The 53,979-nt window shown below is 67.6% G+C and carries 60 protein-coding genes (2 of these 60 only partly in view); 32 read left to right on the forward strand and 28 right to left on the reverse strand.

The window, feature by feature from the left end; genetic code table 11:
* Positions 1 to 453, forward strand: the 3' end of a protein-coding gene (locus C1I89_RS25890; RefSeq protein ID WP_102775246.1) for a DUF3857 domain-containing transglutaminase family protein. 1,419 nt of this gene lie to the left of the window's left edge; only the last 453 of its 1,872 coding nucleotides appear in the window; its start codon lies beyond the left edge, outside the window; it ends in the stop codon at positions 451 to 453.
* A 69-nt stretch (positions 454 to 522) separates the two neighbouring features.
* Here the strand turns inward: C1I89_RS25890 and C1I89_RS25895 are convergent, their stop codons facing one another.
* On the reverse strand, positions 523 to 1,491 hold the full coding sequence (locus C1I89_RS25895) for a Bug family tripartite tricarboxylate transporter substrate binding protein (RefSeq protein ID WP_102775247.1): 969 nt from the start codon (positions 1,489 to 1,491) through the stop codon (positions 523 to 525).
* A 142-nt stretch (positions 1,492 to 1,633) separates the two neighbouring features.
* Positions 1,634 to 2,353, reverse strand: a complete 720-nt coding sequence (locus C1I89_RS25900) for a YggS family pyridoxal phosphate-dependent enzyme (protein ID WP_102775248.1) — start codon at positions 2,351 to 2,353, stop codon at positions 1,634 to 1,636.
* Positions 2,354 to 2,550: 197 nt separating this feature from the next.
* Here C1I89_RS25900 and C1I89_RS25905 point away from each other — a divergent pair, with 197 nt between their 5' ends.
* Together C1I89_RS25905 and C1I89_RS25910 are read left to right on the forward strand one after the other, a co-directional pair.
* Positions 2,551 to 3,792, forward strand: a complete 1,242-nt coding sequence (locus C1I89_RS25905) for an aminotransferase-like domain-containing protein (RefSeq protein ID WP_102775249.1) — start codon at positions 2,551 to 2,553, stop codon at positions 3,790 to 3,792.
* A 116-nt stretch (positions 3,793 to 3,908) separates the two neighbouring features.
* A complete protein-coding gene (locus tag C1I89_RS25910; RefSeq protein ID WP_102775250.1) occupies positions 3,909 to 4,925 on the forward strand; it encodes an amino acid ABC transporter substrate-binding protein in 1,017 nt (338 codons plus the stop codon).
* A 10-nt stretch (positions 4,926 to 4,935) separates the two neighbouring features.
* On the opposite strand, the gene C1I89_RS25915 is transcribed toward C1I89_RS25910, so the two are convergent.
* The 3 genes from C1I89_RS25915 to dprA form a co-directional block, all read right to left on the reverse strand.
* Entirely contained in the window at positions 4,936 to 5,415 is a 480-nt protein-coding gene (locus C1I89_RS25915; RefSeq protein ID WP_102775251.1) for a hypothetical protein, read from the reverse strand.
* Complete coding sequence (locus C1I89_RS25920) at positions 5,412 to 6,320, reverse strand: hydroxymethylglutaryl-CoA lyase (RefSeq protein WP_102775252.1); 909 nt, start codon at positions 6,318 to 6,320, stop codon at positions 5,412 to 5,414. The genes C1I89_RS25915 and C1I89_RS25920 overlap by 4 nt, the downstream gene beginning before the upstream one ends.
* A gap of 63 nt (positions 6,321 to 6,383) precedes the next feature.
* On the reverse strand, positions 6,384 to 7,496 hold the full coding sequence (gene dprA, locus C1I89_RS25925) for a DNA-processing protein DprA (protein ID WP_102775253.1): 1,113 nt from the start codon (positions 7,494 to 7,496) through the stop codon (positions 6,384 to 6,386).
* 225 nt (positions 7,497 to 7,721) lie between these two features.
* Here dprA and def point away from each other — a divergent pair, with 225 nt between their 5' ends.
* On the forward strand, positions 7,722 to 8,234 hold the full coding sequence (gene def, locus C1I89_RS25930) for a peptide deformylase (protein WP_102775254.1): 513 nt from the start codon (positions 7,722 to 7,724) through the stop codon (positions 8,232 to 8,234).
* Between the two features lie 158 nt (positions 8,235 to 8,392).
* A complete protein-coding gene (fmt, locus tag C1I89_RS25935) occupies positions 8,393 to 9,334 on the forward strand; it encodes a methionyl-tRNA formyltransferase (RefSeq protein WP_102775255.1) in 942 nt (313 codons plus the stop codon).
* A 15-nt stretch (positions 9,335 to 9,349) separates the two neighbouring features.
* On the opposite strand, the gene C1I89_RS25940 is transcribed toward fmt, so the two are convergent.
* From C1I89_RS25940 to C1I89_RS25960, 5 genes are read right to left on the reverse strand one after another with little or no spacing between them, the layout of a single operon-like run.
* Positions 9,350 to 9,865: a class IV adenylate cyclase gene (locus tag C1I89_RS25940; protein ID WP_102775256.1), complete on the reverse strand. Its 516-nt coding sequence runs from the start codon at positions 9,863 to 9,865 to the stop codon at positions 9,350 to 9,352.
* Between the two features lie 17 nt (positions 9,866 to 9,882).
* The gene (locus tag C1I89_RS25945) at positions 9,883 to 10,509 is read right to left on the reverse strand and encodes a pyridoxamine 5'-phosphate oxidase family protein (protein ID WP_102775257.1); all 627 of its coding nucleotides are present in this window, start codon (positions 10,507 to 10,509) and stop codon (positions 9,883 to 9,885) included.
* Between the two features lie 16 nt (positions 10,510 to 10,525).
* Positions 10,526 to 11,152, reverse strand: a complete 627-nt coding sequence (locus tag C1I89_RS25950) for an HAD hydrolase-like protein (RefSeq protein WP_102775258.1) — start codon at positions 11,150 to 11,152, stop codon at positions 10,526 to 10,528.
* Between the two features lie 32 nt (positions 11,153 to 11,184).
* Positions 11,185 to 11,751 carry a hypothetical protein gene (locus C1I89_RS25955; protein ID WP_102775259.1) on the reverse strand — a complete coding sequence of 189 codons (567 nt, stop codon included), beginning with the start codon at positions 11,749 to 11,751 and terminating at the stop codon, positions 11,185 to 11,187.
* A gap of 26 nt (positions 11,752 to 11,777) precedes the next feature.
* On the reverse strand, positions 11,778 to 12,365 hold the full coding sequence (locus C1I89_RS25960) for a TIGR00730 family Rossman fold protein (protein WP_102775260.1): 588 nt from the start codon (positions 12,363 to 12,365) through the stop codon (positions 11,778 to 11,780).
* Between the two features lie 221 nt (positions 12,366 to 12,586).
* Here C1I89_RS25960 and C1I89_RS25965 point away from each other — a divergent pair, with 221 nt between their 5' ends.
* Positions 12,587 to 13,132 (forward strand): ferritin-like domain-containing protein, encoded by a 546-nt coding sequence (locus C1I89_RS25965; RefSeq protein WP_102775261.1) that lies wholly within the window; start codon positions 12,587 to 12,589, stop codon positions 13,130 to 13,132.
* A 16-nt stretch (positions 13,133 to 13,148) separates the two neighbouring features.
* Here C1I89_RS25965 and rimO read toward each other — a convergent pair whose 3' ends face one another.
* From rimO to C1I89_RS25980, 3 genes are all read right to left on the reverse strand, one after another.
* Positions 13,149 to 14,477 carry a 30S ribosomal protein S12 methylthiotransferase RimO gene (gene rimO, locus C1I89_RS25970; protein ID WP_102775262.1) on the reverse strand — a complete coding sequence of 443 codons (1,329 nt, stop codon included), beginning with the start codon at positions 14,475 to 14,477 and terminating at the stop codon, positions 13,149 to 13,151.
* A 334-nt stretch (positions 14,478 to 14,811) separates the two neighbouring features.
* Positions 14,812 to 15,957 (reverse strand): nickel/cobalt efflux transporter, encoded by a 1,146-nt coding sequence (locus tag C1I89_RS25975; protein ID WP_102775263.1) that lies wholly within the window; start codon positions 15,955 to 15,957, stop codon positions 14,812 to 14,814.
* Between the two features lie 11 nt (positions 15,958 to 15,968).
* Positions 15,969 to 16,247, reverse strand: coding sequence for a metal-sensing transcriptional repressor (locus tag C1I89_RS25980; protein ID WP_102775264.1), 279 nt, complete (start codon positions 16,245 to 16,247; stop codon positions 15,969 to 15,971).
* Positions 16,248 to 16,377: 130 nt separating this feature from the next.
* Between C1I89_RS25980 and C1I89_RS25985 the strand changes: the two genes are divergently transcribed.
* From C1I89_RS25985 to C1I89_RS26000, 4 genes are read left to right on the forward strand one after another with little or no spacing between them, the layout of a single operon-like run.
* Positions 16,378 to 17,343 carry a chromate resistance protein ChrB domain-containing protein gene (locus tag C1I89_RS25985; RefSeq protein ID WP_102775265.1) on the forward strand — a complete coding sequence of 322 codons (966 nt, stop codon included), beginning with the start codon at positions 16,378 to 16,380 and terminating at the stop codon, positions 17,341 to 17,343.
* Positions 17,344 to 17,369: 26 nt separating this feature from the next.
* Positions 17,370 to 18,569 (forward strand): chromate transporter, encoded by a 1,200-nt coding sequence (locus C1I89_RS25990; protein ID WP_102775266.1) that lies wholly within the window; start codon positions 17,370 to 17,372, stop codon positions 18,567 to 18,569.
* A gap of 22 nt (positions 18,570 to 18,591) precedes the next feature.
* Entirely contained in the window at positions 18,592 to 19,056 is a 465-nt protein-coding gene (locus C1I89_RS25995) for a chromate resistance protein ChrB domain-containing protein (RefSeq protein WP_102775267.1), read from the forward strand.
* Positions 19,057 to 19,099: 43 nt separating this feature from the next.
* The gene (locus C1I89_RS26000; protein WP_102775268.1) at positions 19,100 to 19,450 is read left to right on the forward strand and encodes a rhodanese-like domain-containing protein; all 351 of its coding nucleotides are present in this window, start codon (positions 19,100 to 19,102) and stop codon (positions 19,448 to 19,450) included.
* 264 nt (positions 19,451 to 19,714) lie between these two features.
* On the opposite strand, the gene C1I89_RS34660 is transcribed toward C1I89_RS26000, so the two are convergent.
* Together C1I89_RS34660 and C1I89_RS26005 are read right to left on the reverse strand one after the other, a co-directional pair.
* Positions 19,715 to 19,876 carry a hypothetical protein gene (locus C1I89_RS34660; protein WP_181391052.1) on the reverse strand — a complete coding sequence of 54 codons (162 nt, stop codon included), beginning with the start codon at positions 19,874 to 19,876 and terminating at the stop codon, positions 19,715 to 19,717.
* Between the two features lies 1 nt (position 19,877).
* A complete protein-coding gene (locus C1I89_RS26005) occupies positions 19,878 to 20,141 on the reverse strand; it encodes a helix-turn-helix domain-containing protein (protein ID WP_102775269.1) in 264 nt (87 codons plus the stop codon).
* A gap of 409 nt (positions 20,142 to 20,550) precedes the next feature.
* Between C1I89_RS26005 and C1I89_RS26010 the strand changes: the two genes are divergently transcribed.
* Positions 20,551 to 21,567: a cyclase family protein gene (locus tag C1I89_RS26010; protein ID WP_102775270.1), complete on the forward strand. Its 1,017-nt coding sequence runs from the start codon at positions 20,551 to 20,553 to the stop codon at positions 21,565 to 21,567.
* 51 nt (positions 21,568 to 21,618) lie between these two features.
* Entirely contained in the window at positions 21,619 to 22,590 is a 972-nt protein-coding gene (locus C1I89_RS26015; protein WP_102775271.1) for a Bug family tripartite tricarboxylate transporter substrate binding protein, read from the forward strand.
* Between the two features lie 33 nt (positions 22,591 to 22,623).
* Here the strand turns inward: C1I89_RS26015 and C1I89_RS26020 are convergent, their stop codons facing one another.
* The 6 genes from C1I89_RS26020 to C1I89_RS26045 are packed head-to-tail and all read right to left on the reverse strand — an operon-like array spanning position 22,624 to position 27,659.
* Complete coding sequence (locus C1I89_RS26020) at positions 22,624 to 23,703, reverse strand: NAD-dependent epimerase/dehydratase family protein (protein ID WP_102775272.1); 1,080 nt, start codon at positions 23,701 to 23,703, stop codon at positions 22,624 to 22,626.
* A complete protein-coding gene (locus C1I89_RS26025) occupies positions 23,700 to 24,569 on the reverse strand; it encodes a MaoC/PaaZ C-terminal domain-containing protein (RefSeq protein ID WP_102775273.1) in 870 nt (289 codons plus the stop codon). Before C1I89_RS26025 ends, C1I89_RS26020 begins: the two co-directional genes overlap by 4 nt.
* A 7-nt stretch (positions 24,570 to 24,576) precedes the next feature.
* Complete coding sequence (locus C1I89_RS26030) at positions 24,577 to 25,728, reverse strand: thiolase (protein WP_102775274.1); 1,152 nt, start codon at positions 25,726 to 25,728, stop codon at positions 24,577 to 24,579.
* Positions 25,725 to 26,108, reverse strand: coding sequence for a Zn-ribbon domain-containing OB-fold protein (locus C1I89_RS26035; protein ID WP_102775275.1), 384 nt, complete (start codon positions 26,106 to 26,108; stop codon positions 25,725 to 25,727). Before C1I89_RS26035 ends, C1I89_RS26030 begins: the two co-directional genes overlap by 4 nt.
* Before the next feature lie 3 nt (positions 26,109 to 26,111).
* Positions 26,112 to 26,879 carry a crotonase/enoyl-CoA hydratase family protein gene (locus tag C1I89_RS26040; protein WP_102775276.1) on the reverse strand — a complete coding sequence of 256 codons (768 nt, stop codon included), beginning with the start codon at positions 26,877 to 26,879 and terminating at the stop codon, positions 26,112 to 26,114.
* 18 nt (positions 26,880 to 26,897) lie between these two features.
* Positions 26,898 to 27,659, reverse strand: coding sequence for an SDR family NAD(P)-dependent oxidoreductase (locus C1I89_RS26045; protein ID WP_102775277.1), 762 nt, complete (start codon positions 27,657 to 27,659; stop codon positions 26,898 to 26,900).
* 301 nt (positions 27,660 to 27,960) lie between these two features.
* Here C1I89_RS26045 and C1I89_RS26050 point away from each other — a divergent pair, with 301 nt between their 5' ends.
* Genes C1I89_RS26050 through C1I89_RS26095 form a run of 10 tightly spaced genes read left to right on the forward strand, consistent with a single transcriptional unit; the run spans position 27,961 to position 37,542 of the window.
* Positions 27,961 to 29,112: an ABC transporter substrate-binding protein gene (locus tag C1I89_RS26050; RefSeq protein WP_102775278.1), complete on the forward strand. Its 1,152-nt coding sequence runs from the start codon at positions 27,961 to 27,963 to the stop codon at positions 29,110 to 29,112.
* On the forward strand, positions 29,109 to 29,882 hold the full coding sequence (locus C1I89_RS26055; protein WP_102775279.1) for an ABC transporter ATP-binding protein: 774 nt from the start codon (positions 29,109 to 29,111) through the stop codon (positions 29,880 to 29,882). Before C1I89_RS26050 ends, C1I89_RS26055 begins: the two co-directional genes overlap by 4 nt.
* Positions 29,879 to 30,619: an ABC transporter ATP-binding protein gene (locus C1I89_RS26060; RefSeq protein WP_102775280.1), complete on the forward strand. Its 741-nt coding sequence runs from the start codon at positions 29,879 to 29,881 to the stop codon at positions 30,617 to 30,619. Before C1I89_RS26055 ends, C1I89_RS26060 begins: the two co-directional genes overlap by 4 nt.
* Positions 30,616 to 31,488 (forward strand): branched-chain amino acid ABC transporter permease, encoded by an 873-nt coding sequence (locus C1I89_RS26065; RefSeq protein ID WP_102775281.1) that lies wholly within the window; start codon positions 30,616 to 30,618, stop codon positions 31,486 to 31,488. The genes C1I89_RS26060 and C1I89_RS26065 overlap by 4 nt, the downstream gene beginning before the upstream one ends.
* Positions 31,488 to 32,471: a branched-chain amino acid ABC transporter permease gene (locus tag C1I89_RS26070; RefSeq protein WP_102775282.1), complete on the forward strand. Its 984-nt coding sequence runs from the start codon at positions 31,488 to 31,490 to the stop codon at positions 32,469 to 32,471. Before C1I89_RS26065 ends, C1I89_RS26070 begins: the two co-directional genes overlap by 1 nt.
* The gene (locus C1I89_RS26075; protein ID WP_102775283.1) at positions 32,468 to 33,631 is read left to right on the forward strand and encodes an acyl-CoA dehydrogenase family protein; all 1,164 of its coding nucleotides are present in this window, start codon (positions 32,468 to 32,470) and stop codon (positions 33,629 to 33,631) included. Before C1I89_RS26070 ends, C1I89_RS26075 begins: the two co-directional genes overlap by 4 nt.
* A gap of 53 nt (positions 33,632 to 33,684) precedes the next feature.
* A complete protein-coding gene (locus tag C1I89_RS26080; protein WP_258231527.1) occupies positions 33,685 to 34,338 on the forward strand; it encodes a TetR/AcrR family transcriptional regulator in 654 nt (217 codons plus the stop codon).
* Positions 34,292 to 35,626: a phenylacetate--CoA ligase family protein gene (locus C1I89_RS26085; RefSeq protein WP_102775285.1), complete on the forward strand. Its 1,335-nt coding sequence runs from the start codon at positions 34,292 to 34,294 to the stop codon at positions 35,624 to 35,626. The genes C1I89_RS26080 and C1I89_RS26085 overlap by 47 nt, the downstream gene beginning before the upstream one ends.
* Positions 35,619 to 36,704 carry a CoA transferase gene (locus C1I89_RS26090; protein ID WP_102775286.1) on the forward strand — a complete coding sequence of 362 codons (1,086 nt, stop codon included), beginning with the start codon at positions 35,619 to 35,621 and terminating at the stop codon, positions 36,702 to 36,704. Before C1I89_RS26085 ends, C1I89_RS26090 begins: the two co-directional genes overlap by 8 nt.
* Before the next feature lie 28 nt (positions 36,705 to 36,732).
* Positions 36,733 to 37,542 (forward strand): SDR family NAD(P)-dependent oxidoreductase, encoded by an 810-nt coding sequence (locus C1I89_RS26095; protein ID WP_102775287.1) that lies wholly within the window; start codon positions 36,733 to 36,735, stop codon positions 37,540 to 37,542.
* Positions 37,543 to 37,588: 46 nt separating this feature from the next.
* Here the strand turns inward: C1I89_RS26095 and C1I89_RS26100 are convergent, their stop codons facing one another.
* A complete protein-coding gene (locus tag C1I89_RS26100) occupies positions 37,589 to 38,221 on the reverse strand; it encodes a LysE family translocator (protein ID WP_102775288.1) in 633 nt (210 codons plus the stop codon).
* A 93-nt stretch (positions 38,222 to 38,314) separates the two neighbouring features.
* Here C1I89_RS26100 and rsmB point away from each other — a divergent pair, with 93 nt between their 5' ends.
* From rsmB to C1I89_RS26135, 7 genes are all read left to right on the forward strand, one after another.
* Positions 38,315 to 39,652, forward strand: a complete 1,338-nt coding sequence (rsmB, locus tag C1I89_RS26105) for a 16S rRNA (cytosine(967)-C(5))-methyltransferase RsmB (protein WP_102775289.1) — start codon at positions 38,315 to 38,317, stop codon at positions 39,650 to 39,652.
* A 39-nt stretch (positions 39,653 to 39,691) separates the two neighbouring features.
* The gene (locus tag C1I89_RS26110) at positions 39,692 to 40,282 is read left to right on the forward strand and encodes a DUF4390 domain-containing protein (protein WP_102775290.1); all 591 of its coding nucleotides are present in this window, start codon (positions 39,692 to 39,694) and stop codon (positions 40,280 to 40,282) included.
* Positions 40,279 to 42,594, forward strand: a complete 2,316-nt coding sequence (locus tag C1I89_RS26115; protein ID WP_102775291.1) for a sensor histidine kinase — start codon at positions 40,279 to 40,281, stop codon at positions 42,592 to 42,594. The genes C1I89_RS26110 and C1I89_RS26115 overlap by 4 nt, the downstream gene beginning before the upstream one ends.
* An 11-nt stretch (positions 42,595 to 42,605) precedes the next feature.
* Complete coding sequence (locus C1I89_RS26120; protein ID WP_102775292.1) at positions 42,606 to 43,301, forward strand: response regulator; 696 nt, start codon at positions 42,606 to 42,608, stop codon at positions 43,299 to 43,301.
* On the forward strand, positions 43,298 to 44,677 hold the full coding sequence (gene trkA / locus C1I89_RS26125; RefSeq protein WP_102775293.1) for a Trk system potassium transporter TrkA: 1,380 nt from the start codon (positions 43,298 to 43,300) through the stop codon (positions 44,675 to 44,677). Before C1I89_RS26120 ends, trkA begins: the two co-directional genes overlap by 4 nt.
* A gap of 3 nt (positions 44,678 to 44,680) precedes the next feature.
* Positions 44,681 to 46,150 (forward strand): TrkH family potassium uptake protein, encoded by a 1,470-nt coding sequence (locus C1I89_RS26130; protein WP_102775294.1) that lies wholly within the window; start codon positions 44,681 to 44,683, stop codon positions 46,148 to 46,150.
* Positions 46,151 to 46,475: 325 nt separating this feature from the next.
* Complete coding sequence (locus C1I89_RS26135) at positions 46,476 to 47,720, forward strand: YbdK family carboxylate-amine ligase (RefSeq protein WP_102775295.1); 1,245 nt, start codon at positions 46,476 to 46,478, stop codon at positions 47,718 to 47,720.
* A gap of 19 nt (positions 47,721 to 47,739) precedes the next feature.
* Here the strand turns inward: C1I89_RS26135 and C1I89_RS26140 are convergent, their stop codons facing one another.
* Positions 47,740 to 48,675, reverse strand: coding sequence for a methyltransferase domain-containing protein (locus tag C1I89_RS26140; RefSeq protein ID WP_102775296.1), 936 nt, complete (start codon positions 48,673 to 48,675; stop codon positions 47,740 to 47,742).
* 90 nt (positions 48,676 to 48,765) lie between these two features.
* Between C1I89_RS26140 and C1I89_RS26145 the strand changes: the two genes are divergently transcribed.
* On the forward strand, positions 48,766 to 49,476 hold the full coding sequence (locus C1I89_RS26145; protein ID WP_308810290.1) for a ComF family protein: 711 nt from the start codon (positions 48,766 to 48,768) through the stop codon (positions 49,474 to 49,476).
* A gap of 61 nt (positions 49,477 to 49,537) precedes the next feature.
* Positions 49,538 to 50,008, forward strand: coding sequence for a tRNA (cytidine(34)-2'-O)-methyltransferase (locus tag C1I89_RS26150; RefSeq protein WP_102775298.1), 471 nt, complete (start codon positions 49,538 to 49,540; stop codon positions 50,006 to 50,008).
* 206 nt (positions 50,009 to 50,214) lie between these two features.
* Here C1I89_RS26150 and C1I89_RS26155 read toward each other — a convergent pair whose 3' ends face one another.
* From C1I89_RS26155 to C1I89_RS26175, 5 genes are read right to left on the reverse strand one after another with little or no spacing between them, the layout of a single operon-like run.
* Positions 50,215 to 51,207 carry a Bug family tripartite tricarboxylate transporter substrate binding protein gene (locus tag C1I89_RS26155; protein ID WP_102775299.1) on the reverse strand — a complete coding sequence of 331 codons (993 nt, stop codon included), beginning with the start codon at positions 51,205 to 51,207 and terminating at the stop codon, positions 50,215 to 50,217.
* A gap of 40 nt (positions 51,208 to 51,247) precedes the next feature.
* Positions 51,248 to 52,309: an NAD(P)H-dependent glycerol-3-phosphate dehydrogenase gene (locus C1I89_RS26160; RefSeq protein ID WP_102775300.1), complete on the reverse strand. Its 1,062-nt coding sequence runs from the start codon at positions 52,307 to 52,309 to the stop codon at positions 51,248 to 51,250.
* A 12-nt stretch (positions 52,310 to 52,321) separates the two neighbouring features.
* Complete coding sequence (gene secB / locus C1I89_RS26165; RefSeq protein ID WP_102775301.1) at positions 52,322 to 52,861, reverse strand: protein-export chaperone SecB; 540 nt, start codon at positions 52,859 to 52,861, stop codon at positions 52,322 to 52,324.
* A gap of 40 nt (positions 52,862 to 52,901) precedes the next feature.
* The gene (gene grxC, locus C1I89_RS26170) at positions 52,902 to 53,159 is read right to left on the reverse strand and encodes a glutaredoxin 3 (RefSeq protein ID WP_102775302.1); all 258 of its coding nucleotides are present in this window, start codon (positions 53,157 to 53,159) and stop codon (positions 52,902 to 52,904) included.
* 56 nt (positions 53,160 to 53,215) lie between these two features.
* Positions 53,216 to 53,638, reverse strand: coding sequence for a rhodanese-like domain-containing protein (locus C1I89_RS26175; protein WP_168202277.1), 423 nt, complete (start codon positions 53,636 to 53,638; stop codon positions 53,216 to 53,218).
* Between the two features lie 169 nt (positions 53,639 to 53,807).
* Between C1I89_RS26175 and gpmA the strand changes: the two genes are divergently transcribed.
* Positions 53,808 to 53,979, forward strand: partial view of a 2,3-diphosphoglycerate-dependent phosphoglycerate mutase gene (gpmA, locus tag C1I89_RS26180; protein WP_102775303.1) — the 5' end (the start) only. It continues 581 nt past the right edge of the window; only the first 172 of its 753 coding nucleotides appear in the window; the start codon lies at positions 53,808 to 53,810; its stop codon lies beyond the right edge, outside the window.

Below are 53,979 nucleotides of genomic sequence, written 5' to 3' on the forward strand. Positions count from 1 at the left end.
CACCGTCCGGCCAGCGGCTTCGTGATGCCGCCCGTCTATCGCATCGACGCCACGCTGGTGGACCTGCAGGCGCTGGAACGGGCCGGCGCCCGGTACGTGCGCACGCAGTCCGCGCTGGCCGAGGACTGGGAATTCTTCGCGCGCTATCGCCGCACGGGCCAGCTGGCGGACATCTATCTCGGCGCGCCGGAGGTCCTGTCCCATGACGTGACGCTGACCGGCGCCACAATCGATGCGCCGGCGCTGCACTGCCGCGTGCGTTCGCCCTGGATCGACGTGGACCTGGAAGGCGCGCCGGCCGGATCGGACTATCGCTACCGCTACCGCAGCCTCAGGAAGGTGGGCTGGTTCAGCCACGCCGACATCACATCGGAGGCCTTCGGCCAGGCCATCGAACAGGGCAGGAAGTGCGTGGCGTCGCTGCGCATGACGGTCGCGCCGCCGGACCGGTGAGCGCGCCCGCGCCCAAGTAAAAAAACGCGGCCGCAAGGGCCGCGTTTTCATTGCCTGCGAAAAGCCGGCTTATTCGAGCTTGATGCCCGCCTTCTTGATCACGTCCGCCCAGGCGCTGCGCTCCTGCTCGGCGTAGGCCTTGAATTCCTGGGCCGACAGCGGCATGGGGATGACGCCCATGTCCAGCATCTTCTGGGACACGGCCGGGCTCTTGAGCGTGGCGTCCAGGTCGGCCGAGAGCTTCTTGACCACGTCGGCCGGCAGGCCGTCCGGGCCCACCAGGCCTTGCCAGGCGTACGCGACGAAATTGGCCACGCCCTGCTCGGCCATGGTCGGCGTGTCGGGCAGCACCGGCAGGCGCTCCGGCGTGGCGGCCGCCAGTACGCGCAGCTTGCCGGCCTTGACGTTGGGCAGGCCGGCGGCCAGGTCGATGAACATCAGGTCCACCTGGCCGCCCAGCAGGTCCTGGATGGCCGGGGCCGCACCCTTGTAGGGCACGTGCAGCACGTCGGCGCCGGTGCGCTGCTTGAACAGCTCCAGCGCCAGGTGGTGGGGCGAGCCCGCGCCGGCCGACGCCGCCGTCAGCTTGCCCGGTTCCTTCTTGGCGGCCGCCAGCACCTCGTCCACCGTCTTGTACGGGGAATTGACGTTCACCGCCAGCAGCAGCGGGAACTTGGCGATGCCGCCGATATAGGTGAACTTGGCCGGATCGTAGGACAGCTTGGCGTACAGCGACGAGTTGAAGGCCAGGGTGCCGGAGTCGGCGGTGCCGACCACGTAGCCCGACGGTTCGGCCTGGGCGATGGCGGTGGCGCCGATGATGGTGGCGGCGCCCGGGCGGTTCTCGACCACGATGGTCTGGCCCAGCGTCTTTTCCAGGCTGCTGGCGACGGTGCGGGCCACGACGTCGGTGCCGCCGCCGGCCGGGTAGGGCACGATCCAGCGCACGGGCTGGGTGGGCCAGGGTTGGGCGCTGGCCGCGCCGGCGGCCAGGGTCAGGGCGGCGAGCGCCAGCAGGCGCTTCATGGGCTTGTGCATGGGGTGTCTCCTTGTGCGGAAGGGCTAAAGCGCGGCGGTCGCAGCCTTGGTCGCCGTCGAATTCACGCCGCTTTTTCTTGCGCCGCCATTATGCCTTGCGCTTGCGCAAACAAACCGGAAAAAAACCCGTGCCCGGCGCGGATCACTGCGGATCGGGGTAGGTCCGGGCGCCGAACACGGCCGTGCCGATGCGCACCTCGGTCGAGCCTTCCTCGATCGCCAGCTCGAAATCCCCGCTCATCCCCATCGACAGCCGGTCCAGGCCGACGCCGGGGATAGGGTCCTGGCGCAAGCGGTCGCGCAACTCGCGCAGGGCGCGGAAACAGGCCCGCACCTCGGCCGGGTCCGGCGAGTTCACGGCCAGCGTCATCAGCCCCTGCACGCGCAGGGTGGGGAAGTCGGCCGCGATCCGCCGCAGAAAGGCCGGCACGTCGGCCGGCGCCATGCCGTACTTGCTGGGCTCGGAGGACGTCTTGACCTGCACCAGCACGTCCAGGACCCGGCCCTCGTTCTGCAGGCGCCGGTGCAGGGCCTCGGCCAGTTCCACGCGGTCCAGCGACTGCACCTCGGCCGCGTCGCGCGCGGCGTCGCGCGCCTTGTTGGTCTGCAGATGGCCGATCAGCACCCATTGCAGGCCCTCGCCGGCCAGCGCGGCGGCTTTTTGCCGGATCTCCTGCGTCTTGTTTTCGCCGAAGCGCGTCAGCCCCAGCGCCATGGCCTCGCGGATGGCTTCCACGCCGAAAGTCTTGCTGACGGGCAGCAGCGTCACGCTTTCCGGCGGGCGGCCGGCGCGCGCGCAGGCCTCGGCGATGCGTTGCTGGATACGGGCCAGGCGCCCGGCCATGGTGTCTACGGCGGTCATGCAGCTCTCTTGCGGAAACGGAAACGCCTCATAGTGTAGGACCGCGCGCGAGGCTTGCGCCACGGGGCCGGCCGCGCCGTTGACCCTGCGTAATCGGCAGGCTTAGAATTTGCAGATATTTGTTTATATTTCAATCTTTTATGCCCTCCGGCGCCGCTTGCGGCACGGCCCCTCAGCCCTTTCCCCGTCCCTCCGCCATGTCCAGCGCAGCGCCCGAATACGCTTTTGCCCAGCCATTTTGCAACCCGCCGGCCTCGCCGATCCGTTCGCTGATGCCATACGCCATGCGGCCCGGCACCATTTCACTGGCGGGCGGCTATCCGGCCCAGGAACTGTTCGACATCGAGGGTCTTACCATCGCCTCGACCCAGGTCATGGCGCGCCTGGGCGCCTGCCTGCAGTATTCCAACATCGACGGGCAGGCCAGCCTGCGCCATGAACTGGCGCGCCTGTCGGCCGAACGCGGCCTGGTCTGCGACGCCGACACCGAGCTGGCCGTGACCGGCGGCTCGCAGCAGGCGCTGGCGCTGCTGAGCCGCGTCATGCTGCAACCGGGCGACCACGCCATCATCGAATCGCCCGCCTTCCCCAATTCCGTCCAGGCGCTGCGCTACACCGGCGCCACCGTGCACACCGTGCCGTCCGGGCCCGAAGGCATCGACGTGGACGCGCTGGACGCGCTGGCCGCGCAGGTCAAGCCCAAGATCGTCTGCGTCGTCGCGTCGTTCTCCAATCCCTGCGGCGCCACGCTGACGCGCCAGCGCCGCCTGCGGCTGCTGGAGCTGGCGGTCAAGCACCGCTTCCTGATCGTCGAGGACGATCCCTACAGCGAACTGCGTTTCGCCGGCGAGGCGGTGCCGCCCATCGCGGCCCTGGCCGAAGGCGAGGCGCGCCACTGGGCGGTGTACCTGGCCAGCATGTCCAAGACCATGGCGCCGGCGCTGCGCATCGGCTGGCTGGTCGCGCCGGCCGAGGTCCGCCGCCGCTGCGTCGGCGCCAAGGCCGCCGACGACATGGCTTCCTCGGCCTGGATACAGGAAGTCGTGGCCCAGTACCTGGCCAACGGCCGCTATGCCGAGCACGTGCCGCGCATCCGCGCCGCCTACGGCCAGCGCTGCGACGCCATGGCCGAATCCCTGGCCCGAGAACTGGACGGCCGGATCACGTTCAGCAAGCCCGAGGGCGGCATGTTCTTCTGGGCGCGTTTGACCGGCGAGGTCGACGCCACCCGGCTGCTGCCCTACGCCATCGAACACGAAGTGGTGTACGTGCCGGGCAAGGCGTTCTATGCCGATCCCGCCCAGGCCGACCTGCACGCCATGCGCATGTCGTTCGCCACCATGAACGAAACCCAGATCGCGCAGGGCATGCAGCGGCTGGGCCGCGCGCTTCAGGCCTGCGAGGCCAACGAGCCGGTTTCGATCTCGCTGGCGGCCTGAGGGAGCGCCGGCGCATACCCAAATAAGCGCCGGTTGTTTGGCGCGCGCGCTTCATGTCTATAAGATTGTTGGCTTCGGCGCGCTCCCGCGCCCTGAAGCACAACAGGAAACAGGTCATGAAGATTGCAAAAGGCTTGATGGGCGCGGCGCTCCTGATGGCGGCCACGCAAGGCGCGCAGGCGGCCACGCTGGACGTGGTGCGCCAGCGCGGCGTGGTGGCTTGCGGCACGACGACCGGCTTCGCCGGGTTTTCCGCGCCCGACGCGCAGGGCAAGTGGCAGGGGCTGGACGTGGACCTGTGCCGCGCCATCGCCGCGGCCGTATTCGGCGACGCCAACAAGATCAAGGTCGTGCCGCTGAACTCGCAGCAGCGCTTCACCGCGCTGCAGTCCGGCGAGGTCGACGTGCTCACCCGCAACACCACCGTGACGCAGCAGCGCGACACCGCGCTGGGCATCATCCACGCCGGCATCAACTTCTACGACGGCCAGGGTTTTCTGGTGCCCAAGTCGCTGGGCGTGAAAAGCGCCAAGGAAATCAACGGCGCCACGGTCTGTCTGCAGACCGGCACCTCGAACGAGAACACGCTGGCCGACTGGGCGCGCGCCAATAACGTGAGCTACAAGCCGGTCGTGATCGAAACCTTCAACGAGGTGGTCAACGCCTTCGCGGCGGGCCGCTGCGACGTCTTCAGCACCGACGCCTCGGGCCTGGCCTCGATCCGCATCTCCAAGCTGCAGAATCCCGACGACTACGTCGTGCTGCCCGAGATCATCTCGAAAGAGCCGCTGGGCCCGTTCGTGCGCCAGGGCGACGATGCCTGGCTGAACGTGGTGCGCTGGTCGCTGTCGGCCATGATCGAGGCCGAGGAATACGGCGTGACGTCCGCGAACGTGGACGAGCAGGCCAAGAGCGCCAACCCCAACATCAAGCGCATCCTCGGCGTGACCCCCGGCAGCGGCGCGAACCTGGGCCTGGACGAGAAGTGGGCATACAACATCATCAAGCAGGTGGGCAACTACGGCGAGAGCTTCGAGCGCAACGTCGGCCAGGGCAGCCCCCTGAAGATCCAGCGCGGCCTGAACGCGCAATGGACGCAGGGCGGGCTGATGTACGCCCTGCCGATACGCTGACGCGGCGCCTTCAGGCGCCGGGATGGCGGTAGAGTTCGGCGATCTTCATGAAGGCGGCGCGCAGTTCGCGCGTGCCGCCCTGGAAGATCATCGGCCGCCCGCGATGCGTGAACACCACCAGGCGCTTGGAGAACACCATGGGCACGAAGCGCGCGTAGCGCACGTCTTCCCAGGCCACTTCGCGGCGCGTGAACCAGGTCTGGCGCAGGCCGCGTTCGTCTATGGTGGTGATCGAGGTCTGCATGTGCCAGGACACGAACAGCAGCCCCAGGAAGCACAGCGCCACCACCACCATCAGCAGCGTGTCGTAGGGCTGCGAAGGCGCGCGGATGGCGGTGGTCACCACCTGCACGCCCAGCACGGCCAGGATCACCCAGGTCAGGATGCGCACCCAGTCCGGCCATGCCTGCCCCGACAGCGGCAGCGGGCCGATCGCGCGCAGCAGCGCCGCGCGGTCTTCGGGGGCGGGTGTGCCGGTCGAAGCGCTCATGCCGCCCGTTTCGCGGCAATGGCGTTGCCGGCCCGGCTGGAGCCCTTGCGGTTCAGGTGGGCCGACATCCATTGCCCGATATCGACCACGGCGTCGAAGTCCACGCCGGTGTCGATGTCCAGGCCGCGCAGCATGTACAGCACGTCCTCGGTGGCCACGTTGCCGGTGGCGCCCTTGGCGTAGGGGCAGCCTCCCAGGCCGGCCACCGACGTGTGGAAGATGGAAATGCCGGTCTCCAGCGCCGCCAGGATGTTGGCCAGCGCCTGGCCGTAGGTGTCGTGGAAATGGCCGGAGACGCGCGCCGGATCGGCCACCCGCGTCACGGCGGCCATCACCTCGCGCACGCGCTTGGGCGTGCCCACGCCGATGGTGTCGGCCACGTCGATCTCGTCGACCTGCATGGCCAGGTAGCGCTGCACCACGTCCACCACGGCCTCGACCGGGACCTCGCCCTGGTACGGGCAGCCCAGCGCGCAGCTGATGCTGCCGCGCACGCGGATGCCGGCTTCGCGCGCGGCCTGCACCACGGGTTCGAAACGGGCGATGGATTCGGCAATGGAACAGTTGATGTTCTTTTGCGAAAAGGCCTCGCTGGCCGCGCCGAAGATCACGATTTCATCCGCGCCGGCGGCGCGCGCGCCCTCGAAACCCTTCATGTTGGGCGTGAGCACCGAATAGATGGTGCCGGGGCGGCGCTGGATGCGGGCCATCACGTCGGCGCCGTCGGCCATCTGCGGCACCCACTTGGGCGACACGAAGGACGCGGCTTCCACATTCGGAAAGCCGGCGGCGCTGAGCCGGTCGACCAGTTCCACCTTGATGTCGGTCGGCACGAATTCCTTTTCGTTCTGCAGGCCGTCGCGGGGCGACACCTCGACGATCTTTACGCGGGAGGGCAAAGCCATGTGTGTTCCTGTTCCGGGGTGCAATGGGCGCCGTGTGGCGGCGCGACCGTTCAATATTAGCGCCTACTTCAGGCGCTGGTATCGGCCGTCGTCCAGCCTGGCGATCCGTCCCTGGAGTTCCAGTTCCAGCAGTTGCGCCTGCAGCTCGCCGGTGGACAGCGCGCAGCGGGCCTGTATGGCGTCCAGGTGCAGCGGATCGAAGCCCAGCGCGTCCAGCACGGGATGGTCCGGCAGCGCGGCGGGCGCGGCCTGCGTGCCGCGCGCCGCGGGCATGGGGCCGCCGCCGAGTTCGTCGGTGATGTCGCTGGCGGTTTCGACCAGCTTGGCGCCCTGGCGGATCAGCGCATGGCAGCCGCGCGACAGCGGCGAATGGATCGAACCGGGGATGGCGAACACCTCGCGCCCGCTTTCGCCGGCCAGCCGCGCGGTGATCAGCGAGCCGCTCTGCCTGGCCGCCTCGACCACCAGCACGCCGCGCGCCAGCCCCGCCACGATGCGGTTGCGCTTGGGAAAGTGCTGCGGCTGCGCGCCGGTGCCCAGCGGCAGCTCGGACACCAGCGCGCCGTGCGCCGCGATGCGGTGCGCCAGCTCGCGGTGGCGCGCGGGATAAATGCGGTCGATGCCGGTGCCCATCACGGCCACCGTGCCGGCGCCGTCCGGGCCGGCCTCCAGCGCGCCCTCATGGGCCGCGCCGTCGATGCCCAGCGCCAGCCCGCTGACCACGCGCCAGCCGTGCGCGGCCAGGTGGCGCGCGAAGGCGCGCGCATTGTCGCAGCCGCCCGGCGTGGCGTTGCGCGCGCCCACCACCGCCAGCGAAGGCCCTTGCAGAAACGCCGGGTCGCCGGCCACGTACAGCAGGATGGGCGGGTCGGCGATGGTGAGCAGGCTTTGCGGATAGGTCGGGTCCGCCAGCGTCACCAGGTAGCGGCCGGGGGCGGCGGCCCATTCCAGCGCCTGCTCGACCTGCGCGGCCATCCCGGCCGGCATCGGCGCGGCCAGCTGGCGCGCCAGCGCCTCGGGCAGATGACGCGCCAGCGCCGTGGCGCGCTGCGCGTAGATCTGCTCGGGCAGGCCCAGCGCGCTGAGCAGCGTGCAGGCGGTGGCGGAACCGACGCCCGGCTCCAGGGACAGCCGCAGCCAGGCGGCGAGTTCGGAAGAAGATTGCGTGAGCGGCATGTCGCGGGCGCGTGCAGGATGATTCGGTGCGTGAGTGTCGCATGCGGTGTCGCATGGGCGCGCGCGCCGGCCGCGCCGGGTGGACGGAATTGCGCGCCGGCGGGGCGCCGGCAACCGGGGACGCGGCAATCCCGCCAATCCTGAAATTAGGCGAAAACTATTAGAAATCAAGACTCTAATGAATTAAACTCTTACTCAGCATCATTACCAGGCTCCCCCTTTTCAATGGCTTTACTTCCTATTCTTCGCTACCCGGACCCGCGCCTGCACAAAAAGGCCAAGCCGGTCGCCGAGGTCGATGACCGCATCCGCCAGCTCGTGCGCGACATGGCCGAAACCATGTACGACGCGCCGGGGGTGGGCCTGGCCGCAACCCAGGTCGACGTGCACGAGCGCGTCGTGGTGATCGACGTATCCGAGGAAAGCAACCAGCTGCTGGTCCTGATCAACCCCGAGATCACCTGGCGCAGCGACGACTACAAGGTCTACGAAGAGGGCTGCCTGTCGGTGCCCGGCATCTACGATGAAGTCGAGCGCGCCTCGCGCATCCGCTGCAAGGCTCTGGACATCGACGGCAAGCCCTTCGAGTTCGAAGCCGACGGCCTGCTGGCCGTCTGCGTGCAGCACGAACTCGACCACCTGGAAGGCAAGGTGTTCGTCGAATACCTGTCTAACCTCAAGCAGAACCGCATCAAGACGAAGCTGAAAAAGGCCGAGCGCGAAGCGCTGAGAGCCTAACGGATAGGCCCACCCCCTACCCGCTGCGCGGGCCCCCTCAAGGGGGCGGCGCTGGCGGACCGGCGAAGCCGGCTCCGCGGCGCCCCGGATCGGGCAGGGCATCTGCATGCGCGGAAGCGCTATTCTTTGAGCCCCTGTTTCATTCTTTTCCAATTCCCATGCGCCTAGTCTTTGCCGGCACGCCGGAATTCGCCCGCATCGCCTTCGACGCCTTGCGGGCCGCCGGCCACGAAATTCCCCTGGTCATGACCCAGCCCGACCGTCCGGCCGGACGCGGGCTGAAGCTCACGCCCAGTCCCGTCAAGCAGGCGGCGCTGGACGCCGGCATCGAGGTGGCGCAGCCGCGCAGCCTGCGCCTGGACGGCCGCTATCCCGACGAGGCCGCGCAGGCGCGCGCGCTGTTGCAGGAAGTGGCGCCCGACGTGATGGTGGTGGCGGCCTATGGCCTGATCCTGCCGCAGTGGGTGCTGGACCTGCCGCGCCTGGGCTGCCTGAACATCCACGCCAGCCTGCTGCCGCGCTGGCGCGGGGCCGCGCCCATCCAGCGCGCCATCGAAGCGGGCGACGCGCAGACCGGCGTGACCATCATGCAGATGGACCAGGGCCTGGACACCGGCGACATGCTGCTCGAGCGCGTGGTGCCGATCACGGCCGACACCAATGCGGCGCAGCTGCACGACGCGCTGGCCCAGGCCGGCGGCGAGGCCATCGTCGACGCGCTCGCGGCGCTGGCGCGGGGCGCACTGACTCCGCGCAGGCAGCCCGATGAAGGCGTCACCTACGCGGCCAAGCTCGACAAGGCCGAGGCCGCGCTGGACTGCGCCCAGCCGGCAGAACTGCTGGCGCGCCGGGTGCGCGCCTTCAACCCGGTGCCGGGCGCCAGCATCCGCCTGCCCGGCCTGGCCGATCCGGTGAAAGTGTGGCGCGCCCAGGCGCTGGACGAGACGTGCCCGGCCGAACCCGGCAGCGTGCTGCGCGCGGACGCCGCCGGCGTCGACATCGCCACCGGCCGCGGCGTGCTGCGTCTGCTCGAATTGCAGAAGGCGGGCGGCAAGCGCCAGCCCGTGGACGTGTTCGTGCGGGGCTGGCAGCCCGCCTGAATCCGCGGCCGGCCGTCAGGGCTGGCCGGCCAGCAGATCCAGATAGGCGCCGGACACCAGATGCTCGGGCGCCACGCCCAGCGCCTGCATCAGGCTGCGGGCCTCCTGCATGCCGGCCTCCACCGTTTCGCCGTCGCGCAGCACCACTTCCAGTTCCAGGAATTCGCCCAGGCCTTCGACCCGGTCCAGGTGGATGCGGGTGCGTCCGGTGATGTACAGCAGGCGCTGCTTGCGCACGCGGCCGATCGCGCCGTAGGCCAGCGCCAGCGTTTCGCGCAGCGCGTCGGGCGCTGCGGTCGGCGTGATGATGTAGAAGCTTTCCTTGGGCCCGGTTTCGTCGTTGCGGCGGTAGAAAATCAGTTCGCCCGAGCCGTCGGCAAAGGCGCGCAGCTTCAGCCGGCCCCGGGCGCAGGCAAAGAAGGTGTCGTCCTGCGCGATATGCGTGGGCTCCTGGCCCGACAGCGCCGCCGCCAGCGGTTCGATGGCCGCGAGGCCGGGCACCCGGGCCTTGATCTCGACATTGCGCGCCATGCGGAGCCTGCCGGGTTTCAGTACAGGGTGCTGGCCGCCCGCGCGGGCAGCTCGCGGTCGTAGGCCACGCCGTCGATGGTGCCGGACGACAGGTCGGCCAGGATGCGGCCGGTGCTGGGCAGCGCGCTGCGCGGCACCTGCGTCTGCGGGTCCCACAGCTTCGAGCGCAGCAGTGCGCGCGAGCACTGGAAGAACACGGTCTGCACGTCGATGACCAGCACCGAGCGCGGCAGCTTGCCGTCCATCTCGAAGCGCGCGAGCAGGGCTGGCTCCACGCTGATGCGCGCGGTGCCGTTGACCCTCAGCGTCTCGCCCACGCCCGGCACCAGGAACAGCAGGGCGATGCGCGGATCGGCCAGCACGTTGCGCAGCGTGTCGATGCGGTTGTTGCCGCGGCGGTCCGGCAGCAACAGCGTCTTTTCGTCCTCCACCACCACGAAGCCGGCCGGGTCGCCGCGCGGCGAGGCGTCCAGCCCGCCGGGGCCGGCCGTCGCCACCATGGCGAAGGGCGCGGCTTCGATGAAGGCGCGGTAGTGCGGATGCACGTGATCCACTTCCTTCTTGATCGAGGCCTCGCCGGGCTCGCCGTACAGGTCCTTCAGGGCGGCGGCGTCGGAAATCAGGTGGGCGGGATCGAGATGCATGGCGATGGGCTCCGGTTCAGGCCAGGGTGGCGGGCAGGTCGGCGACAGTCAGGAACAGCTCGTCGGGGCTGCGCTCGCGCAGCGCCTCGACGTGGTTATAACCCCAGGCGACGGAGCCGACGCGCACGCCCGCCTTGCGGGCGGCGTCGATGTCGCGCATTTCGTCGCCCACCAGCAGGAAGCGTTCCGGCGCGGTGCCGTGCTGCCTGAGCAGGCGGTCGATCTTGGCGGACTTGCCGAACAGGTCGGTGCCGCATTCGAAATCGTCGAACAGCGCAGCGGTCTGCTCGCCCAGCACGCGCCGCACGTTCTCGATGGAATTCGAGCTGACCACGGCCAGGCGCAGCCCGGCCGCCTTCAGCCGCGCCAGCGCGTCCGGGATGCCGTCGAACAGCTGCACGCTGGGGTCGATCTCCTGCATCAGCGTGCGCACGTGGGCCATGATGGCCGGCAGCTTCCACAGCGGAATGCCGAGGTACTTCAGGATCTCGGCGGCCTCGCGGTGGCGCAGCTGGTCGCGCTCGGCGGCGTCGATCTTGCGAAAGCCGTATTTGTCGGCCACCGTGTTGAGGATGGAATTGAACCAGGGCATGGTGTCGGCCAGGGTTCCGTCGAAGTCGAAAGCGGCGAGGTCGTATTTCAAGTGCAGGGTCCAGTGCGCGTCCGGCGCCGGCGTCAGACGCCGTCGGGGTGGAGGAGGTAGTGCACGACCGGCGCCAGGGCTTCCAGCGGCGGGGCGCCGGCCACGACGCGGGCCGCGTCGGTCCACGGATAGTCCAGCGCCAGCAGCCAGCCGAAGACCGCGTCGGCGTCGGCGGCGGGCAGCGTCACCATGGTCTCGATGGTGATGACCAGGCTGGAGGCGCGGTAGGGCTGCGGCTGGAATTCCCAGTCATAGCGGCCACAGCCCACGCGCACGTTGCCGCTGGCCTTTTCGGTCATGCCGACGATCCAGTCGCAGCGGTAGCCCGGCAGCTGCGCGCCGGCCTCGGGCCGCGACAGATAGAAGGTGTAGACGTTCTCGTAGGTCTGGCCGAACTTGCGCACCAGCGTGTCGGCGATGGCCGCCAGGCCGTGCGATTCCGGCGGAAAGGCGATGGCCTGCGTGCGCAGCGCCATCTTCAGCACCGCGTCCGGCGCGAACGCGCGCGCCATGTAGTGCGGGCGGTTCTCGTCCTTGGCGTGGAAATAGTCGCGCAAGACGGATTCGGTGCTGGCGGGGGGCAATGTAGCGGGGGACATCGCAAGAGCTTCCATGAATGGGGGCGTCAGGCCTTGACCGGGTCGAACCACTTCGAGACGTTGGGCGGCTCGTAGATGGCGTAGCGGTCCAGCAGCAGGGCGGGGTCGGATTCCACCACCAGCATGTCGCGATGCTGGGGGCGGATGAATTCCTCGTCGACGGCGTGGTCCACGAACCGGACCAGCGCGTCGTAATAGCCCGCCGTGTTCAGCAGGCCGCAGGGCTTTTGGTGCATGTTCAGCTGCGCCCAGGTCCAGACCTCGAAGAATTCTTCCAGCGTGCCGGCGCCGCCGGGCAGCGCGATGAATCCATCGGCCTTCTCCATCATCATGGCCTTGCGCTCGTGCATGCTCTGCACCAGGTGCAGCTCGGTCAGGCCGCGGTGCGCCTGTTCCTTTTTCTGCAGCAGTTCCGGGATCACGCCGATCACGCGGCCGCCGCCGGCCAGCACTTCATTGGCCACCACGCCCATGATGCCGACCACCGATCCGCCGTACACCAGCCCTAGATCGCGCTTGACCAGCTCCCGGGCCAGCACGCGGGCCTGCTCGATGTAGTCCGGCCGCGATCCGGGGTTGGAGCCGCAATACACGCAAATGTTCTTCAGAGTCATAGGGTTCGGGCGACGCTGTCCCGTTACAGATTGCGTCACGGGTTTTCGGGAAGCCCATAGTTTACGCAAGGTTCCCGAAGCATCCCGGCCGCCGCCGTATTCGGGGCCAGGGGCAATGTTTCGACACAGCATGTTCCGCCACGATCGGTAGACTGGGAGCTACGGATCGACTGGAAGCCCCAGGTCGCAGCGCTTTCACTTAACCCAAGAGGAGCCACGATATGGAACAAGCAACCCGTACCCGCCCGTTCGACATGGACGTCAAGGCCATACGCGCCAAGGCCCGCCAGGACATCGAATCCGGCGCCGTCACCGACACCTACCGCGCCGACCGGCAGACCGTGCTCAAGCTGCTCAACGAGGCGCTGGCCACCGAAATCGTCTGTGTGCTGCGCTACAAGCGCCACTACTTCATGGCGCGCGGCCTGAACGCCGAACCCGTCGCCGCCGAATTCGCCGAACACGCCACGCAGGAACAGGAACACGCCGACCGGCTGTGCGAACGCATCGTGCAGCTGGGCGGCGAGCCCAACCTGTCGCCCAAGGGCCTGCTCGACCGCAGCCATTCCGAGTACGTCGAAGGCACTACGCTGGTGGACATGATCAAGGAGAACCTGATCGCCGAACGTATCGCCATCGACAGCTATCGCCAGATGATCGAGTACATCGGCGAGCAGGACTCCACCACGCGCCGCCTTCTTGAAGAGATCCTGGCCGTGGAAGAGGAGCATGCCGACGACATGTCGGACTTCCTGGCCAAGCGTTGAACGGCGGCGCGCGCCGTCAGAGGGCGTCGGCCCAGAGGTCGTATTCGTCCGAATCGGTGACGCGCGCGCGCACCATGTCGCCCGCCTTCAGCGGGCGCTCGGCGCTCACGTAGACGCAGCCGTCGATCTCCGGCGCGTCGCCGGCGCTGCGGCCCACGGCGCCGTCCTCGTCCACTTCGTCGATCAGCACGTCGATCTCGCGGCCCACCTTGCGTTTCAGGCGGGCGGCCGAGATGGACTGCTGCAGCTCCATGAAGCGCTCCCAGCGCTCCTGCTTGACCTCGTCGGGCACCGGGTCGGCCAGCTGGTTGGCGGGCGCGCCTTCCACCGGTGAATACTGGAAGCAGCCCACGCGGTCCAGCTGCGCTTCCTGCATCCAGTCCAGCAGATACTGGAAGTCCTCTTCGGTTTCCCCGGGGAAACCGACGATGAAGGTCGAACGGATCGTCAGGTCCGGGCAGATCTCGCGCCAGCGCTTGATGCGCGCCAGCGTCTTGTCTTCGAAGGCCGGGCGCTTCATGGCCTTGAGGATGCGCGGGCTGGCGTGCTGGAACGGGATGTCCAGGTACGGCAGGATCTTGCCTTCGGCCATCAGCGGAATCACCTCGTCCACGTGCGGATACGGATAGACGTAGTGCAGGCGCGTCCACACGCCCATCTCGGACAAGGCCGTACAGAGTTCGGTCATGCGCGTCTTCACCGGCCGGCCGTTCCAGAAGCCGCTGCGGTACTTCACGTCCACGCCGTAGGCACTGGTGTCCTGCGAAATCACCAGCAGTTCCTTCACGCCGGCCTTGACCAGGCGCTCGGCCTCGTTGAGCACGTCGCCCACCGGCCGGCTGACCAGGTCGCCGCGCATCGACGGAATGATGCAGAAACTGCAGCGGTGGTTGCAGCCTTCCGAAATCTTCAGATAGGCGTAGTGGCGCGGCGTGAGCTTCACGCCCTGCGGCGGCACCAGGTCCAGGTAGGGGTTGTGGTCCTTCCTGGGCGGCGCGGCCTCGTGCACGGCGCGCACGACCTCTTCGTACTGTTGCGGCCCGGTCACCGCCAGCACGCTGGGGTGCACGTCGCGGATCACCGATTCCTCCACGCCCATGCAGCCGGTCACGATGACCTTGCCGTTCTCGGCCAGCGCCTCGCCGATCGCTTCCAGCGACTCCGCCTTGGCGCTGTCGATGAACCCGCAGGTATTGACCACCACCACGTCGGCGTCATCGTAGTCGGGCGTGACCTGGTAGCCTTCGGTGCGCAGCTGGGTCAGGATGCGTTCGGAATCGACCAGCGCTTTCGGGCAGCCAAGGCTAATAAACCCCACTTTTGGTGATTGGGTTTTGTATGTCATTGATATCATTGAGTGTTATTTGGGGACGAGGCTTGGGGCCTCAAAGGTGTGCAAAAGTTGCCCTAGGCGACACATAGACTACGAAATTCTAACTGTTCAACGCGACCGACATCCGATCAGGCAAATATGCCGTAAATTTCCTTCCGGGCGGATGTATCCACGTCGGCATTAAAGGTGTCCGTAGGTGCATCCGAGTGGCCGCGGGCTTTTGCCAGCATAAATTCAGGGACGTAACGACGCCGGTCACAGCTAGGGCAGAGACCGTGCGCCGCCGTTAGTGACCGGCAGCTGCCGACCCAAAGCAGTCATTGAGCCTAGAGGTCTGGCTCTGACACTACCCGCGGATGCCATGCCATCCGATCATCCCCACGTAAATGCCCACAGCGATGATCAGCAGGCTTGAGAGATAAGGCGCCCGCTGGGCCACCGCGCTAAACCATGGAGCGCGCTTGTTGACCTGACGCACGCTGAGCGCCGCGACGGCTCCAACCGTCACCAGCGTGATGGCCAGCCCGATCGAGAAGCACAGCACCAGCACGGCGCCCAGCGTGAACTCCTTCAACTGGAGGCACAACAAGAGCACCGTAATCGCCGCCGGGCACGGAATCAGCCCGCCGGTCAAGCCGAACAAGGCGATCTGCCAGTTGGTCACGTTCCGGTTCGTGAAACGCCGTCGGATGTCATTGGCATGCGCTAACTCGTGCGCATCTTGGTATCCCTCGCCCGCCACATCCAGCCCTCGCAGCTCGTCATGGAGGTGGTCATGCTGCTGCTCGTCCGGCTCCATGAAAGCGATGTCATAGCTGTGGACGTGCCCGCCATGGCCCAGGGCCAGGCGCGCCATGAACTCGTGTGGTTCGGGAATTTCCTCGAGCGACTCCAGATAGCCGTCCTTCTGCACGAAACGGAATTCATGGCGCGTCCCGTCGACCCTTTCCGTCGTCACGGAAACGTCCTGCGCCAGCCAGTTCCTGCCCCGCAGGCTGGCCAGCCTCCAGCGCGGCGCAAGTCCGCCCTCGAACACCTCCAGCGCGACTACACCGTGTCCGGTATTGATCTCGTGGCGCTCCGCGCCGTGGGAGTGGCCGTCATACCCGTGGCTGTGGCCGTGATCGTGGTCATGGCTCGCGCCATGCTGATCCCGCCAGGTCCGCCAGAACATCCACGCCGCGATCAGCACGATGATGATCCCGGACGCCAGCTGGAAATAGGGCTCCAGTTCCTCCGCTGCGACCCCGCGCCAGAGATACATGCCGCCCAGGCCGATCCCCCACACGATCAAAGTATGCGAAATGGTCGCGGTGATGCCCAGCAGCACCGCCTGCCCCACCGAGCCCCGGATCGCGACGATGAACGCAGCCATCATCGTCTTGGAATGGCCGGGCTCCAGCCCGTGCAGCGCGCCCAGCAGAATGGCGCTTGGAATAAACAGCCAGGCGTGCGACGCACCCTGGGCGATCAGTTCGGAAAACGACAACATGGATAGCGTTCTTAGAGGTACTTGGTGATTTCTTTGAACTCGTCGATCGCCCGCTGCCTGTCCTCGTCCAGTTCGCCCACCGCATCCTGGAGGCAGTGGTCGATATGGTCTTGAATGAGGGTCTTCTTGGCTTGGGAAATTGCACGCTCGACGGCATGCAACTGCTGGGCCAGCTCAAGACAGGGACGGTGTTCTTCCATCATCGACAGAATGCTGCGCAAATGTCCTTCCGCCCGCTTTAGACGTTTGGCTACGGCGTCGTGATGATGATGAGGGTCGGGTTTGTTCATGTTGCAATCATATCCCCCCCGGGGGGATATGATCCAAGAAACCACGCTGACATTCGGGGAAAACCAGAAGACTGCTGTAGTGATCTCTACATGATTGCAGAGATCGCAACGCTTTCTTATTCTGCTCCCCATGGACACCCCACTCGCATCCTCCTGGTTGCTGCTTATCGTCAGCCTACCCACCGGCGGCGCTACGGCCCGCATGCGCATTTGGCGCAAGCTCAAGGCCCTGGGCTGCGCCGCCTTGCGCGACGGCGCCTATCTGCTGCCTGCGCACGCCGAGCAGGCCTCCCAGCTTGCCTACCTGGCTACCGAAACAAGCGAGGAAGGCGGCCAGGCCTGGCTGCTGCGGGTCCAGGCCCAGGACAACGACGAGTCCGCCTCGTTTCAGGCCCTGTTCGACCGCTCGGCCGACTACGATGTCTGGCTGGCGGAACTGGCCCAGGCGCGCCAGACACTGGCCGCTTTGAGCCCGGCGGAACTGAACCGCCTGTTGCGCCGTTACGATCGCAGCTACCAGGAGTTGCGCCGGATCGATTTCTTCCCGGCTGAAACCTCGTTGCGCGCGCAGGCGCAGCAGCGCGATTTCGCCAATGCCATCGAAGCCCTCCTGTCGCCCGGCGAGCCCCACGCAGCCCAGGGAGGCATCGCACGCCGCGACGCCATGCATCACCGGGGACGGCTCTGGGCGACCCGGCGCCATATCTGGGTGGACCGCGTTGCGTGCGCGTGGCTGATCCAGCGCTTCATTGACCCGTCCGCGCGCTTTCTATGGCTAGAGACCCCGACGGAGTGTCCCGCCGATGCCCTGGGCTTCGATTTCGACGGCGCCACCTTCACGCACGTGGGCGACAAGGTGTCGTTCGAGGTCCTGCTCACCAGCTTCGGCTTGGACGAGAACCGTGGCCTCACGCGCCTCGGCGCAATGGTGCATGCGCTCGACGTAGGCGGCGCCCCTGCGCCGGAGGCTGCCGGCTTCGAGGCCATGCTGGCCGGCGCGCGCAAACGCCTGCCCGATGACGACGCATTGCTGGCCGAAGTCGGCACTGTGCTGGACTCCCTGTACGCCCACTTCTCCAGTCGGCGTAAGGCCTGATCTCTTTTCCGTTCAAGTGCGCAACCATGAACCCCACTCAAGAATCCGCCAGTGATAGCGCGGCGCCACTCGTCTCGCAACCAGCCTATACCATCTGGCAACTCGTCTGGTATTTCATCCGACTGGGGACGCTGGGCTTCGGTGGCCCGGTTGCCCTGGCCGGGTATATGCATCGCGATCTGGTGGACAGGCGAAGCTGGATTACCGACGGCGACTATAAGGAAGGCTTGGCGCTCGCCCAACTCGCGCCTGGCCCTCTGGCCGCGCAGCTCGCTATCTACCTCGGTTACGTGCATTACCGTATTCTCGGCGCCACGCTCGTGGGAATCGCCTTCGTGCTGCCATCGTTCTTCATGGTCGTGGCCCTGGGATGGGCATACGTGCGTTTCGGCGGCCTGACGTGGATGCAAGCGGTGTTCTACGGTGTGAGTGCCGCCGTGATCGGCATCATTGCCATCAGCGGCTACAAGCTCACCACCAAGAGCGTGGGCAAGGACAAACTGTTGTGGGCCATCTATCTAGCGCTGGCCGTCGTCACTGTCATCACCGAATCTGAAATCGCTTGGCTTTTTCTCGCGGCCGGCCTGATTGTCTGGTTTTGGCGCGCGCCACCCAAGTGGCTGAAGTCCGGGCATCTGTCGGCCGCCGCAGCGGTTTCCGTGCCAGCCGGGGCTACGCTGAGCATGCTGGACTGGCCACTGCTCTGGCAGATCGGCGTGTTCTTCGTCAAGGCTGGGGCTTTCGTCTTCGGCTCAGGGCTGGCCATCGTGCCATTTTTATATGGCGGCGTGGTCACCGACTTCCAGTGGCTCAACGACAAGCAGTTCGTCGATGCTGTGGCGGTAGCCATGATCACGCCCGGACCCGTGGTCATCACCGTGGGCTTCATCGGCTACTTGGTCGCCGGATTTCCCGGGGCCTGTGTGGCGGCCTTGGCCACCTTTTTGCCTTGTTATCTGTTCACCATCATTCCAGCGCCATACTTCAAGAAGTACGGAAAGCTGCCCAGTATTCTCGCATTCGTTGATGGCGTGACGGCCGCAGCGATCGGCGCCATCGTGGGCGCGGTCATCGTTATCGCCCGACGCACGATCATCGATGTGCCGACATTGATGTTGGCAATAGGAGCAGTGCTGTTGCTGTTGCGATTCAAGAAACTGTCCGAGCCGATGATCGTTGCTGGCGCGGCGTTGATTGGCTTGGCGGTTTATCCGCTGGTGCACTAACTTCTTTTCCCAGGAGCCCATCATGCAATGGATCACTCGTGAACGGCCCAAGATCGACCGCATCGCCTGCCCGTGGCTAATCGCCCGTTTTATCGACGAAACGCCAGAGTTTCTCTACGTGCCGGCAGGCGACGTTCTACGCATTGCCAAGGAAGCTGCCGCGATTCCCTACGACATCCCAGGCGTGGAACTATCGCATGTCGGAGAACTGTGCAGTTTCGACGCCTTTCTCGATAAGTACCGGTTAGCAGATAACCCGGCGTTGCAGCAACTGGCCGGCATCGTGCGCGGCGCCGACACTTCGCGCTTGGATCTGACCCCGCAGTCAGGCGGACTGTACGCACTGTCGCTGGGCTTGTCGCACCTTTACACCGACGACCACGTCATGCTCGGCCATGGCATGGTCATGTACGACGCCCTGTACGCATGGTGTCAGTCGTGCCAAGGAGAAACGCATCGATGGCCACCGGCGATGCCGACGGCATAAGGCGCGATCCCAGGCTGAGCAACAACATCTTTGGGAGATCCTCATGCAAAGCATATCTGTTCCCGAACTTGCGCTCTGGCGTAATGCCGAATTTCCCCATACGTTAATAGATGTGCGCCGCAAGCTCAGGCGCAAGGAGGATGGCGTGGCGATTGCCAATGGCCAATGGCTCGATCCCGCTTTGTGGCTGGAATGGAAGGACACCGTACCGGCTACGCAGCCCGTCATCATCTATTGCGCCCACGGTCACGAGCTAAGCCAGGGGCTGGCTGCCACCCTTTGTGCAATGGGCATCGACGCTAGGTATTTGCTCGGAGGAATAGAGGCCTGGCGTTCGACTGGGCAGAGTGTGGAATCAATCAAAGTTCACGACCAACCAGCCGGCATTCCGTGACCATCGTCCCAATCGGCGTTGCCTAAGATGTCTGGGGGGAATCCATAACGACTGCTACTGGCCGGAAGCGGTATCTGCTCGATGCCAGGATTCGACCCAAAGTCGTCACTGGAAGGGTGCGCAAAAATAGCAGGTGAGGCAATAACTCTTATCCTCTCGGATCGTTCGATATGAGACTTCGACATCCATCCTAGCAACGCGCTGAGTCCCGGAAGCCCGCTTCACTTTTGTCGAGTGCCGCGCTAACGGTTTAGTTGGGCTCGCCTACGGGCAGCCGAGCGACACGAACCCCACGCGCGGCACGCGGCCGTCTGCGGCGGCCGCGGCGATCGCGTCGCCCAGTTGCTTGCCGGTTTCGTTCGCGGGCGCCTTGACGTCAGCGTTGACGGAGCCTTTGCCGGCCCGGGATTTTTCCTGAATTTCCAATCTAGTTCACCGTAGTGTTCGTGTCGTCCGCATGCCAGGGCGGCAGGTCGCGCAGTGTTTCCGGGTGCAGGATGGCGACGCGCAACAGGGTCTTGGCCGCGCCCGAAGGGTTGCGGCGGCCCTGTTCCCAGTCCTGCAGGGTACGCACGCTGACGCCCAGCAGTTCCGCGAAATCCGCCTGGGGCAGGCCGACGCGGCTGCGTGCTTCGCTGATGCGCGACGGCTGCCACCGGGCGGCATGTGCCGGTGGGGCTGCTTTTTTCATGACTCGTTCGAAGGTCGGGCGGCGCCTGGCTGCGGCCGCCCAGGGATACAGACCGTCGTGCCGGGGAAGGCGACGAGGGGTAGGGCGTGATTATACGGCATTGCCGTAGGCGCGCATTTGAGGGGCGCGCAACGGCGCCGCCGATCGGCCCGTGCGCGCGAGCGGGCGTCTGCCCTGGGCAGAAGCGGCCGCTGGCAAGCCTAAAGATACCTATAGGTACCTTTGTGATAGCGTCCATTTATTCTTATAAATACCTATTTATTAAGGGTAATTTCCTAGGGTATGCCCTCGCATTGACTTATATAGATACTGCATAGTATGTTCTACCCAGAAAGTGACCACGCAGGAGACAGGCGCGCGTAGGGTTCACTCACCGGCTCACCAACCCATGGCAAGGATGTCTGGAAATATGGATACCCCACGTTGGAAGCAGCGTCCGGAGGGGTCGAATTGGGGCGATTTCGGCCCCGACGACCAAATCGGCCGCATGAATCTGCTGACCCCGCAAACCCGCTTGCACGCATTTCGCGAGGTTCAGGAAGGCTTGGCCTTCTGCCTCAGCCTGCCGCTCGACTATCCCGGCGGGAACACCTTGTTCCAGCATCGCCGCGAACCGCAGTTCTCTTACGACAGGCGCGGCGATGGCTATAACTACAACTACCGCCTGTCGCAGGTCTGTCCCTGCTTCAACGACGTCGTCTCCGACGATGCGGTGCTGATGTTCCTGCAGTACTCGACCCAATGGGACGGACTGGGCCATGTCGGGCAGATGTTCGACGCCAATGGCGACGGCCTTCCCGAAAAGGTCTATTACAACGGCTACCGGGGCGGCCTGGAGGTGGTCGGTCCGGACGACGCCAAGAGCGGCCTGGGGGCCAAGGCCATCGGCATCGAGCGCATGGCGACCGCCGGCGTGCAGGGGCGGGGGGTGATGGTCGATCTGGAACGCCGCTACGGGCGCGAGCGCGCCCTGGTCGGCTATGACGAGCTCATGGCGGCCCTGGAGGGCGTCACGGTGTTGCCGGGCGACTTTCTTTGTCTTTATACGGGTTTCGCCGACCTGGTCCTCGAAATGAACAAGCAGCCCGACGGGGAAGTCCTGGCGCGCTCCTGCGCCGTGCTCGACGGCCGGGATGAGCGGTTGCTGCAATGGATTACCGATTCCGGCATCGTGGCGATCTGCGCCGACAACTTTGCGGTAGAGGCGTATCCGGCCACGCCGGGCAAGGGCGAGCACTACCCGGGCCTGCCCTTGCATGCGCACTGCCTGTTCAAGCTGGGGCTGCATCTGGGTGAGCTCTGGTACTTCGCCGAGCTGGCGCAATGGCTGCGCGAGCATGGGCGCAGCACTTTCCTGTTGACCGCGCCGCCCCTGCGCCTGCCCGGCGCGGTGGGTTCGCCCGTCACGCCAGTCGCCACCGTCTGACTCCGCCGGGCGGGATGCCCGGCTTTCAATTGCTTTTATTCGGAGACCGCAATGCTCGCTCGCATTCCGGCCTGGACCCTCGCGGTCCTGGCCAGCCTCGCGCCGCTGGCGCACGCCGCCCCGGGTTATCCCGACAAACCGGTAACGCTCGTCATCCCTTTCCCGCCCGGGGGCACCAGCGATGTGGTGGGCCGGCAGCTCGCCATGCAGCTGGGCGAGGAACTGGGCGGAACGTTCGTCGTGAACAACAAGGCCGGCGCGTCCAGCATGATCGGCGCCACCTTCGTGGCCCGCGCGCCCAAGGACGGCTACACCTTGCTGCTGTCGTCCGGCAGCACCTTCACCGTCACGCCGCACCTGATGACGCAGATGTCGTACACGCTGGACGACTTCGCGCCGGTCTCGGCCGTTGCAACGGTGCCGTTCGCCTTCGTGGTGAAGAAGGACTTTCCGGCCCGGACCGTGGCCGATTACGCCGCCTACGCCAAGGCCCATCCCGGCAAGATCAACAATGCCACCAATGGGCTGGGCAGCATGGTGCACCTGCTGGGCGAGCTGGCCGCAACCGGCATGGGCGTGGAGGTGACCCAGGTGCACTACAAGGGCGCCGCCCCGGCGACCGTGGACATGATCGGCGGCGTGGTCGATTCCAACGTGGAGGCGCTCACCAGCGCGGTGCCGAACGTGCGGGCGGGGCAGTATCGGGCGCTCGCCGTGTTGAGTCCGCAGCGCCAGCCGTTGTTGCCCGACGTGCCCACGTTCGCCGAACTGGGCTATCCGGAGATCGTCGGGGAAACCTGGTACGCGGTGTTTGCGCCGGCCGGCACGCCGCCCGCGGTGGTGGAAAAGCTGAACGGCGCATTGCGCAAGATCACGGCATCGCCGCAATTCGTCAAGACCATGCAGCAGATCGGCAATCAGCCGCGCAGCAGCAGTCCGGAAGAGCTGCGGGAGATCACCCTGCGCGAAAGCCGGCGTTGGGGCGATCTCATCGAGAAACTGAATATCCCGCCCGTGCAGTAGGCGCAGGGACGGGGCGCCCCGGCGGCGCCCCGTTCAGCGCGGCAGATAACCCAGCGCCTGCATTGCGCGCAGATGATCGAGCACCGCCTCCTCGCTATCGATGCAGTCGCCGAAACCCGCCTGGCGCAGCTTGATGGTCGATACGAGCGGGGGCAGCGGCAGCGGATGTTGCGCCGACCATGTCGCATCGGCGTACTGCCACGACAGCCCGATAAGGTCCGAAAGTTCCTCCACCCGCAGCCGTTCGCGCCGCGCGATCCCGCGCCACGCCCGGGCTTCGCCCGGCATGGCTTCGCGCATGCGGGTGCGCACCGGCTCTCCCAGCGGCATGTCGAAGAACTCCGCCAGGCGTTCGAACAGCTGGCGCCAGACGATCACGTCGCCATTGGCGATATTGAACGCTTCGCCCGAGGCCTGCGGCGCGTCCCAGGCCCATTCGACCGCCCGGGCGATCAGGCGCGCGTCAGTACACTCCGTCAGCAGCTCCGGATGTCCCGGGTAGGCCAGCGGCTGCCCGGCCTCGCGCAACAGCGCCGCGTACGCTCCCAGCGTGGCGACCGGATTCATGGCGCTGCCCAGGGCAACCCCAAGCACGATCTGGGGGCGGAAGATCGTCCAGCCGAATCCCCGCCGCCGCGCCAGTTCGGCCACCAGGTCCTGCTGGTCGAAATAGAAGTTCGCGTGGTCGCGCACGGCGTCCTGCTCGCGCGCCGGAACGTGCCTCATCTGGCCGTTATGCACGCCGTATGCCTTGGTCCCCTGCAACAGGGTTACGTGCGCGAGGGGCGCGCCGTCCAGCGCCGACAGCGTGTTGGCCAGCATCCGCGTGTTGAGGGCGACATTGTCCGGGTCCCGCCAGCCTTTGAGCAGGTCAGCCTGCTCATTCAGGGCGGCGTAGACCAGGTGGGTCGTGTCGCGGTGGCCGGCCAGGGCCCGCCGCGTCGCGTCGGCGTCCCGGAGGTCCGCCGAAATCCAGGTCGCTTCCGGCGCGAAGTCGGCCGTGCGGCGCGACAGCCCCGCGCACTGTATGCCCGGCCTGCCCCCCATATGCTCCATGACGGCCCGGCCCACCACCCCGAGGGCGCCCACCACCAGCACTTTTCTCGCTGTCATTGGCCTGCTCCGAATTCCAATGCGCCGTTATCGATGGCTATCGCGTCGCGTTCGGCCACCACGGCGCAAAAGCGCGCCCGCCCGGGTTCGTCCTGCCACACGTCCAGCCGCAGCGTCTCGCCGGGATAGACCGGCGCGCGAAACCGGCCGCTCATGGCGCGTAACCGTTCCGGCGCGCCGCCGCAGCACAGGCGCACCAGGCCATGCCCGGCCACGCCGAAACTTGCCATGCCGTGCAGGATGGGACGGTCGAATCCAGCCGCGCGCGCGGCCGCGGGATCGATGTGCAGCGGGTTCAGGTCGGCCGAAAGGCGGTAGATGAGCGCTGCCTGCGGCGAGGTCGGGCATTCGGTGCGCTGATCGGGCTCGCGCTCGGGCAAGGGCGCAGGCGCCGGGCGCACCGATGGCGCGCCGCCGAAGCCGCCATCGCCGCGGCAGAACACGGTCTGCTGCATGGTGGCCACCAACGCGCCATCCTCCATGTCGAATAGATCGCGCTCGGCGTACAGCAAGGCGCCTTTGCCTGGCCCCTTGTCGGCCAGGTCGACGATGCGCGTCGCGCTCCTGACCCGCCCCTGGGCGGCGAGCGGCCGGTGCAGCCGGATGGACTGCTCGCCATGCACCGTGCGCCGCCAATCCAGGCCCAGCGGCAGGTCGCGCAGCCAGAAGCCGGGATCGGCCAGCACATTGACCAGGGTGGGCTGGACCTTCAGGCGGGTTTCGTCGACGAAGGCGAGATCCGCCTCGTCGGCCGGATGCATGCCGGCGCCGAGCGCGAGCGCATAGAGCACGCAGTCGCGCCAGCCGTACTGCTGAACGGAGTCGGGGATGCGCGCGGCCAGCAGCGCTTCTGGATCGATGGGCATGCGGGCCTCACAAGGTGTCGGCGGTGCCGAGGATGGCCGTGGCCTGGCTGGACAGCACGCCGCCGTTGGCATGCGCCAGCGAGACGCGGGCATCCGGCACTTGCCGTTCGCCCGCCTCGCCGCGCAGTTGCTGCACCGACTCCAGCAGGGTGAACAAGCCATACATGCCGGGATGATTGCAGGAGAGGCCGCCGCCATTGGTATTCACCGCCAGCCTGCCCCCGGGCGCGATCGCGCCGCCGGCGACGAAGCTTCCGCCTTCGCCCTTGGCGCAGAAGCCCAGATCCTCCAGGAACAGAATGGTATTGATGGTGAAGGCGTCATAGAGCATCACGTGGTCGATATCGCGCGCCGACAGCCCGGCCATGGCGTACGCACGCTGTCCGGACTCGACCGCGCAGGTGGTGGACAGATCCGGCATCGCCGAGATCTGGCGGTGGCTGACCGCCACGCCCGTTCCCAGTATGTAAACGGGCGGCCGGCGCAGATCGCGCGCCCGTTCCGCGCTGACCAGCACCACGGCCGCGCCGCCGTCGGTTACCAGGCAACAGTCCGCCTTGCTGAGCGGGTCGCTGATCATGCGCGAGGCCAGCACGTCGTCGCGTGTGAGCGCGCCGCGCGCGTAGGCGTCGGGATTGCGCTGCGCCCACAGGCGGGCCGCCACCGCCACGTCGGCCAGCTGTTCGCGGGTAGTTCCGTATTGGTGCATGTGCCGGGCGGCCGCGAGCGCATAGCTGGAAATCGGATAGCGCGGCGAGAACGGCGTTTCGTAGGGCTGCGGATCGGGCATGGAGGCCAGCTTGCCGCCGGCCGTCAGCTGATTCGAGCCGTAGCAGATCAATGCCACGTCGCAAAGGCCTGTCTCCAGCGCGGCCATGGCCGATTGGAGGTGGAAAAGGAACGATGCGCCGCCCACCATGGTGCCGTCGGCCTGGCGCGGGCGGATGCCCAGGCGCTCGGCCACGTTGAGCACGGGCAGCCCGGACGTGGACATGGCGCAGTAAAGGCCGTCGACGTCGCGCAGTCCCAGTCCGCAATCCTCCAGCGCCAGGACCGCCGCTTCCTGCAGTTGGTCGAAGGGCGAACGATCGGGGGAATTCCAGCGTCGGGTGTTGCCGATCCCCGCGATCGCGCAGCGGCCACGCAGGCGGGCGCTCATGGGCGTTCTCCTGCGGCGTCGAACACGACGTAGGCGCCGTCATCGCCGGAAACGATGCGGGCGCGGACAGGCAGGCCGATCGCGGGCGAGGAAGCGCCTTCGATGCGCGTCATCATGCGGGCACCGCCTTCCACTTCGACCAGCGTCACGTTGTAATCGCCGGCGCGGTCGCGTACGGTCGTCGTCGAATACACCACGCCCAGTCCGGGCGATTCCCGCCACGTCAATCGCGGACTGCCGCAAGCCCGGCACACCAGGGCAGGCGGAAACCGCACGCTGGCGCAGTCGTCGCAGTGCTGCAACAGAATCCGGCCTTCCAGCAGGCCCGCCTGATGATGGGCGTCAGGTCCCGGCCCATCGAAACGCGCGTCGCTTGCCATGTCCTACCTCCCTTGCCAGATGGGGGCGCGCTTCTCGGCGAACGCTGCCGAACCTTCGCGCGCGTCGGCCGAGGTGAAGACGTGCTCGGTCAGTTCGGTCTGGCGTTGCCAGATTTCATCCGCCGGCCAGCCCTGCGACTCCACGATGACGCGCTTGCTTGCCGCCACCGCCAAGGGCCCGTTGGCCACGATGCGGCGCGCCAGCTCGCGGGCGCGCTGGAGCGCTTCGCCAGGGGCGCTGACCTGATTGATCAGGCCATAGCCCAACGCCCGCGTTGCGGGGAACATGTCGCCGGTGAGCGCCAGTTCCAGGGCCACCCGATAAGGCAGTTGCCGTGGCAGGCGCACGAGGCCGCCCGCGGTGGCGGCCAGGCCGCGTTTGACCTCGGGCACGCCGAACTGGGCATTTTCGGCGGCAACCACCAGATCGCAGGCCAGCACCAGCTCGAAACCGCCCGCCAGCGCGTAGCCTTCTACGGCGGCGATGAGCGGCTTTTTCGGCGGACGCATGGTCAGGCCGCCGAATCCGCGACCCTCGATGCTGGGACGCTCGCCGCGCAGGAAACCTTTCAGGTCCATCCCGGCGCAGAACGATCCGCCGGCGCCCGTCAGGATACCGATGCGCAGATCGTCGCGGGCATCCAGTTCGTCCACGGCCGCCGCGATCGCGCGCGCCACGGCCAGCGTCACGGCGTTGCGGGCCTGGGGCCGGTTGATGGTGATCGTCAATATGCCTTCGCTGCTTTCCAGCAATACTTCGTCCTGCTCCATGGCGGTCTCCTGTTCGTGTCAACGCGGGGCCATGCGCAGGGCTCCGTCCAGACGGATGGTTTCGCCGTTGAGCATGGGATTGGCAATGATGTGTTCGGCCAGCAGCGCATATTCCGCCGGCGTCCCCAGGCGCGCCGGATGAGGCACCGATGCGGAAAGGGTCTTGCGGGCGTCTTCGGATACGCGGGCCAGCATGGGGGTGTCGAAGATGCCGGGCGCGATCGTGCACACGCGAATGGCCTTGCTGGCCAGGTCGCGGGCCGCCACGATGGTCATCCCCACGACCCCGGCCTTGGACGAGGCGTAGCCGATCTGGCCGATCTGGCCTTCATAGGCCGCCACCGACGCCGTCAGGATGCAGACGCCGCGCTCGCCTTCGGCGTCCGGCGCATTGCGGGCCATGTGCGCGGCCGCGATCCGCAGCGTGTTGAATGTTCCGATCAGGTTGATGCGGACGATGTCCGTATAGGTCTCCAGCGATCCTGGATTTCCCTCTTTGTCGACCAGCCGCACCGGTCCGCCCCGGCCCGCGCAGTGCACCAGCACACGCAAGGGGCCGAGCGTGGCCGCCAATTCGCAGGCCGCCTGTACGTCCGCTTCGACGGTGACGTCGGCGGGCGCGAACCGCGCTCCGATCTCGCCGGCCACGCGCTCGCCGTCGGACCCCGGCAGGTCCGCGATCACCACCTTTACACCCTGGGCGGCAAGGCGCCGCGCCGTTGCCAGGCCTAGCCCGGACGCGCCGCCCGTCACGAGCGCGCTACTGCCTTCTGTCTTCATGCCATCGACTCCTTGCCAAAAAGGGAGAACCCATAATACATACCATGCGGTATCTTTTCAACGAAGAAGTTAAGTCGATATTTTTACTAGGGAAAATGCCTATGAATAAACTAAAAGGCGGAGATTGACCTTTAAAGATACCGAATGGTATGTTTGCGTCGAGACGCGATTCCAACCAGGCGCAGCCCGGAAAACAGTCGCCGTCGACCGTTGCACCACGCAGTCCCCCTTCACGCAGCACGGGCGGCCTCGGCCGCCGCAGCGCCGGCGCAGACCGGCGATACAAGACGAGGAGACAGGCATGAAGCGGTTACAACAGTTGTTGCAGATGGCGCTCCCGCTGGCGCTGGCAGCCACGATGGCGGTTCCTGCCGGAGCCGCTCCGGCGCCCATCAAGGTGGGAGTCATCTTCCCGTTATCGGGCGGCGCGGGTCCGCAGGGCCAGCACGTCACGCAGGCCATCCAGGCCATGGCGGCGGTGATCAACGAAGACGGCGGCGTGCTCGGCCGTCCGATCGAGATCGTGTCGCGCGACGACGAATCCACGCCGGCCGTCGGCGTGTCGCGAGCCACGGAACTGGTCAGCGCGGGGGTGTCGGTCATCATCGAGGGCTGGAACAGCCCCGTGACGCTGGCGATGCAGCCGGTGATCGCCCGCGCCGGCGTCCTGGACATCACCGCGATATCCAAGGCGGACCCGATACTCTCCGGCGAAGGCAATCCCCTGGCCATCCGGCTGAACAGCTCCAACGCCCAGGACGGAGCGATCATTGCCGATTACATCGCCAGGACGGCGGGCGCCAAGCGCGTCGCTTTTCTGACCGAGAACGATGCCTATGGCAATGGCGCGCAGGAATCCATCGAAAAAGCCCTGAAGGCGCTCGGCCACCCCTACGAGAAAGTGGCCGAGGAGAAATTTCCTTTCACGCAGGCCGATTTCCGGGTGGCCATGACCAACGTGCGCGCGGCCAAGCCGGACGTTACCGTCGCCATCAACGCGAACGAAGGGCTGGGCATGCCCGCCATCATCCGCCAGGCCCGTCAATCGCGGCTGCCGGGCCAGCTTGTGAGCGCGGTGGGCACCGTGGCGCCCAGCGTCATCAACGTGGCCGGCGATGCGTCGGACGGCCTGATCGGCGCCGACATCTATTTTCCCGACGTGGAGCCCTTCGCGTCGAATCCCGCCAACAAGCGGTTCGTAACGAAGACCCAGCAAATGTTCAAGCTCACGCCCGACAAGTTCATGGCGCTGGGCGCGACCTCGCTGCAGGTATGGGCCCTGGCGGCCAACGAGCTCAAGACGCTGGACCGCGAGCCTGTGGCCAAACGCATCCGCGGCGGCAGCTTCAAGGGCACGCTCATGGGCGACATCACCTTCGACCCCAATGGCCAGCTGCAGTCGCACTACTACCTGTTCACGGTCAAGAACCGCAAGATCGTGGTCAAGCCATGACATCGCCGGCCATGACCGCCGCCTTGCGCGTGCAGGGCCTGGGCGTGTGCTACGGCGCCCTGGTCGCCCTGGAGGACGTCAGCTGGGAAGTCAGCCGGGGCGAGCTGCTGGGCATCATCGGCCCCAACGGCGCCGGCAAGAGCTCCTGCTACGACGCGGTGTCGGCGCTGATTCCCCGGCGTGGCAGCGTTTATCTGCATGGACGCGATATCAGCCGCGTGCCGGCGCACGGCCTGGCGCGTCTGGGCATCAAGCGGGCGTTTCAGCAGAACGCCTTCTTCGACCAGCTGACGGTGCGCGACAACATGGTGGCGGCGCTTGGCGGCACGGCCAGCCTCGGAAACAGCATCTTGCGTCCGCTGGCGGCGGGCCGCCACGCGCAGGCGCTGCGCGAGCAGGCCGGCGATTGCCTGGAGCGGTTCGGCCTGCCGCGGGAAAGCCATGGCCTGCGGCCCCACGAGATCTCGTACGGCATGCAGCGCATGCTGTCGATCGCGCTCGCCTACGGCGCGGGCGCCGAGGTGCTGCTGCTGGACGAACCGGCGGCCGGGCTGGGCGGCACCGACATGACCGCGCTGACCGCCTTGCTGCATTCGCTCAAGGCCGAGGGCGTGGCCCTGGTGGTCATCGAACATCACATGGATCTGATCATGTCGGTCGCCGACCGGATCTGCGTGCTCAACCTGGGCCGGCCGCTGGCCTGCGGGACGCCGGCAGAGATCCAGCGCGATCCGCGCGTGCTGCAGGCCTACCTCGGAGGCGAGCAATGACTTCCTCAACCCCTGTATTGAGCGCGCGCCGGCTGGAAGTCTCGTACGCCGGCAACCGGGTGCTCCAGCTCGACCAGCTGGATATCCGTGCCGGCGAGATCGTCGGCGTTATCGGCGCCAATGGCGCGGGCAAATCGACGCTCATCAACGCGATGCTGGGCTGGTCGCGCGGCCGTCCCGCCGTGAGCGGCGAGGTCTCGCTGTCGGGCAGGCCGGTAGGCCGGCTGCCGACGCACGAGCGCGTGCGCGCCGGCCTGCTGCTGGTGCCGGAATCGCGGCTGGTGTTTTCGCAGATGACCGTCCAGGAGAATCTCACTCCCGCCGTCGCGCCGGTGGAGGAGCCGGGGCGCCGCTACTACCGCCGCGACGACGTCTATGCGCTTTTTCCGCGCTTGCAAGAGCGCCGCCACCATCTCGGCGGACAGCTGTCGGGAGGCGAACGGCAGATGCTGGGCATCGGCCGATCGCTCATGATGGGGCCGCGCGCGTTGTTGCTGGATGAACCTTCCATCGGACTGGCGCCCATGCTGGTGACGCAGGTGCTGCAAAGCCTGCGCGCCCTGGCCAGCGCCGGCCTGGCCGTCCTGCTGGTCGAACAGAACGTGCGCGCCGCCTTGCAGGTGGTCGACCGCCTGCTGCTGCTCGAGCGCGGCAGGCTCGTGCTGCAGGGGCCCGCCGCCGAAGTCGGCGCGGACCCGCGCATCGCGCAGGCCTATCTGGGAGCACATACGGCATGAGCCTGCTACAACAACTGATCAATGGCCTGGTCCTCGGCCATGCCTATGCCCTCATAGCCATCGGCTGGACCCTGTTGCTGGGCGTGGCCCGGCTGGTCAACTTCGGCCACGGCCAGATGTACATGCTGGGCGCCTTCGTCACCTGGTGGGCCACCACCACCGCCGGCCTGCCGTATCTGCTGGCCTTGCCGCTGGCCATGGCCGCCGGCGCGCTGATCGGACTTTTCATGCAGCGCATCATGCTGCGCGCCACCTTCGAACAGAACCTGGTGTCGATCATGATCATGACGCTGGGCTTCGGCTACGTGATGCACGGGGCCGCGTCGCTGGCCTTCGGATCGACCGGCCAGATCCTGGACACCGCATGGTCCCGGCACGATATCGAATTCGGCGAGCTGTGGCTGACGTGGCAGGACGCGGCCATCGTGGCGGCCGCCATCCTGCTGTTCCTGCTGCTCAAGCGCGCGCTCGATGGCAGCCGCGCAGGCCGCCTGGTCCGCATGGTGGCCGAGGATCCCAAGCTCGCACAGCTGGCGGGCATCAACGTGCGCCGGGTCTATTACGGCGTGTTCGCGTTCGAAGGCGCGGCGGTCGCGCTGGCGGCCGGCCTGGTGGCGCCGCGCACTCCCATCCTGACCTCCATGGGTTTCGAGGAGGTGATCATCACCTTCGTGGTGGTGGTGCTGGGAGGCATCGGGAGCGTGACCGGCAGCTATGTCGCCGGGGTCGCGCTCGGCGTTTTCACCGCGCTGTTCAGCGCGTTGATCTCGCCCGCCTATGCGACGGCCGCCGCGTTCGCCGTGCTGATCGCGGTCCTGGTGCTACGCCCCGGTGGCCTGAGCGCCGGCGCCATGAAAGGAGTCCATTGATGGCCACGTTATCCGTCTCCCGCCTCGCGCTGCTGCCGGGCGCCGCCGTCGTGTTCTTCCTGCCCGCCTGGCTGGGCGGCAGCCAGGCCCTTTATAGCGCCGCCGTGCTGATCGCGATCATGGCCGTCATGGCCTATGGCCTGGACGTCATCGTCTCCGACCTGGGCGAGGTCAGCCTCGGCCACACCGTCTTCTTCGCCGCGGGCGCGTATGTGACGGCCTTGCTCGCCACCCGCACCGGAGCGGGCGCCTGGCTGACGCTGGCCGCGTCCATCGCAGTGGCGCTCGGCCTGGCCGCCCTTGTCGGCCTGGTCACGCTGCGCCTGCGCGAATTCGTCTTTTCGCTGGTGACGTACGCCGTCTCGGTGGTGGCGGTGACCTTGGCCGCGAACTGGGCATTCCTGGGAGGCTCGGACGGCATCCGCGGCCTGCCGACGCTGGATCTGTCGATCGGCCCCTGGCCACTGACCGCGGGCAATGACGAGGCGCTCTGGCCCTATGCGTTCGCGCTGCTGGCGGTCACGCTCTATCTGGTGGACCGCTTTCGCCATTCCCGCCTGGGACAGGCCGCGCTCATGGTGCACCTGAATCCGCGCCTGGCCACCATGAACGGCATCGATCCGCTCAAGGTACGCCTGCAGGTATTCCTGTTCTCCGCGCCGATCACGGCCTGCGCGGGCTGGCTCTATGCCTACCAGCGCGCCTACGTGAGCGCCGACATCCTGGAGACCTATTTCCTCATCCTGATGCTGACCGCGGTCGTGCTTGTCGGCCGCCGCCAGCTGCTCGGACCGTTGCTCGCCACGGCGCTGGTGCTGATCCAGGAGAAGTTTTTTTCATTCGGCGGCTATGTCGACAAGATCGTGCTCGGCAGCCTGCTGATCCTTGTTCTGGCCTTTTTCCCGCAAGGGCTCATGGGCCTGCTGACGACGCGTCGCAAGCAGCCCCGAGCCATGGCGACCACACTGGAGAACTCGAAGTGACCGTGATCTGGAATCCGACGCTGGACGATACCGCCACCCGCTGGCAAACCCTGGCCCATCGATTGGGCGCCGAACGCTTCGCGCCGCTGGCGCCCGAGCTGGACCGCGAGCAGCGCTACCCCTGGGAGACCATCTCGGCGCTGGTCGAGCACAAGTTCGCGGGCCTGTTCCTGCCCACCCAATGGGGCGGGCAGGGCGCCGACCTCGTCACCACGGTGGCGGCGGTGGAGGCGCTGGGCACGCACTGCGCGTCGACGGCGGCCATCATGTGCGCCTACCAGCTGGGCGCCTTCCCGCTGCTGCTGGCCGGCACGGACGAGCAAAAGTCCTTCTACCTGCGCGAAATGGCCGAGGGCCGCGCCACCAGCTTCGCCCTTTCCGAGCGGATCGCGGGCTCAGACGCCGCGGCCATCGAAGCCACGGCCGTGCGCGAAGGCGACGGCTGGCGGCTGCGCGGCGAGAAATACTGGATCGGCAATGGCGGCGCCTCGCGCTACTACGTCGTTTTCGCCAAGACCGATCCCGCGGCCGGCGGGCGCGGGATCAGCGCCTTCATGGTCGACAAGGAGCAGGAGGGCGCCGTCATCGACGAACTGTCGGACAAGATGGGCATCCGCGGCACCCAGACTTCGAACCTCAAGCTCGATCTCGTGGTGCCGGAAAGCGCCCGGGTGGGCGAACTCAACCGCGCGCTGCGCCTGGCGCTCCAGACGCTGAACGTCGGCCGCATCATGGTTGCCGCCCAGTCGCTGGGCGTGGCGCTCGCCGGCTACCGCGAGGCGGCCGCCCGCGCGGTCGAGCGGCGGACCTTTGGCCAGCCCATCGGCGAAAACCAGGCCATCGGCTTTCGCCTGGCCGACATGGCGACCGAGATCTCCGCCGCCCGCATGATGCTCTACCAGGCTGCGCAAGCCTATGACCGGGGGGACGACGTGTCCAACCTGGGCGCGATGACCAAACTGTTCGCTTCGGAGGTTTCGCACCGGGTGGTGGACAATACCGTCCAGATCTGGGGCGGGCTGGGCTACTGCAAGCCAACGGTGGCAGAGCGGCTGTACCGCGACCAGCGCATACTTGAAATCTACGAGGGTTCTTCCGAAATCCAGCGGCTGGTGCTGTCGCGAGCGGTTCGCAAGGAGGCGGAAGAGCTGACTAATTGACCCGAATCCGACACGAGGTAGTAATGGTGAGTGCACAACAGAACCCGGCAGAGATGAGCGGCGGCGAGTCGCGAGAGGAAATTCTGCAGGCGGCCGCCGAACTCTTCATGGAGTTCGGCTACGCCGCCACCTCCATCGATGCGGTCGCCCAGCGCCTGGGCGCCACCAAGGGCCGCATCTATCACCATTACCGGAGCAAGGCCGACCTGTTTTTTGACGTGCAGGTGGCGGCGATGACGCGCCTGACCGACCAGATCGAGCCCATCGCCCGCAGCGGCGGCGATGCGGTCGAACGGCTGTCGGCCATGGCGCTGCGCCATACCCAGATCCTGCTCAAGGAACTTCCGATGCAGAAGGTCGCGGTCCAGGGGCTGGAGCGCCATCTGCTCGAAGCGTCCGCGGCGGCCAAGCGGCTGCGGTCCGTGGTGAAGATGCGCGATGACTACGAGCAGATGTTCGTCGAGGTGATCGACGACGGCATCCGCGCCGGTTCGTTCGTGGATCTTCCCGCCAGGCTGTTGAGTAAACCTTTCTTCGGCGCGCTGAACTGGGCCACGGTGTGGTACAGCCAGCGGCGCCTGCAGAGCGAAGAGGCGATCGACGATATCGCGCACACCCTCGCGGCCTATGCGCTGCGGGGTCTACTCAAGGACTCCAACGATGAAGCAGCAAGAGCAACCCCCTTATTCCAATACCATTTGGGATGAGGTCGAAACCTGGTCGCGGGACCGCATCGAAAGCTTCCAGCTCGATGCCCTGCGCAGGCAATTGCGGCGCGTGGCCGACAGCAGCGCGCATTACAGAAAGGTCTTCGCGGACATGGGCTTCGTGCCCGAAGACCTCAAGACCCTGGCGGACCTGAGGCGCCTGCCTTTCACCCACAAACGCGACTATCTCGACGGCCTGCGCGCCGATCCGCCATTCGGCACGCTGGCCGCCGTCCGGCCCGGCGAGGCCGTCCGGGTGCACTTTTCCTCGGGAACCACGGCCCAGCCCGCGCCCGTGCTCTGGACCCAGCATGACGTGGACCGCTGGGCCGAACTCTACGCAAGATATCTCTATGGCCAGGGCCTGCGGCGCGGCGATGTCTTCCAATGCATGTTCAATTACGCCTGGTTCGTGGGCGGCCTGGGGGCGACGCTGGCCGCGCAACGGGTCGGCGCGCTCGTGATCCCGGCTTCATCGGGAGACACGCAGCGCCAGGTGGAAACCATCTTCGAATATGGCACGGACTGCGTCATCGGCACGCCGTCTTTCATGGCCCATATGGCCGAAACGGCCCAATCCATGGGCCGCGACCTGCGCGAAGCGCGGGTGCGCATGGTCTGCGTCGGCGGCGAGCCCGGCGCTAGCGTCGCCGGCACGCGGGAACGCATCGAACGCCTCTGGGGCGCAAAGATGTTCGATTGCTACGGCGCGCTGGAATGCCAGCCCATCGGCTGGGATACCGCGGCGCAGCTCGGTCCCACGCTGGCCGAAGATTTCATCTACGTCGAGGTCCTGCACCCGGACACGCACGAGCCGGTGGCCGACGGCGAACGCGGCGTGCTGGTGCTCACCCATCTCGACAAACAGGCATGTCCGCTGGTGCGCTGGTGGACCGGCGACATCGTGGTGCGCGACAGCCGCCCCGCGCCGGACGGGCGCACCCACGCCCGCCTGCCGGGAGGCGTGCTGGGCCGCGCCGACGACATGCTGATCGTGCGCGGCGTGAACCTCTTTCCGTCCGCCATCGAAGACGTGGTGCGCAGCTTCGCCGGCGTCAGCAACGAGTACGTCATCATCATCGATGACAGCGTGAAAGACCCTAAAACCGGGTTCCTCACCGGCGTGAAGCTGCGGGTCGAACGCGAACCCGGCGCGGGCGCCGATTTGAGCGAGCAGCTGGCGCGGCTGTTGCGCGACCGCCTGAAGGTGCGCTTCCACGTCGAAGTGGTCGAGAACGGCACGCTGCCGCGCACGATCCACAAGGCGAAGCGGGTGCTCCATGTCTGAGCCCGCGACCCCCAGGCCGCTGGCTGGCAAGCGCATCGTCGAGCTCTCGCAATTCATCGCCGGCCCCACTGCGGCTCAGTATCTCGCCGACTTCGGCGCCGACGTGCTGAAGATCGAGTCGCCGCGCGGCGATGGCGTGCGGACTTTGCCGGGCAACGATTTCGGCAGCTTCTATGCGCGCAGCTTCAACACCGGAAAGCGCAGCGAGGTGCTGGACCTGGCCTCGCCCGAAGGGCGCCAGGCCCTGGAAGCGCTGCTGGCGCATGCCGATGCGTTCATCTGCAATCTCGCTCCGGGCTCGCTGGCCCGTCTCGGTCTCCAGGGCGAGGCGCTGCGCGCCCGGCATCCGGGCCTGACCGTCGTGCTCATATCCGGCTACGGCCAGCACGACGACCGCATCTGCATGGACACCATTGCGCAGTGCGAGTCGGGGTTCGCGCTGCTCAACGGCGACGAGGACGGTTCGCCGCGCCTGTCCACCGGCTGGCCGGTGGATATGTTCAGCGGCATGTACGCGGGACTGGCTTGCGCGATGGCGGTGCTGGAAGGCCGCGGACGGCTGATAGACCTTTCCATGATGGAGGTGGCCTCGGCGATGCTGCTGGGGCCGGCGGCGCTGGCGCTGAGCGAAGGCGAGACGCTGGACCCGCCCATGGGCAACCGCGACCGCGCCTCCGCGCCGTCCAGCATTTACCGCTGCGCCGACGGCCACGTCTACATCCTGGGCGGACTCGACAGCTATTGGGCGCGTCTGCGCCCGCTGGTCGGCGCCGACGATGCCCCCATCAAGGAACGCATACGCCGGGCGGCGCATTTCGATGCTCAGGTGGAGGCCTGGACCCTGCCGCAGACCCGCGAAGCGGTGCTCAGGCAGATGCGCGAGCTGCAGATTCCGGCCGGCAACGTCCGGCCGCCCGCCGAAGCGCTGGCGCTCATCCGCGCAATGCGGCCGGGTGCGGTATCGCACGTGCTCGCCAGCGGCGAGCACGTGCCGGCTTTCCCCGCCCTGTTCGACGGCCAACGCATCCCCCGCAGCCCCACGCCTGCCATCGGCGGCGCGCTGCGGCCCCTCTCTTGAATTGAACCCCTGCTTTCAGGTGAGCACGATGAATACTTCCACTTGTACGGATTCGACCCAGGTCATGCGGCCGGGGGTGTTGACAGGCCGCAGCGCGCTGGTGACCGGCGCGGGCTCCGGCATCGGCCGCGGCATCGCCCTGCGTTTGCTGGAACTGGGCATGGACGTGTTTGGCGTCGGGCGGCGCGAAGAGCCGCTGGCCGAAACGGCGGCGATGGCTGAGCGCCTGCCCGGCAGCTTCGGCTACGCCACCGCCAACATCCGCGACACCGCGGCCATCGAGGCGCTGATCGCCGAGGTGGGGGAGCGGCAGGGCATCGATCTGCTGGTCAACAACGCCGGCGGCCAGTTTTTCGCTCCGGCCACGCAGATCAGCCGCAAGGGCTGGGATGCGGTGATCGACACCAACCTGAACTCGGTCTTCGTCGTCACCAAGGCGGCCTACCCGTATCTCAGAAAGCGCAAGGGAGCGGTCGTCAATATTTCATTGTCGGGCGTGGAGCGCGGCTCCATGGGTATCGCCCATTCGATCGCCGCGCGCGCCGGCGTGCTGGGCCTGACGCGCACCCTGGCCCTGGAATGGGCCGCCGACGATATCGCGCTGAACTGCATCGGCCCGGGAGCGGTGATCACGGAAGGGCTGGCGGGCGAGGCCGCGCAGGTCATGCTGGACCGCCTGATCGCCGCCACGCCGATGGGCCGTGCCACTCCCGTCGAAGATGTCGCCGAACTGGTTGCCTTTCTCGCCACGCCGGCCGGCCACCTGATGACCGGCCAGCTATTGCAGATCGACGGAGCCGCCCATCTGGGCAGCGGCTTGCACATGCTGGCCGCATAGCCGGGGGAAGCGATTTATCTGTCCCTAATTTTGATCCGGAGGGACCTCAGGGACCGCTGCGCCGATACAGCGCCAGCGTCCCCGCCAGCCCGATCAGCAGCCCGCCGCAGATGCGATTCAGCCAGTGCAGGCCGGTGCCGCGCAGGGCGCGCACCATCTGCGCGCCGAGGACGGCGTAGGCCAGCATCACTGCGATGTTCATGAGCGCCATGACGCCGGCCAGGATGGCGTATTGGGCGAACAGGGGCGCGGCGGGGTTGATGAATTGCGGCAGGAAGGCGGACATGAAGAGCAGCGCCTTGGGGTTGGTCAGGGCCACCGCGAAGCTGCGCAAGCCCAGGGCCAGGCCGCCGGGGTGGGCGGCGTCGGCCTGAGCGGACGGCATGATGGGGGCGGCGTCGGTGCGCAGCATTTTCCATCCCAGCCAGGCCAGGTAGGCCGCGCCCGCCCATTTGATGAACTGGAACGCGACTTCGGACGCGGCCAGCACCACGCCCAGGCCCGAGGCCACGGTCCCGATCAGGACCAGGTCGGCCAGCACCGCGCCGCCCATGCCCCAGCAGGCCGCGCGCACGCCGTGGCGCGAGCCGTTGCTCATGGCGAGCAGCACGGTGGGGCCGGGGGTGACGATGATGGCGGCCGAGGCCACGATGAAGAGCAGCAGGGTGGCTAGGGTCATGGCGGGGCTCCGGAACTGGAAACAGTTTGCCGCCGCGGCGGCGATCCGTCCAGGTCCGGCTACCATAGCGGTCTTGTCTTCTGAATCTGCATTATGTCCACGCGTCCCGACTTCCCCAATCTGGCCCCCCCGCTTTCCGCCGTCCTGCTTTCCAGCGCGGAGGTGGTCGAGAGCGTGCTGGACGGCCGCTCGCTGACGGACGCGCTGGCCGATGTGGAATCGTCGCTGCGCCCGGCCGTGCAGGCGGTGTCGTTCCATGCGATGCGTTATCTGGGCTGGGCCGACGCCGTGGGGCGCGAACTGGTGCAGCGCTATCCCAGCGTGCTGTTCGAATCGCTGCTGCTGGTGTCGCTGACCCTGCTGAAGGAAGAGGGCGAGGCGGCCGCGGCCTTGCCGGGCATGCCGGTCTACGCGCCCCATACGGTGGTGGACCAGGCGGTGACCGCCGCCGCGCGCAAGCGCGCGCTGGCCTCGTACAAGGGCATGCTCAACGCCTGCCTGCGCCGCTTCCTGCGCGAACGCGCCGCGCTCCAGGCCGCGGTGGCCGACAGCCCCGAGGCCGAATGGAACCATCCGGGCTGGTGGGTGAAGCAGCTGCGCGTGGCCTATCCGCAGCAATGGCAGGAGATCCTGGCCAGCGCCAACGTGCCGGCGCCTCTCACCCTGCGCGTGAACCGCCGCCGGGCCAGCCGCGAGCAGGTGCTGGCCGCCTTCGAGGCGGCGGGCCTGCAGGCCGAGCCGGTGGGCCAGTCCGGCCTGGCGCTGTCCACGCCGCGGCCCGTGGCCCAACTGCCCGGATTCGCCGAGGGCTGGTGGTCGGTGCAGGACGCCGGCGCGCAGCTGGCGGCCGAACTGCTGGCGCCGGCCGACGGCATGCGGGTGCTGGACGCCTGCTCGGCGCCGGGCGGCAAGACCGCGCACCTGCTGGAGCTGGCCGACATCGACCTTCTGGCGCTGGACGCCGACGCCGGGCGACTGGCCCGCGTGCAGCAGAACCTGGACCGTCTCGGCCTGGCCGGCGGCCACGTGCGGCTGAAGGCGGCCGACGCCGCCGACCTGGACAGCTGGTGGGACGGCAAGCCGTTCGAGGCGGTGCTGGCGGACGTGCCGTGCACGGCCTCGGGCATCGTGCGCCGCCATCCCGACATCCGCTGGCTGCGGCGCGAGAACGACGTGCGCCGCACGGCCGTGCTGCAGGCCAGGATCCTGGACGCCCTGTGGCGCACCGTGGCGCCCGGCGGCCGGTTGCTCTATGTAACGTGTTCGGTGTTCCCGCTGGAGGGCGTGCGCCAGGCGCTGGAGTTCGCGCAGCGCCATCCCGAGGCGATCCGGCTCGATGCGCCCGGCCAGCTGCTGCCAGTTGCGCTCGATGCAACACCCGCGGCGCAGCGCGACGGTTTTTTCTATGCCTTGTTTGCCAAGCAGTCCTGAATCGCCAAGAATAGGGGCATGACGTAGTCTCGGTGTCGTATGTCCATTATCTCGCGCGTATTTCTTGGGTTGTTGCTGGCATCTGCCTTGCTTTCGCTCGTGCCGGGCGGAGCGGCCCATGGGGCCGAACCCAAGGTCACACAGGTGCGCCCGATGGTGCGCGACGGCAAGCTCGAGATCGACGCGGACATCGAATTCGGACTGAACGACCAGTTGCGCGACGCCGCCCAGCGCGGCGTGCCGCTGTATTTCACGGCCGATCTCACCATCACGCGCGAGCGCTGGTGGTGGTTCGACAAGTCCCTGGTGGACACCTCCCGGACCTGGCGCATCGTGTATAACGCGCTGACCCGGCAGTGGCGCGCCGGCGTGGGCGAACTATCGTTCCCGGTGGCCTCGCTGGACGAGGCCATGAGCGTGGTCCGGCACGTGCGCAACTGGCCGGTGGCCGACGCCGCCGAGTTCGACGCCGACGTGCTCTACGGCGGCCAGCTGCGCCTGCGCCTGGACACCTCCATGCTGCCGCGGCCGTTCCAGGTCAATGCGCTAAATAGCAGTTCCTGGGTGCAGACCACGCCCTGGACCGACTTCTCGTTCGTGCTGAGCGACAAGGAGAAAAACCCCTCATGAGGCTGTTGCTTCGGCTGGCCCTGATGATCGGCGCGGTGAGCGGCCTGGCCCTGCTGGGTCTGCTGGCCTGGTCTACCGGCAATGCCTCGCGCTTCGCGCGCTATTACGACACGCTGCTGGTGCTGAACGGGATTTTCGCGCTGGCGCTCTTCGTCTGGGTGGTGGCGCTGACCGTGCGGCTGGCCCGGCAGATCCGCCGGCGCCAGTTCGGCGCGCGGCTGACGGCGCGCTTCGCCCTGGCGTTCGCCCTGATCGGCGTGGTGCCCGGCGCCCTGATCTACACCGTGTCGGTGCAGTTCATGTCGCGCTCCATCGAATCCTGGTTCAACGTGCGCGTGGACACCGCGCTGGAGGCGGGCCTGAACCTGGGCCGGGCGGCGCTGGATTCGCTGCTGGCCGACCTGGATGCGCGCGCCCGCTCCATGGCGATGGAGCTCAACCGCAGCAGCGACAGCGCGGTGGCGCTGACCCTGACCCGGCTGCGCGAGGCCAACGGCGTGCAGGAAGCGATGGTGTTCACCGGCAGCGGGCGCATGGTGGCGTTTTCCACCAGCCAGTACGGCCAGCTGCTGCCGGCCATGCCGCCGTCCACCGTCATGAACCAGCTGCGGCTGGCGCGCGGCTACTCCGCGGCCGAGGCCGACGATCCCATGACGCCCGGCGCCGAAGGCGGGCTGCACCTGCGCGTGGTGATCCCGCTGACCGGCCCGGACCGCTACGACAACCTGCTGGGCACGGCTTCCGAACCGCGCTGGCTGCAGCTGCTGCAGCCCGTGCCCGAGCAGATCGCGCACAACGCCAACCAGGTGCAGCAGGGCTTTCGCGACTACCAGGAACTGGCGCTGTCGCGGCTGGGCCTGCGCAAGCTGTACGGCATCACGCTGACCCTGGCGCTGCTGCTGGCGGCGTTTGGCGCCATCGCGGTGGCGCTGTCGCTGTCCAAGCGGCTGGTGCGCCCGCTGCTCAGCCTGGCCGGCGGCACGCAGGCGGTGGGGGTGGGCGACTACCGTCCGCTGCCCGAGCCGCCGGAGCGCGACGAAGTGGGCCAGCTGACCCGTTCCTTCAACGCCATGACGCGCCAGCTCGACGAGGCGCGCCGCATGGTCGAGAGCAACCGCCAGCAGCTCGAACGCTCCAACGTCTACCTGGAAAGCGTGCTGTCGAACCTGTCCTCCGGGGTGCTGGTGTTCGACGAATCGTTCCGGGTCACCACCGTCAACCAGGGCGCCCAGACCATCCTGGGCGCCGACCTGCGCTCGGTCATCGGCCGCCCGCTGGAGACGGCCGACGGCATGCTGGAATTCGCCAATATCGTGCGCCAGGCGTTTTCCGCGCATGCGGCGGTGGGCTCCGAGCGCCAGCACTGGCAGCAGCAGTTCGAGATCAGCCCGGTGCAGGGCGGCGCGTCGGCCGCGCCGCAGCCCCTGACCCTGCTGGCGCGCGGCACCCACCTGAAGGTGGACGGGCGCGGCAACGGCTACCTGGTGGTGTTCGACGACATCACCGAAGTGATATCGGCCAACCGCACGGTGGCCTGGGGCGAGGTGGCGCGGCGGCTGGCGCACGAGATCAAGAACCCGCTGACCCCGATCCAGCTGTCGGCCGAGCGCCTGGCCATGAAACTCGAAGGCAAGCTGCCCCCGGCCGAGGCCCAGATCGTCGAGCGCTCCACCAACACCATCGTCAACCAGGTGGCCTCGCTCAAGCAGATGGTGGACGACTTCCGCGAATACGCCCGCACGCCGCCGGCCGTGATGCAGCGGATCGATTTCAACGCGCTGGTGGCCGATGTGCTGTCGCTGTACGGCTGGGAGCCCGACGGCGGCTCGCCGCGGCATGGCGAAAAGGCGCTGAACCTGGACGTGACGCTGGGGGCCGACCTGCCGGCCATCGAGGGCGATCCGACCCAGCTGCGCCAGGTGATCCACAACCTGCTGTCCAACGCCCGCGACGCCATCGCCGAGCAGGGCGGGCAGGGGCGGGTCAGCGTCACCACGCAGCTGATGCGCAGCGAACAGCCCGATCGGGCCGACCAGAAGGCGCTCCGGTTCACCGTGGCCGACACCGGGCCGGGCTTCCCGCCCCAGGTGATGCAGCGCGCGTTCGAGCCGTACGTCACCACCAAGTCCCACGGGACTGGGTTAGGATTGGCCATCGTGCGCAAGATCGTGGAAGAACACGGCGGGCGCATCGACCTTGCCAACCGCAAGGACGGGGGCGCGCGGATCTCCATATTGTTGACCCGGCTGGCTTCCGAGGCCGATACTATGGACGCGACCGCGCAAGAAAAGGATAATGCGGCTACGCAATAGGTGGATGCTTTATGGCCAGAATTCTGGTGGTTGACGACGAAGTCGGTATTCGCGAGCTTTTGTCGGAGATCCTTTACGACGAAGGACACACGGTCGAGCTGGCTGAAAACGCCGCGCAGGCGCGCGCGGCAAGGCTGCGCATGCGTCCCGACCTGGTGCTGCTGGACATCTGGATGCCCGACACCGACGGCGTCAGCCTGCTCAAGGAATGGGGCTCGCAAGGCCTGCTGGACATGCCCGTCATCATGATGAGCGGCCATGCCACCATCGACACGGCGGTCGAGGCCACGCGCATCGGCGCCATGGATTTCCTCGAAAAACCCATCACGCTGCAGCGCCTGCTGAAAACCGTGGCCGCCGGCCTGGCGCGCGGACGCGCGCCGCATCCGGCGCCCGTGGCCGCGCATCCGGCGGCCGCCAGCCCCGCCGTGGCGCTCGAAGACGAACTCGATCCCCCCGCCCTGGCCGCCGCCGCGCCGGCCAACGAGATCCCGGCCACCTCCAACGGCCAGCTGGGCAGCATCTCGCTGGACCAGCCGCTGCGTGAGGCGCGCGACGAATTCGAGCGCATCTACTTCGAATACCACCTGGTCCGCGAAAGCCACAGCATGACCCGGGTGTCGGAGCGCACCGGCCTGGAGCGCACCCACCTCTACCGCAAGCTCAAGCAATTGGGCATCGAGTCCGCCCGCAAGCGGAGCACATGAAGATCCTGATCATGGGCGCTGGCCGCGTGGGAACCAGCGTGGCCGAGAACCTGGTGTCCGAAGAGAACGACATCACGGTCGTCGATTCCGATCCCGCCCAGCTTCAGTACCTGCAAGAACACTTCGACCTGCGCGTGGTCCATGGCGACGGCTCGCAGGTGTCGGTGCTGGAAGCCGCCGGCGCCGCCGACACCGACCTGCTGATCGCCTGTGCGGCCTCCGACACGGCCAATATGGTGGCCTGCAAGATCGCGCGCCAGCTGTTCAACATCCCCCGCCGCATCGCCCGGATCCGCTCGGTGGAGTTCGCCGAGCATCCCGAGCTCATGAGCGAAGAGGGCTTCTGTATCGACGCGCTCATCAGTCCCGAGCGCAGCGTCACCACCTACCTGCACAGCCTGATCGAGTTCCCCGAAGCCCTGCAGGTGGTGGAATTCGCCGAAGGCCGCGTCAGCGTCGTGACGGTGCGGGTCGGGCACGGCAGCCCGATGGCGCATTCGCCGGTGGATCGGCTGCGCGACGTCTGGCCCGACGTGAAGGCCCGCGTCATCGACGTGCTGCGCGGCGGACGGCCGCTGCGCGCCGGCAGCGGCACCGTCATCGCCCCGGGCGACGAAGTGGTGCTGGTGGTGGACTCGCGCGACGCGCGCCGGGCGGTGCGCCAGCTGCGCGAAGCCGAGCGCGACGTGCGCCGGGTGATGATCGCCGGCGGCGGCAATATCGGCCTGCGCCTGGCGCGCGAGCTGGCCGAGGAGCAATACAGCGTGCGCATCATCGAGCGCGACCTCAAGCGCTGCGAGTACCTGGCCACGCAGCTGCCCGACAGCGTGCTGGTCCTGCACGGCAGCGGCACCGACGAGGCCCTGCTGGAACGCGAAAGCATCGAGGACATGGACACCTGGCTGGCGCTCACCAGCGACGACGAGGACAACATCATGTCCTCGCTGCTGGCCAAGCGCCTGGGCGCGCGCAAGGTGATCGCGCTGATCAACCGCCAGGCCTATGGCGAACTGATGCAGGGCAGCCATATCGACATCGCGGTATCGCCGTCCCAGGCCACCATGAGCGAGCTGCTGCGCCACGTGCGCCGCGGCGACGTGGCCGCGGTGCACCGCCTGCGCCAGGGCGTGGCCGAGGCGCTGGAAGCCATCGCCCACGGCGACCGCTCCAATTCCAAGGTGGTCGGGCGCAAGGTGGGTCAGATCAGCCTGCCCAAGGGCGCCAGCATCGGCGCGCTGGTGCGCGGCGACGAGATCATCCTGCCCGATGCGGATACCGAAATCGAATCGGACGACCACGTCATCGTCTTCGTGCCCTCGCGCCGGCAGATGCCGCGCGTCGAAAAGCTGTTCCAAGTCTCGGCGTCGTTCTTCTGATCCATGAAGCGCGTCCTGGCGACCCTCTACATCCTGGGCCTGACGATGGTGATGTTCGCGCTCACCATGCTGATCCCGCTGGGCGTGGCCTATGTGGGCGGCGACGCGGCGCGCGACGCTTTCCTGGACGGATTCCTGATCTCGGTGGGCATCGGCGGCGGCCTGGCGGTGCTGACCCGCCGCGCCCGCTGCGAGCTGCGCGCGCGCGACGGCTTCGTGCTGGTGTCGGCGGTCTGGGCCGGCCTGCCGCTGCTGGCGGCCATTCCGCTGCTGCTCTACTTTCATGGGGCGGGGCTGCCGCTGTCGTTCACCGGCGCCTATTTCGAGGCCATGTCGGGCCTGACCACCACCGGCGCCACGGTCCTGTCCAACCTGGATGCGCTGCCGGCCTCCATCAACCTGTGGCGCGCCACCCTGATCTGGGTGGGCGGCATGGGCATCCTGGTGCTGGCCGTGGCCATTCTGCCGCTGCTCGGCGTGGGCGGCCACCAGGTGGTGCGGGCCGAAACGCCGGGGCCGATGAAGGACGAACGGCTGACGCCGCGCATCGCCAGCACGGCCAAGGCGCTGTACGCCGTGTATTTCGCCTTCTCCATTCTGTGCTTCCTGGCCTACCGCGCGGTCGGCCTGTCGTGGTTCGAGGCCTGGTGCCACATGGCCACGACCATGGGGCTGGGCGGCTTCTCCACCTGGGACGACGGCTTCGCCCATTTCGATTCGGTGGCCGTGGAAATGGTGGCGATGGTGTTCATGCTGATCGCCGGCATCAACTTCGCCACCCATTTCAACGCCTTGCGCCAGCGCAGCCTGCGGGCCTATGTGATCTGCCCCCAGGCGATTCCGTACCTGGTCCTGGTGCTGGGGACGGGGCTGGTCATCTCCGTTTTCATTTTCTGGAAAGGCGTCTATGCCGATCCGCTGCAGGCGCTGCGCTACGGGATGTTCAACACCATCTCCATGGCCACCACGACCGGCTACGCCAACACCGATTTCGCGCAGTGGCCGCTGTTCGCGCCGCTGACGATGCTGCTGCTGTCGGGCGTGGCCACCTCGGCCGGGTCCACCGGGGGCGGCATCAAGATCATCCGCGCCATCCTGCTGGTCAAGCAGGCCCGCAACGAACTGGTGACCATGCTGCACCCGCACGCGGTCAGCCCGGTGCGGATCAACGGCAGGGCGGTCGAAGCCCGCACCATGTCCTCGGTGCTGGCCTTCATGCTGTTCTACGGCCTGTCCATCGCCGTGTTCACCAGCCTCCTGCTGCTGTCAGGCCTGGACCCGATCACGGCGTTCTCGGCCGTGTTCGCCAGCATCAACAACACCGGTCCCGGCCTGGGCCCGGTCGGCCCCATGGGCAATTTCGCGGTGCTGTCCGACTTCCAGATCTGGGTCTGCACCTTCGCCATGCTGATCGGCCGCCTCGAGCTGCTGACCGTGCTGGTGCTGTTCACGCCGATCTTCTGGCGCAAGTAGCCCGGCAGGCCTCAAATTTATTGGGGATAACCCTATATAGGGTTATCCCTCTCATCCTCCGAAGCCCCGTCCAGACTGGCCTGGCGAGCGCCGCAGGCCGGAAACCCGCGCCATTTCTATGCGGTAAGCGCTCGCTCACTTTCTCTCGCAGGGAAAAACCGAAGGTTTCCTGATGTTGCACATAAATGTCACGATTTTCCTTCGTTTTGCCACAAAGTAGCGGCTATCATGCAAGCACAAGCTGCCGTCTAGTGCCCCCCGGGAAGTTGCCGGGCTTCAAGGTCGAACGGCGCACTCCCTCATCAAACATTCAAAGGAGTCCGAGATGGAACAGATTCCGTTCATTTCGTCGGCCCCCAACACCCTGGGCATCGAGCTCGAGCTGCAACTGATCGACCCCCGCAGTTTTGACCTTACCGCAGCCTCTGACGAGCTGCTGGCCCAGATGGCCAACCACCCCATCGCCGACCGCGTCAAACCGGAAATCACGCGCTCGATGATCGAATTGAATTCGTCGGTGCACGAGCACCCGATGGGCCTGCTGGCCGAGATGCGCGAGATGCGCGATGCGCTTGTCGAGGCGGCCGACGCCGTCGGTGTGTCCGTTGCGGGCGGCGGCGCCCATCCCTTCATGCGCTGGCAGGAGCGCTCCATTTCCGACACGCCGCGCTTCCAGTACCTGGCCGAAATGTATGGTTACCTGGCGCGTCAATTTACTGTCTTCGGCCAGCACATCCACCTGGGCGTCCGAAACGGCGACGACTCCATCAAGCTGCTGCGCCGCCTGTCGCCCTACGTGCCGCACTTCATCGCGCTGTCGGCCTCGTCGCCGTACTGCGAGGGCGTGGACACGCTGTTCGCCTGCTCGCGCCTGAACGCGGTCAACAGCTTCCCGCTGGCCGGCCACATGCCGCCCGAGGTCAAGGACTGGTATCAGTTCGAGGCCCATCTGGCGCAGCTGCGCGCCTACGGCCTGGCCGAGAGCATCAAGGACCTGTACTGGGACATCCGCCCCAAGCCGGAGTTCGGCACGGTCGAGATCCGCGTCTGCGATACCCCGCTGACGGTCGAGCGCGCCTGCCAGATCGCTGCCTTCGCCCAGGCCCTGGCGGTGCTGCTGATGCGCGAGGACGATCCCAGCGACAACGCCTGGCTGTCCTACCGCAGCAACCACTTCCAGGCCTGCCGTTTCGGCCTGCAGGGCAGCTACGTCACGCCGGACGGCCAGCGCCTGCGCCTGATGGACCATCTGCGGGTGCTGTTCCAGCGCCTGATGCCGGTGGCCGAAGAGCTGGGCACGGGCGACATGATCGCCACGTTGCGCGACGAGTCCATGCGCAGCGGCAACGATTCGCGCTGGCTGCGCAGCCAGTTCCACCGCCTGCGCGACCTGCCGCTGCTGGTCGAGGCCATGTCCAACGCCTGGCGCGGCGTGGCCGCCGGCGCCCAGGCGCCGGCCGAGCCCACCGCGGTGCTGCGCCGCCGTATCCGGGCCACGTCCGAGCCCATGCAGGCCCTGCCGGCCTCCGAGCCCGGGGTCAGCGTGCCCATGCCGGACCGTCTGCACTAGCCTGCCGCGCAACCCCGCTTCAGGGGTTGCCGCGCTGGCGCCCGCCGATCGCGCTGACCGACAGGCGGGTCTCGCCCGCCGTCGTGCGGTGCGCGGCGGCGCGCCAGGCGTGGCCATAGGCCACTTCGATGCTTAGCGCGATCACGCCGTCCGGGCGCCGTTGCGCCTCCAGCGCGGCGCACAGCCGGTCGCGCCAGTCCCGGCCCACCAGCCCGCCGCGCCGGCCTTCGGCGGGGTTGCCGCCCAGCGCGCGCACGTCCTGCAGCAGCTTTTCGGGACTGCGGTAGGTCAGGGTCAGGATCTCCTGGTCCATCACCGGGTCGGCAAAGCCGTTTTCCACCAGCAGATCGCCGAAATCGTGCATGTCCACGAAGGACGGCGTGGCCGTGCGCAGCCCGGCGTCGTCCAGCGCCTGGCGCAGCTCCCGCAGCGTGGCCGGTCCCAGACAGGAAAACATGGCCAGCCCGCCCACCTTCAGGATGCGCCGCCATTCCGCCAGCACGGCGTGCGGCGCGCGGTGCCAGTGCATGGCCAGGTTGGACCACACCAGCTCCAGCGATTCGGGCGCCAGCCCCGTGGCCGCCAGGTCGGCCTGCACGAAGGCCGGGGCGGGCGGGCCGCGGCGCGCCAGCTTGCCGATCCAGGCCGACAGGCCGGCCGGCGCGTGGCGCCTGCGGGCCTCGTCCAGCAGCGGGCCGCAATTGTCCAGCCCGGTGTAGGCGGCCTCGGGATAGCGTTCGCGCAGCAGGGGCAGGTTGTCGCCGGCGCCGCAGCCCGCGTCCAGCATGGCCTGCGGCTGCAGGCGGATGTATTGCAGGCGGCCGAGCATGCGGCGGGCGATTTCGCCGTACAGGAACTGGGCCTCGGCAAGATCGCCGCGGCGGGCGAACTGCCTGGGCACGTCGGCGCTGACGATGGGCAGGGTGGGTAGCGTTGCGGGTTCGGGCAGGGACATTTCGGTCGCGCCTGCGCCCTGCGGGCGCGGCGGATCATGGTTTCATGAGGAATGGCATCCATTATTACGCATCCTGGCCGCGGGCCCCGATTGTCCCTACGCGGCATGGGGCGGCGCCTGCTGTCCCGGATCGGCTGCGACTGCCCGCTGTGCGGCGCGCGGGTGGCCGGGGCCAGACTTTGCGCCGGCTGCGAGGCCGACATCCTCTACGTGGCGCCGGACGCGCCGCCGCGCTGCCCGCGTTGCGCGCTGCGGCTACGGCCTGGCGCGCCCTGCTGCGCCGCCTGCCTGGGCACGCCCCGGGCCTTCGCGCGCACCGTGGCGGCCTTCGACTACGAGCCGCCCGCCGACGCCCTGGTCCGGATGCTCAAGGTCCAGCTCCGGCTCAGCATGGCGCCGGTGCTGGCGCGGCTGATCGCCGCCGCCGTCGCGCGCGACGGCCGCCTGCCGGCCGGCGCCCTGCTATTGCCGGTGCCGGCGGGACGGGCCTCGCTCCTGCGGCGCGGCATGAATCCCGCCGCCGAGATCGCCCGCGGGCTGGCCGCGGAACTGGACCTGCCCCTGGCGCACGGCGTATTGCTGCGGCGGCGCGAAACGCCGCGCCAGACCGGCAGGAGCCGCCAGGCCCGGCGTCGCGGCGCGGTGGGCGTGTTCGCCTGCGCAGGCGGCGTGCAAGGCCGGCACGTGGCCGTGGTGGACGACGTCATGACCACGGGCAGCACGGCCGACGCCGCGGCCGCCGCGCTGCTGGCCGCCGGCGCGGCCGAGGTGACGCTGCTGGTGGCGGCGCGCACGCCGTAGCGTCCGGGGGGCCGGCAAATCGGCGACAATGCCGGCATCCCGGCCATCCGCTTCATCCGCCATGTTTCACGTCATCCTGGTCTGCCCCGAGATCCCGCCCAATACCGGCAACGCCATCCGCCTGTGCGCCAATACCGGCGCGCAGCTGCACCTGGTGCGCCCGCTGGGCTTCGAACTGGATGACGCCCGCATGCGCCGCGCGGGGCTGGATTACCACGAATGGCAGCCGGTCCGGGTGCATGACAGCCTGGAAGAGGCCCTGGCCGACACCGGCGCCGCCCCGTCCAGCATCTACGCGCTGACCACGCATGCGCAGCGCAGCGTGGCCGACGTCGGCTTCAAGCCGGGCGATGTGTTCGTGTTCGGCCGCGAAACCGCCGGCCTTTCGGAAGCGCACAAGGCGCTGTTCCCGCCCCAGCAGCGCCTGCGCCTGCCCATGCGCGCCGGCCAGCGCAGCCTCAACCTGTCCAACGCCGTGGCCGTCACGGTGTTCGAGGCCTGGCGCCAGCAGGGGTATGAAGGGGGGGTGTAGGATGGGTGCAGCGCGAGAGCCCTCAAGCAAGAACTCAAATATCGAACGCGCGTAACCCATCAGGCGGCGCCAGCCGCCGTTTTTCGTGGCAAGAGACAAAGCCGGCTCTCGCCGGCCGATGGGTTACGCGCGCTGGCCAACCAGATCCTTGCCCAGAAAGCCGCGCGCTGCACTCATCCTACGATCCGCGCGTCCCCGCCATCCGCTCAAGCCAGCGACAGCTTCAGCTTTTCGATGACCTGGTCCCACCGCGCCTTTTCATTCTTGATCCGCGCGGTCAGGGCTTCGGGGGTGGACGGCGCCGGCGTGAAGTACTGCAGCGCCAGTTGCTTGCGCACGGCTTCGCTGTCGATGATGCGGGCCAGTTCGCTGTTGAGCCGTTCGATGATCGGGGTGGGCGTGCCGGCCGGGACCAGCACGGCGTTCCACGAAATCGCCTCGAAATCCGGATAGCCCTGGGACGCCATGGTCGGCACGCCCGGCAGCGCGTCGCTGGGCTGCAGGCTGGTCACGGCCAGCAGCTTGACCTTGCCGTCGCGCGCCTGGGGCACGGCGATGGCGGGCACCATGAAGCCGGCCTGCACGTCGCCGCCGATGATGGCGGTGATGACCTGCGGAAAGCCCGAATAGGGGATGTGCGCCAGGTCGACGCCGGCGCTTTCCTTGAACATCTCCATCGCCAGGTGGGCCGAGCTGCCCGGACCCACGGAGCCGTAGTTCAGCGAATTGCCGCGCTGCTTGACCAGCGCGACGAAGTCCTTGACGTTGTCGACCTGCAGGCCGGCGGGCACGACCAGCACGTTGGGGCTGGTGCCCACCAGGGACACCGGCGCCAGGTCGCGCAGCGGGTCGTAGCCCAGGGTTTTCTTGTAGAGCGTGGGCGCAGTGACCAGCGGGCCGTTGATCGTGTAGAGCAGCGTGTAGCCGTCGGGCTTGGACTGGGCCACCACGCGGGTGCCGATGTTGCCGCCGGCGCCCGGCTTGTTGTCGATCACGATGGGCTGGCCCAGGGCCTGGGACAGCGGCTCGGAAATCGTGCGCGCCAGCAGGTCGGGCGAGGACCCGGGCGGGAACGGCACGACCATATGGATGGGGCGGTCGGGCCAGTCGGCGTGGGCGGCGGCCGGCAGGATGGCGGCCAGGCTCAGGCACAGGCCGCGTAGCAGCTGGCCGACCCGGAACTTGCGGGTTTGCGTCATGTAGCGTGTCTCCTCGGTGTATGGGATGTCGGGTCGTGGGTCAGCTGGGCGATTCGTCCGGCAGGCCCGCGCCGCTTTCGTAGCGGGCGTCGCGGGCGAGCAGGGCGGAGACCGCCGTCATGGGGGCCACGCCGTCGAACAGCACGGCGCAGACGGCCTCGGTGATCGGAAGTTCGACCTGGATGGCGCGCGCCCGCTCCAGGGCCGCGCGCGCGCAGCGCACGCCTTCGGCGGTGATGCCGCTGGCCAGGATGTCGGCCAGCTTGCGGCCGGCGCCGATTTCCAGGCCGACGCGGCGGTTGCGCGAGAGTTCGCCGGTGGCGGTCAGCACCAGGTCGCCCAGGCCGGTCAGGCCGGCGAAGGTCTCGGCCTGCGCGCCCAGCGCGACGCCGAAGCGGGTCATCTCGGCCAGGCCGCGGGTGATCAGCGCGGCGCGCGCATTGGTGCCCAGGGCCAGGCCGTCGCAGATGCCGCAGGCCACGGCGATGACGTTCTTCAGCGCCCCGCCCACTTCCACGCCGACCAGGTCGGTGCTGGCGTAGACGCGCAGCGCCGCGCCGTGGAAGGCGGCGATGGTGGCCGCGCGCAGCGCCGGGCTGTCGCTGGCGACGGTGAGCGCCACGGGCAGGCCCTGCGCGACTTCGCGCGCGAACGAGGGGCCGGACAGGGCGCCGCCGACGGCGCCGGGCAGGGCCTCGCGCATGATTTCGTGGGGCAGCCTGGCCGTGTCGGCTTCGAAGCCCTTGCACGTCCAGACGATGGGGGTGTCCTGCAATCCCAGCGCGGGCAGCCGGCGCGACAGCTCGCCGCACAGCGCGGTCAGCCCGGCCACGGGCACGCCCAGCACGATGAGGGCTTGCGCGCCGTCGTCCTGCAGGCTGCGCAGGGTGGCGTCGAGATCGGAGGAAATAGTCAGGGCCTGGGGCAGGGGAACGCCAGGCAGGTAGCGCGCATTTTCATGCGTGGCGGCCATGTCGGCCGCCTGGGCGGCGTCGCGCGCCCAGAGCACGGTGGCGTGGCGGCGGCTGGCGGCCGCCGCCAGCGCGGTGCCCCAGCTTCCCGCACCCAGGACGGCGACGCGCAGGCGCGGGGTGGGCTTCATGGGGCGGCTTGCTTACTGGCGGGTCGCGCCGGGGGGCAGGATGATGCCCGAGTCGCCGCCGTTGCCATTGCCGTTGGCCGCGTTCTGCTGTTGCTGCAGTTCGGCCAGGCGCTGCTCGTACAGGGCCTGGAAGTTGACTTCGGTCAGGTGCAGCGGCGGCATCGAGGTGCGGGTGATCGCGTCGGCGATGTTGGCGCGCAGGTACGGGTACAGCATGGTCGGGCAGACGATGCCCAGCAGCGGGTCGAGCTGCTCTTCGGGGATGTTGGCGGCCTCGAAGATGCCGGCCTGCGTGCCTTCGACCAGGTACACGACCTTTTCGTTGACGCGGGTGGTGACGGTCACGGTGACCGTGGTCTCGAACACGGTCTCGGCCAGGCGCTGCCCGCCCACGGTGATGCTCACTTCGACCTGGGGCGCTTCTTGCTCCAGGAAGACGTGAGGCGCGTTCGGCATTTCCAGCGAAAGGTCTTTCAGGTAGACGCGCTGCAGATTGAACGAGGGCGCGTCGTTGCTGCCTTCTTGCTGGGTGTTTTGGTCTTGATCAGCCATGAGTGTTTCCGTTGGTGGGAGGGGCAAAAAGGGAGCGGGTTCAGCCGGCCAGCAGAGGAGCCAGGCCGCCTGCGCGGTCCAGCGCCATCAGGTCGTCGCAACCGCCGACATGGGTATCGCCGATGAAAATCTGCGGCACGGTGCGCCGGCCGGTGCGCTGGATCATGACGTCGCGCTGGGCCGGGTCACGGTCGATCTGGATCAGTTCCAGGTCGGTCACGCCACGTTGTTCCAGCAGCGACTTGGCGCGCGCGCAAAACGGGCAATAGTCCTTGCTGTACATGACGACTTTTTTCATGGGCGCTCCTGTGCTGTGGATACAAGTATGGGCAGATGGGGGCGCAGCCCTGGGATTCAACCCTTGCGGGTGACGGGCAGGCTGGCGGCGGCCCAGGCGCGCATGCCGCCTTCCAGCGGCACCACGTCGGTGTAGCCCTGCGCGCGCAGCTTGGCGGCGGCGCGGGCCGAATCCCGGCCGTTGTCGCAAACTACCACCAGAGGCTTGTTCTTGGGTAGAGAGGCTGCCTTCTGCTCCAGCTCGGCGGCCGGCACATTCCGTGCCTGGGCGATGTGGCCGGCCTGGAACTGCTCGGCGGGGCGCACGTCGACCCACACGGCCTGGCGCTGGTTGACCATCTGGATGGCTTCGCCCGTGCTGACGGCCGAGCCGGCGCGGCCGCGGCGCAGGGCCGGAATGACCAGCATCACGCCGGAAACCACGGCGACGGCGACAATGAAGATGTTGTTTTTATCGAGCAAGAATTGCAGAAGGTCCACGGGGCATCCTGAAGAGCGGCGGCTAGCCTGGTATTGGCGAACCCTGGGCGAGCCGGACCGAAATCGGGGTGCGCCAGGGCCGAATCAAGGGCAAAATCACTCAATTATAAAATGAGCGCATTCCCAGACCATTTCCTAACTTTAACCCGCGATAAACGCGCGCCTAACCATGCATAAACTTGTCCTGATGCGCCACGGCGAAAGCCAGTGGAACCTGGAAAACCGCTTCACCGGCTGGACCGACGTGGACCTGACCGATACCGGCCGCGAGCAGGCCCGCAAGGCCGGCGAGCTCCTCAAGAAAGAGGGCTACACCTTCGACCTGGCCTACACCTCGGTGC

The organism is Achromobacter pulmonis (genome assembly GCF_002885955.2).
Classification (GTDB): domain Bacteria; phylum Pseudomonadota; class Gammaproteobacteria; order Burkholderiales; family Burkholderiaceae_B; genus Achromobacter; species Achromobacter pulmonis_A.

Coding starts and splice junctions, on each gene's coding strand:
- C1I89_RS25895 (WP_102775247.1), bottom strand. CDS start 1,491: ATGCACAAGCCCATGAAGCGCCTGCTGGCGCTCGCCGCCCTGACCCTG.
- C1I89_RS25900 (WP_102775248.1), bottom strand. CDS start 2,353: ATGACCGCCGTAGACACCATGGCCGGGCGCCTGGCCCGTATCCAGCAA.
- C1I89_RS25905 (WP_102775249.1), top strand. CDS start 2,551: ATGTCCAGCGCAGCGCCCGAATACGCTTTTGCCCAGCCATTTTGCAAC.
- C1I89_RS25910 (WP_102775250.1), top strand. CDS start 3,909: ATGAAGATTGCAAAAGGCTTGATGGGCGCGGCGCTCCTGATGGCGGCC.
- C1I89_RS25915 (WP_102775251.1), bottom strand. CDS start 5,415: ATGAGCGCTTCGACCGGCACACCCGCCCCCGAAGACCGCGCGGCGCTG.
- C1I89_RS25920 (WP_102775252.1), bottom strand. CDS start 6,320: ATGGCTTTGCCCTCCCGCGTAAAGATCGTCGAGGTGTCGCCCCGCGAC.
- dprA (WP_102775253.1), bottom strand. CDS start 7,496: ATGCCGCTCACGCAATCTTCTTCCGAACTCGCCGCCTGGCTGCGGCTG.
- def (WP_102775254.1), top strand. CDS start 7,722: ATGGCTTTACTTCCTATTCTTCGCTACCCGGACCCGCGCCTGCACAAA.
- fmt (WP_102775255.1), top strand. CDS start 8,393: ATGCGCCTAGTCTTTGCCGGCACGCCGGAATTCGCCCGCATCGCCTTC.
- C1I89_RS25940 (WP_102775256.1), bottom strand. CDS start 9,865: ATGGCGCGCAATGTCGAGATCAAGGCCCGGGTGCCCGGCCTCGCGGCC.
- C1I89_RS25945 (WP_102775257.1), bottom strand. CDS start 10,509: ATGCATCTCGATCCCGCCCACCTGATTTCCGACGCCGCCGCCCTGAAG.
- C1I89_RS25955 (WP_102775259.1), bottom strand. CDS start 11,751: ATGTCCCCCGCTACATTGCCCCCCGCCAGCACCGAATCCGTCTTGCGC.
- C1I89_RS25960 (WP_102775260.1), bottom strand. CDS start 12,365: ATGACTCTGAAGAACATTTGCGTGTATTGCGGCTCCAACCCCGGATCG.
- C1I89_RS25965 (WP_102775261.1), top strand. CDS start 12,587: ATGGAACAAGCAACCCGTACCCGCCCGTTCGACATGGACGTCAAGGCC.
- rimO (WP_102775262.1), bottom strand. CDS start 14,477: ATGACATACAAAACCCAATCACCAAAAGTGGGGTTTATTAGCCTTGGC.
- C1I89_RS25975 (WP_102775263.1), bottom strand. CDS start 15,957: ATGTTGTCGTTTTCCGAACTGATCGCCCAGGGTGCGTCGCACGCCTGG.
- C1I89_RS25980 (WP_102775264.1), bottom strand. CDS start 16,247: ATGAACAAACCCGACCCTCATCATCATCACGACGCCGTAGCCAAACGT.
- C1I89_RS25985 (WP_102775265.1), top strand. CDS start 16,378: ATGGACACCCCACTCGCATCCTCCTGGTTGCTGCTTATCGTCAGCCTA.
- C1I89_RS25990 (WP_102775266.1), top strand. CDS start 17,370: ATGAACCCCACTCAAGAATCCGCCAGTGATAGCGCGGCGCCACTCGTC.
- C1I89_RS25995 (WP_102775267.1), top strand. CDS start 18,592: ATGCAATGGATCACTCGTGAACGGCCCAAGATCGACCGCATCGCCTGC.
- C1I89_RS26000 (WP_102775268.1), top strand. CDS start 19,100: ATGCAAAGCATATCTGTTCCCGAACTTGCGCTCTGGCGTAATGCCGAA.
- C1I89_RS26005 (WP_102775269.1), bottom strand. CDS start 20,141: ATGAAAAAAGCAGCCCCACCGGCACATGCCGCCCGGTGGCAGCCGTCG.
- C1I89_RS26010 (WP_102775270.1), top strand. CDS start 20,551: ATGGATACCCCACGTTGGAAGCAGCGTCCGGAGGGGTCGAATTGGGGC.
- C1I89_RS26015 (WP_102775271.1), top strand. CDS start 21,619: ATGCTCGCTCGCATTCCGGCCTGGACCCTCGCGGTCCTGGCCAGCCTC.
- C1I89_RS26020 (WP_102775272.1), bottom strand. CDS start 23,703: ATGACAGCGAGAAAAGTGCTGGTGGTGGGCGCCCTCGGGGTGGTGGGC.
- C1I89_RS26025 (WP_102775273.1), bottom strand. CDS start 24,569: ATGCCCATCGATCCAGAAGCGCTGCTGGCCGCGCGCATCCCCGACTCC.
- C1I89_RS26030 (WP_102775274.1), bottom strand. CDS start 25,728: ATGAGCGCCCGCCTGCGTGGCCGCTGCGCGATCGCGGGGATCGGCAAC.
- C1I89_RS26035 (WP_102775275.1), bottom strand. CDS start 26,108: ATGGCAAGCGACGCGCGTTTCGATGGGCCGGGACCTGACGCCCATCAT.
- C1I89_RS26040 (WP_102775276.1), bottom strand. CDS start 26,879: ATGGAGCAGGACGAAGTATTGCTGGAAAGCAGCGAAGGCATATTGACG.
- C1I89_RS26045 (WP_102775277.1), bottom strand. CDS start 27,659: ATGAAGACAGAAGGCAGTAGCGCGCTCGTGACGGGCGGCGCGTCCGGG.
- C1I89_RS26050 (WP_102775278.1), top strand. CDS start 27,961: ATGAAGCGGTTACAACAGTTGTTGCAGATGGCGCTCCCGCTGGCGCTG.
- C1I89_RS26055 (WP_102775279.1), top strand. CDS start 29,109: ATGACATCGCCGGCCATGACCGCCGCCTTGCGCGTGCAGGGCCTGGGC.
- C1I89_RS26060 (WP_102775280.1), top strand. CDS start 29,879: ATGACTTCCTCAACCCCTGTATTGAGCGCGCGCCGGCTGGAAGTCTCG.
- C1I89_RS26065 (WP_102775281.1), top strand. CDS start 30,616: ATGAGCCTGCTACAACAACTGATCAATGGCCTGGTCCTCGGCCATGCC.
- C1I89_RS26070 (WP_102775282.1), top strand. CDS start 31,488: ATGGCCACGTTATCCGTCTCCCGCCTCGCGCTGCTGCCGGGCGCCGCC.
- C1I89_RS26080 (WP_258231527.1), top strand. CDS start 33,685: ATGAGCGGCGGCGAGTCGCGAGAGGAAATTCTGCAGGCGGCCGCCGAA.
- C1I89_RS26085 (WP_102775285.1), top strand. CDS start 34,292: ATGAAGCAGCAAGAGCAACCCCCTTATTCCAATACCATTTGGGATGAG.
- C1I89_RS26090 (WP_102775286.1), top strand. CDS start 35,619: ATGTCTGAGCCCGCGACCCCCAGGCCGCTGGCTGGCAAGCGCATCGTC.
- C1I89_RS26095 (WP_102775287.1), top strand. CDS start 36,733: ATGAATACTTCCACTTGTACGGATTCGACCCAGGTCATGCGGCCGGGG.
- C1I89_RS26100 (WP_102775288.1), bottom strand. CDS start 38,221: ATGACCCTAGCCACCCTGCTGCTCTTCATCGTGGCCTCGGCCGCCATC.
- rsmB (WP_102775289.1), top strand. CDS start 38,315: ATGTCCACGCGTCCCGACTTCCCCAATCTGGCCCCCCCGCTTTCCGCC.
- C1I89_RS26110 (WP_102775290.1), top strand. CDS start 39,692: ATGTCCATTATCTCGCGCGTATTTCTTGGGTTGTTGCTGGCATCTGCC.
- C1I89_RS26115 (WP_102775291.1), top strand. CDS start 40,279: ATGAGGCTGTTGCTTCGGCTGGCCCTGATGATCGGCGCGGTGAGCGGC.
- C1I89_RS26120 (WP_102775292.1), top strand. CDS start 42,606: ATGGCCAGAATTCTGGTGGTTGACGACGAAGTCGGTATTCGCGAGCTT.
- trkA (WP_102775293.1), top strand. CDS start 43,298: ATGAAGATCCTGATCATGGGCGCTGGCCGCGTGGGAACCAGCGTGGCC.
- C1I89_RS26130 (WP_102775294.1), top strand. CDS start 44,681: ATGAAGCGCGTCCTGGCGACCCTCTACATCCTGGGCCTGACGATGGTG.
- C1I89_RS26135 (WP_102775295.1), top strand. CDS start 46,476: ATGGAACAGATTCCGTTCATTTCGTCGGCCCCCAACACCCTGGGCATC.
- C1I89_RS26140 (WP_102775296.1), bottom strand. CDS start 48,675: ATGTCCCTGCCCGAACCCGCAACGCTACCCACCCTGCCCATCGTCAGC.
- C1I89_RS26150 (WP_102775298.1), top strand. CDS start 49,538: ATGTTTCACGTCATCCTGGTCTGCCCCGAGATCCCGCCCAATACCGGC.
- C1I89_RS26155 (WP_102775299.1), bottom strand. CDS start 51,207: ATGACGCAAACCCGCAAGTTCCGGGTCGGCCAGCTGCTACGCGGCCTG.
- C1I89_RS26160 (WP_102775300.1), bottom strand. CDS start 52,309: ATGAAGCCCACCCCGCGCCTGCGCGTCGCCGTCCTGGGTGCGGGAAGC.
- secB (WP_102775301.1), bottom strand. CDS start 52,861: ATGGCTGATCAAGACCAAAACACCCAGCAAGAAGGCAGCAACGACGCG.
- grxC (WP_102775302.1), bottom strand. CDS start 53,159: ATGAAAAAAGTCGTCATGTACAGCAAGGACTATTGCCCGTTTTGCGCG.